The organism is Vogesella sp. XCS3, from assembly GCF_020616155.1.
Lineage (GTDB): Bacteria > Pseudomonadota > Gammaproteobacteria > Burkholderiales > Chromobacteriaceae > Vogesella.
Window position 1 is genome coordinate 2,137,501 of the sequence record NZ_CP085530.1, and the last position, 56,253, is coordinate 2,193,753.

Annotated in this window: 53 protein-coding genes and 3 tRNA genes (2 of these 56 cut by a window edge); 23 read left to right on the top strand and 33 right to left on the bottom strand. The window is 61.3% G+C overall.

Annotation, left to right across the window (positions count from 1 at the left end):
- The 3 genes from LCH97_RS10135 to LCH97_RS10145 all read right to left on the bottom strand — a co-directional run.
- Positions 1-138, bottom strand: the start of a protein-coding gene (locus LCH97_RS10135; RefSeq protein WP_227305316.1) for an electron transfer flavoprotein-ubiquinone oxidoreductase. 1,482 nt of this gene lie to the left of the window's left edge; 138 of the gene's 1,620 nt are visible here — the first part of the coding sequence; it begins with the start codon at positions 136-138; the stop codon falls past the left edge of the window.
- 95 nt (positions 139-233) lie between these two features.
- A complete protein-coding gene (locus LCH97_RS10140) occupies positions 234-1,427 on the bottom strand; it encodes a CaiB/BaiF CoA-transferase family protein (RefSeq protein ID WP_227301612.1) in 1,194 nt (397 codons plus the stop codon).
- A gap of 120 nt (positions 1,428-1,547) precedes the next feature.
- A complete protein-coding gene (locus LCH97_RS10145) occupies positions 1,548-2,735 on the bottom strand; it encodes an acyl-CoA dehydrogenase (protein WP_227301613.1) in 1,188 nt (395 codons plus the stop codon).
- 153 nt (positions 2,736-2,888) lie between these two features.
- Here LCH97_RS10145 and LCH97_RS10150 point away from each other — a divergent pair, with 153 nt between their 5' ends.
- Positions 2,889-3,674, top strand: coding sequence for an IclR family transcriptional regulator (locus LCH97_RS10150; protein ID WP_227301614.1), 786 nt, complete (start codon positions 2,889-2,891; stop codon positions 3,672-3,674).
- 59 nt (positions 3,675-3,733) lie between these two features.
- Here LCH97_RS10150 and LCH97_RS10155 read toward each other — a convergent pair whose 3' ends face one another.
- Entirely contained in the window at positions 3,734-4,162 is a 429-nt protein-coding gene (locus tag LCH97_RS10155; RefSeq protein WP_227301615.1) for a CBS domain-containing protein, read from the bottom strand.
- 136 nt (positions 4,163-4,298) lie between these two features.
- Positions 4,299-5,171, bottom strand: coding sequence for an acetylglutamate kinase (gene argB, locus LCH97_RS10160; RefSeq protein ID WP_227301616.1), 873 nt, complete (start codon positions 5,169-5,171; stop codon positions 4,299-4,301).
- A gap of 172 nt (positions 5,172-5,343) precedes the next feature.
- Here argB and LCH97_RS10165 point away from each other — a divergent pair, with 172 nt between their 5' ends.
- The 6 genes from LCH97_RS10165 (at position 5,344) to gabD (ending at position 14,653) form a co-directional block, all read left to right on the top strand.
- Entirely contained in the window at positions 5,344-5,997 is a 654-nt protein-coding gene (locus LCH97_RS10165; RefSeq protein ID WP_017507268.1) for a TetR/AcrR family transcriptional regulator, read from the top strand.
- 38 nt (positions 5,998-6,035) lie between these two features.
- Complete coding sequence (locus LCH97_RS10170) at positions 6,036-7,112, top strand: efflux RND transporter periplasmic adaptor subunit (protein WP_227301617.1); 1,077 nt, start codon at positions 6,036-6,038, stop codon at positions 7,110-7,112.
- Between the two features lie 11 nt (positions 7,113-7,123).
- Positions 7,124-10,186, top strand: a complete 3,063-nt coding sequence (locus LCH97_RS10175; protein WP_227301618.1) for an efflux RND transporter permease subunit — start codon at positions 7,124-7,126, stop codon at positions 10,184-10,186.
- A gap of 79 nt (positions 10,187-10,265) precedes the next feature.
- Entirely contained in the window at positions 10,266-11,573 is a 1,308-nt protein-coding gene (locus LCH97_RS10180) for a TolC family outer membrane protein (protein ID WP_227301619.1), read from the top strand.
- A 234-nt stretch (positions 11,574-11,807) separates the two neighbouring features.
- On the top strand, positions 11,808-13,073 hold the full coding sequence (gabT, locus tag LCH97_RS10185; protein ID WP_227301620.1) for a 4-aminobutyrate--2-oxoglutarate transaminase: 1,266 nt from the start codon (positions 11,808-11,810) through the stop codon (positions 13,071-13,073).
- A 119-nt stretch (positions 13,074-13,192) separates the two neighbouring features.
- Positions 13,193-14,653 (top strand): NADP-dependent succinate-semialdehyde dehydrogenase, encoded by a 1,461-nt coding sequence (gene gabD, locus LCH97_RS10190; RefSeq protein ID WP_255619198.1) that lies wholly within the window; start codon positions 13,193-13,195, stop codon positions 14,651-14,653.
- An 80-nt stretch (positions 14,654-14,733) separates the two neighbouring features.
- Here the strand turns inward: gabD and LCH97_RS10195 are convergent, their stop codons facing one another.
- The 4 genes from LCH97_RS10195 to LCH97_RS10210 all read right to left on the bottom strand — a co-directional run bounded on the left by LCH97_RS10195 (position 14,734) and on the right by LCH97_RS10210 (position 20,330).
- Positions 14,734-17,073, bottom strand: a complete 2,340-nt coding sequence (locus LCH97_RS10195; protein WP_227301621.1) for a diguanylate cyclase — start codon at positions 17,071-17,073, stop codon at positions 14,734-14,736.
- A 183-nt stretch (positions 17,074-17,256) separates the two neighbouring features.
- Positions 17,257-18,696: a hypothetical protein gene (locus tag LCH97_RS10200; RefSeq protein WP_227301622.1), complete on the bottom strand. Its 1,440-nt coding sequence runs from the start codon at positions 18,694-18,696 to the stop codon at positions 17,257-17,259.
- A gap of 70 nt (positions 18,697-18,766) precedes the next feature.
- Positions 18,767-19,927, bottom strand: a complete 1,161-nt coding sequence (locus tag LCH97_RS10205) for a GNAT family N-acetyltransferase (RefSeq protein WP_227301623.1) — start codon at positions 19,925-19,927, stop codon at positions 18,767-18,769.
- Position 19,928: 1 nt separating this feature from the next.
- Positions 19,929-20,330, bottom strand: a complete 402-nt coding sequence (locus LCH97_RS10210; protein ID WP_227301624.1) for a rhodanese-like domain-containing protein — start codon at positions 20,328-20,330, stop codon at positions 19,929-19,931.
- Positions 20,331-20,424: 94 nt separating this feature from the next.
- On the opposite strand from LCH97_RS10210, the gene LCH97_RS10215 reads away from it, so the two are divergent.
- Genes LCH97_RS10215 through LCH97_RS10225 form a run of 3 tightly spaced genes read left to right on the top strand, consistent with a single transcriptional unit; the run spans position 20,425 to position 23,053 of the window.
- Positions 20,425-21,888 (top strand): PLP-dependent aminotransferase family protein, encoded by a 1,464-nt coding sequence (locus LCH97_RS10215; RefSeq protein ID WP_227301625.1) that lies wholly within the window; start codon positions 20,425-20,427, stop codon positions 21,886-21,888.
- Positions 21,881-22,354 carry a DUF523 domain-containing protein gene (locus tag LCH97_RS10220; RefSeq protein ID WP_227301626.1) on the top strand — a complete coding sequence of 158 codons (474 nt, stop codon included), beginning with the start codon at positions 21,881-21,883 and terminating at the stop codon, positions 22,352-22,354. The genes LCH97_RS10215 and LCH97_RS10220 overlap by 8 nt, the downstream gene beginning before the upstream one ends.
- A gap of 27 nt (positions 22,355-22,381) precedes the next feature.
- A complete protein-coding gene (locus tag LCH97_RS10225; protein ID WP_227301627.1) occupies positions 22,382-23,053 on the top strand; it encodes a glutathione S-transferase in 672 nt (223 codons plus the stop codon).
- Positions 23,054-23,134: 81 nt separating this feature from the next.
- On the opposite strand, the gene LCH97_RS10230 is transcribed toward LCH97_RS10225, so the two are convergent.
- The 4 genes from LCH97_RS10230 to cutA all read right to left on the bottom strand — a co-directional run bounded on the left by LCH97_RS10230 (position 23,135) and on the right by cutA (position 23,833).
- Positions 23,135-23,210, bottom strand: a tRNA-Lys gene (locus tag LCH97_RS10230).
- Positions 23,211-23,227: 17 nt separating this feature from the next.
- Positions 23,228-23,303: transfer RNA gene (locus LCH97_RS10235), tRNA-Lys, on the bottom strand.
- 21 nt (positions 23,304-23,324) lie between these two features.
- Positions 23,325-23,400 (bottom strand) — tRNA-Lys (locus tag LCH97_RS10240).
- Positions 23,401-23,512: 112 nt separating this feature from the next.
- Positions 23,513-23,833, bottom strand: coding sequence for a divalent-cation tolerance protein CutA (gene cutA, locus LCH97_RS10245; protein WP_227301628.1), 321 nt, complete (start codon positions 23,831-23,833; stop codon positions 23,513-23,515).
- Positions 23,834-23,848: 15 nt separating this feature from the next.
- Here cutA and LCH97_RS10250 point away from each other — a divergent pair, with 15 nt between their 5' ends.
- Positions 23,849-24,310: an FxsA family protein gene (locus LCH97_RS10250; RefSeq protein ID WP_227301629.1), complete on the top strand. Its 462-nt coding sequence runs from the start codon at positions 23,849-23,851 to the stop codon at positions 24,308-24,310.
- On the opposite strand, the gene LCH97_RS10255 is transcribed toward LCH97_RS10250, so the two are convergent.
- Entirely contained in the window at positions 24,307-24,603 is a 297-nt protein-coding gene (locus LCH97_RS10255) for a DUF167 domain-containing protein (protein ID WP_227301630.1), read from the bottom strand. The genes LCH97_RS10250 and LCH97_RS10255 overlap by 4 nt on opposite strands.
- Before the next feature lie 65 nt (positions 24,604-24,668).
- On the opposite strand from LCH97_RS10255, the gene LCH97_RS10260 reads away from it, so the two are divergent.
- The 5 genes from LCH97_RS10260 to LCH97_RS10280 are packed head-to-tail and all read left to right on the top strand — an operon-like array spanning position 24,669 to position 27,301.
- Positions 24,669-25,133: a Dps family protein gene (locus LCH97_RS10260; protein WP_227301631.1), complete on the top strand. Its 465-nt coding sequence runs from the start codon at positions 24,669-24,671 to the stop codon at positions 25,131-25,133.
- Positions 25,134-25,173: 40 nt separating this feature from the next.
- Positions 25,174-25,899 carry an energy transducer TonB gene (locus tag LCH97_RS10265; protein ID WP_227301632.1) on the top strand — a complete coding sequence of 242 codons (726 nt, stop codon included), beginning with the start codon at positions 25,174-25,176 and terminating at the stop codon, positions 25,897-25,899.
- A gap of 27 nt (positions 25,900-25,926) precedes the next feature.
- On the top strand, positions 25,927-26,295 hold the full coding sequence (locus LCH97_RS10270) for a VacJ (protein WP_227301633.1): 369 nt from the start codon (positions 25,927-25,929) through the stop codon (positions 26,293-26,295).
- A gap of 60 nt (positions 26,296-26,355) precedes the next feature.
- Positions 26,356-26,766: a thioesterase family protein gene (locus tag LCH97_RS10275; protein ID WP_017507287.1), complete on the top strand. Its 411-nt coding sequence runs from the start codon at positions 26,356-26,358 to the stop codon at positions 26,764-26,766.
- A 46-nt stretch (positions 26,767-26,812) separates the two neighbouring features.
- Entirely contained in the window at positions 26,813-27,301 is a 489-nt protein-coding gene (locus LCH97_RS10280) for a TlpA disulfide reductase family protein (protein ID WP_227301634.1), read from the top strand.
- A gap of 58 nt (positions 27,302-27,359) precedes the next feature.
- Here the strand turns inward: LCH97_RS10280 and LCH97_RS10285 are convergent, their stop codons facing one another.
- From LCH97_RS10285 to def, 8 genes are all read right to left on the bottom strand, one after another.
- Complete coding sequence (locus LCH97_RS10285) at positions 27,360-28,118, bottom strand: molybdopterin-synthase adenylyltransferase MoeB (protein ID WP_227301635.1); 759 nt, start codon at positions 28,116-28,118, stop codon at positions 27,360-27,362.
- A 63-nt stretch (positions 28,119-28,181) separates the two neighbouring features.
- Positions 28,182-29,450: a sigma-54 dependent transcriptional regulator gene (locus LCH97_RS10290; RefSeq protein WP_017507290.1), complete on the bottom strand. Its 1,269-nt coding sequence runs from the start codon at positions 29,448-29,450 to the stop codon at positions 28,182-28,184.
- Positions 29,450-31,561: an ATP-binding protein gene (locus tag LCH97_RS10295; protein WP_227301636.1), complete on the bottom strand. Its 2,112-nt coding sequence runs from the start codon at positions 31,559-31,561 to the stop codon at positions 29,450-29,452. The genes LCH97_RS10290 and LCH97_RS10295 overlap by 1 nt, the downstream gene beginning before the upstream one ends.
- A complete protein-coding gene (locus LCH97_RS10300) occupies positions 31,561-32,109 on the bottom strand; it encodes a DUF4390 domain-containing protein (RefSeq protein WP_227301637.1) in 549 nt (182 codons plus the stop codon). Before LCH97_RS10300 ends, LCH97_RS10295 begins: the two co-directional genes overlap by 1 nt.
- A 16-nt stretch (positions 32,110-32,125) precedes the next feature.
- Entirely contained in the window at positions 32,126-33,376 is a 1,251-nt protein-coding gene (rsmB, locus tag LCH97_RS10305; RefSeq protein ID WP_227301638.1) for a 16S rRNA (cytosine(967)-C(5))-methyltransferase RsmB, read from the bottom strand.
- Positions 33,377-33,461: 85 nt separating this feature from the next.
- Entirely contained in the window at positions 33,462-34,322 is an 861-nt protein-coding gene (gene htpX / locus LCH97_RS10310; protein ID WP_227301639.1) for a zinc metalloprotease HtpX, read from the bottom strand.
- Positions 34,323-34,376: 54 nt separating this feature from the next.
- Positions 34,377-35,297, bottom strand: coding sequence for a methionyl-tRNA formyltransferase (fmt, locus tag LCH97_RS10315; protein ID WP_227301640.1), 921 nt, complete (start codon positions 35,295-35,297; stop codon positions 34,377-34,379).
- 163 nt (positions 35,298-35,460) lie between these two features.
- Positions 35,461-35,964: a peptide deformylase gene (def, locus tag LCH97_RS10320; RefSeq protein WP_227301641.1), complete on the bottom strand. Its 504-nt coding sequence runs from the start codon at positions 35,962-35,964 to the stop codon at positions 35,461-35,463.
- A 107-nt stretch (positions 35,965-36,071) separates the two neighbouring features.
- On the opposite strand from def, the gene LCH97_RS10325 reads away from it, so the two are divergent.
- From LCH97_RS10325 to LCH97_RS10345, 5 genes are all read left to right on the top strand, one after another.
- Positions 36,072-37,085, top strand: coding sequence for a LysM peptidoglycan-binding domain-containing protein (locus LCH97_RS10325; protein ID WP_227301642.1), 1,014 nt, complete (start codon positions 36,072-36,074; stop codon positions 37,083-37,085).
- Positions 37,082-38,173 (top strand): DNA-processing protein DprA, encoded by a 1,092-nt coding sequence (dprA, locus tag LCH97_RS10330; RefSeq protein ID WP_227301643.1) that lies wholly within the window; start codon positions 37,082-37,084, stop codon positions 38,171-38,173. Before LCH97_RS10325 ends, dprA begins: the two co-directional genes overlap by 4 nt.
- 30 nt (positions 38,174-38,203) lie before the next feature.
- Positions 38,204-38,662, top strand: a complete 459-nt coding sequence (locus tag LCH97_RS10335; protein ID WP_227301644.1) for a DUF494 family protein — start codon at positions 38,204-38,206, stop codon at positions 38,660-38,662.
- A gap of 134 nt (positions 38,663-38,796) precedes the next feature.
- Positions 38,797-41,091 (top strand): type I DNA topoisomerase, encoded by a 2,295-nt coding sequence (gene topA / locus LCH97_RS10340; protein ID WP_227301645.1) that lies wholly within the window; start codon positions 38,797-38,799, stop codon positions 41,089-41,091.
- 279 nt (positions 41,092-41,370) lie between these two features.
- Positions 41,371-41,745: a hypothetical protein gene (locus LCH97_RS10345; RefSeq protein ID WP_227301646.1), complete on the top strand. Its 375-nt coding sequence runs from the start codon at positions 41,371-41,373 to the stop codon at positions 41,743-41,745.
- Positions 41,746-41,816: 71 nt separating this feature from the next.
- Here the strand turns inward: LCH97_RS10345 and LCH97_RS10350 are convergent, their stop codons facing one another.
- The 5 genes from LCH97_RS10350 to LCH97_RS10370 form a co-directional block, all read right to left on the bottom strand.
- Complete coding sequence (locus tag LCH97_RS10350; protein ID WP_227301647.1) at positions 41,817-42,200, bottom strand: diacylglycerol kinase; 384 nt, start codon at positions 42,198-42,200, stop codon at positions 41,817-41,819.
- Positions 42,197-43,261: an FAD:protein FMN transferase gene (locus LCH97_RS10355; RefSeq protein WP_227301648.1), complete on the bottom strand. Its 1,065-nt coding sequence runs from the start codon at positions 43,259-43,261 to the stop codon at positions 42,197-42,199. Before LCH97_RS10355 ends, LCH97_RS10350 begins: the two co-directional genes overlap by 4 nt.
- On the bottom strand, positions 43,261-44,214 hold the full coding sequence (gene gshB / locus LCH97_RS10360; protein ID WP_227301649.1) for a glutathione synthase: 954 nt from the start codon (positions 44,212-44,214) through the stop codon (positions 43,261-43,263). Before gshB ends, LCH97_RS10355 begins: the two co-directional genes overlap by 1 nt.
- A 32-nt stretch (positions 44,215-44,246) precedes the next feature.
- Positions 44,247-45,530: a glutamate--cysteine ligase gene (gene gshA / locus LCH97_RS10365; RefSeq protein ID WP_227301650.1), complete on the bottom strand. Its 1,284-nt coding sequence runs from the start codon at positions 45,528-45,530 to the stop codon at positions 44,247-44,249.
- 271 nt (positions 45,531-45,801) lie between these two features.
- Positions 45,802-46,746, bottom strand: a complete 945-nt coding sequence (locus LCH97_RS10370) for a carbohydrate kinase family protein (protein WP_227301651.1) — start codon at positions 46,744-46,746, stop codon at positions 45,802-45,804.
- Between the two features lie 122 nt (positions 46,747-46,868).
- On the opposite strand from LCH97_RS10370, the gene LCH97_RS10375 reads away from it, so the two are divergent.
- Positions 46,869-47,357, top strand: a complete 489-nt coding sequence (locus LCH97_RS10375; RefSeq protein ID WP_227301652.1) for a TlpA disulfide reductase family protein — start codon at positions 46,869-46,871, stop codon at positions 47,355-47,357.
- On the opposite strand, the gene LCH97_RS10380 is transcribed toward LCH97_RS10375, so the two are convergent.
- From LCH97_RS10380 to LCH97_RS10390, 3 genes are all read right to left on the bottom strand, one after another.
- Positions 47,352-50,483 (bottom strand): EAL domain-containing protein, encoded by a 3,132-nt coding sequence (locus tag LCH97_RS10380; RefSeq protein ID WP_227301653.1) that lies wholly within the window; start codon positions 50,481-50,483, stop codon positions 47,352-47,354. The two genes, LCH97_RS10375 and LCH97_RS10380, sit on opposite strands and share 6 nt — an antisense overlap.
- A complete protein-coding gene (locus LCH97_RS10385; protein ID WP_227301654.1) occupies positions 50,483-51,307 on the bottom strand; it encodes a phosphate/phosphite/phosphonate ABC transporter substrate-binding protein in 825 nt (274 codons plus the stop codon). The genes LCH97_RS10380 and LCH97_RS10385 overlap by 1 nt, the downstream gene beginning before the upstream one ends.
- Positions 51,308-51,649: 342 nt before the next feature.
- On the bottom strand, positions 51,650-53,671 hold the full coding sequence (locus LCH97_RS10390; RefSeq protein ID WP_227301655.1) for an NADPH-dependent 2,4-dienoyl-CoA reductase: 2,022 nt from the start codon (positions 53,669-53,671) through the stop codon (positions 51,650-51,652).
- A 207-nt stretch (positions 53,672-53,878) separates the two neighbouring features.
- Here LCH97_RS10390 and LCH97_RS10395 point away from each other — a divergent pair, with 207 nt between their 5' ends.
- Positions 53,879-54,436, top strand: coding sequence for a carbonic anhydrase (locus tag LCH97_RS10395; protein ID WP_227301656.1), 558 nt, complete (start codon positions 53,879-53,881; stop codon positions 54,434-54,436).
- A gap of 69 nt (positions 54,437-54,505) precedes the next feature.
- On the opposite strand, the gene LCH97_RS10400 is transcribed toward LCH97_RS10395, so the two are convergent.
- The 3 genes in view from LCH97_RS10400 to LCH97_RS10410 are tightly spaced (at most 29 nt apart) and all read right to left on the bottom strand, a layout consistent with a single transcriptional unit that may run on beyond the window.
- On the bottom strand, positions 54,506-55,420 hold the full coding sequence (locus tag LCH97_RS10400) for an alpha/beta hydrolase (protein WP_227301657.1): 915 nt from the start codon (positions 55,418-55,420) through the stop codon (positions 54,506-54,508).
- A gap of 29 nt (positions 55,421-55,449) precedes the next feature.
- The gene (locus LCH97_RS10405; RefSeq protein ID WP_017507313.1) at positions 55,450-55,752 is read right to left on the bottom strand and encodes a hypothetical protein; all 303 of its coding nucleotides are present in this window, start codon (positions 55,750-55,752) and stop codon (positions 55,450-55,452) included.
- Positions 55,753-55,763: 11 nt separating this feature from the next.
- Positions 55,764-56,253 carry the 3' portion of a sodium-dependent bicarbonate transport family permease gene (locus LCH97_RS10410; RefSeq protein ID WP_227301658.1) on the bottom strand. The gene runs 443 nt beyond the window's last position, so 490 of the gene's 933 nt are visible here — the last part of the coding sequence; its start codon lies off the right edge, out of view — the gene reads right to left on this strand; it ends in the stop codon at positions 55,764-55,766.

The window sequence follows — 56,253 nt, forward strand, 5'->3', positions numbered from 1 at the left end:
GTGCGCACCGATTTCGGAGCCCTTTTCCAGCAGACAGACACTGATCTCCTGGCCTTTTTCTGCAGCCAGCTGTTTGAGACGAATGGCAGCGCTCAGGCCGGATGGGCCACCGCCGACAACCACTACGTCGTATTCCATGTATTCGCGTTCCACCGCTTCTCCTTTGCGCAGGGGGAGGTTTGATTGCCCAATGATGCAATGATTGATGCTGCGCGTCAAAATCAAACAAGCGTTTAAACGGTAACGTTCGCCTTGAGTTGTGCAATCGCCTCAGCGCTATAGCCCAATGATTTCAATACCGCATCGGTATGCTCGCCCAGTTTTGGTGGTGCCGCCTGGTACTGCGGGGGGGTTCCGCTCATTTTGATGGGGCAGGCTACCTGCGGTACCGCCTGGCCGGCTGCATCGCGCAGCTGGATCGCCATCTGCCGGTGTTGTATTTGTGGGTCAGCAAAGGCTTCGTCTACGGTATTGATCGGGCCGCACGGCACGCCAGCTGCATCCAGCAGCTTGAGCCACTCGTCGCGGCCACGCGCCAGGAATGCCTGGGACAGCTGTGGCACCAGCTGGTCGCGGTAGTGCACCCGCTGCGGGTTGGTGGCAAAGCGAGGGTCTGCGGCCAACTCTGGCCGGCCGATCAGCTCGCATACTGTGCGGAATTGCTTGTCGTTGCCGCAGGCCAGAATAAAGTGGCTGTCGCCAGCGGTACGGAACACCTGGTAAGGCACGATGTTAGGGTGGGCGTTGCCTAGCCGTGGCGGTACTTCGCCGCCCACCAGCCAGTTCATATTGACGTTGGCCAGCATGGCCAGCGAGCAATCGAACAGCGCCATGTCGATATATTGCCCTTCGCCGGTACGGTAGCGCGCCAGCAGCGCAGCCTGGATGGCGTTGGCCGCATACAGGCCTGTAAAGAGATCGGTAACTGCCACACCTACCTTATGTGGCTCGCCGTCGGCGGGGCCGGTGATGCTCATCAGGCCGGACATGCCCTGCACGATGTAATCGTAACCGGGCAGCTGGGCGTAGGGGCCGGTCTGGCCAAAGCCGGTAATGGCGCAATACACCAGCCGCGGGTTGATGGCGCGCAGGCTGTCGTAGTCCAGCCCGTATTTCTTGAGGCCACCTACCTTATAGTTTTCCAGCAGCACGTCGGCCTGTGCGGCCAACTGCCGCACGATTTCCTGCCCTGCCGGCTGGGTAATATCCACCGTCAGTGACTGTTTGCCACGGTTGGCCGCCAGATAGTAAGCCGCCGTGCCGTCCGGCAGGCTGGGTGGCGCCCACTGGCGGGTGTCGTCGCCAGTACCGGGGCGCTCTACCTTGATAACCTCTGCGCCCAGGTCCGCCAGCAGCTGGCCCGCCCAGGGCCCGGCCAGTACGCGGGTAAGGTCGAGGACTTTGATACCTGACAGTGCACCTGACATGTTTGTCTCCTGTAACGTGGGGCTGCCTGCAAAAAAAACAGGCCCGGATTGCAGCCGGGCCTCAAGGACAGACAGGAACCAACATCCCGCCGGGGTGAAGCCCGCCGGCGGAACATCACATCAGGCAAATGCCTGAATACCGGTCTGGGCGCGGCCCAGAATCAGGGCATGCACATCGTGCGTGCCTTCATAAGTGTTGACGGCTTCCAGGTTCATCACGTGGCGGATGATGTGGTACTCGTCGCTGATGCCGTTACCGCCGTGCATGTCACGGGCGATACGGGCAATATCCAGCGCCTTGCCGCAGTTGTTGCGCTTGATCAGGCTGATCATTTCCGGCGCAGCACGGCCTTCGTCCATCAGGCGACCCACGCGCAGCGCGGCTTGCAGGCCCAGGCTGATTTCGGTTTGCATATTGGCCAGCTTCAGCTGCACCAGCTGGGTGGCGGCCAAGGGGCGGTTGAACTGTTTGCGGTCCAGCGTGTACTGGCGGGCACCGTGCCAGCAGAACTCGGCGGCACCCATCGCGCCCCAGGCAATACCGTAGCGGGCTTTGTTCAGGCAGCCGAACGGCCCTTTCAGGCCTTTTACGTGCGGCAGCAGCGCGTCTTCGCCTACTTCCACGTTGTCCATCACGATTTCACCGGTAATGGAGGCACGCAGTGAGAACTTGCCTTCGATCTTGGGCGCGGACAGGCCTTTCATGCCTTTTTCCAGTACAAAGCCGCGGATCTCGCCTTCGTCGTCTTTGGCCCACACCACAAACACGTCGGCGATCGGGCTGTTGGTGATCCACATCTTGCTGCCGTGCAGTACATAACCGCCGTCTACCTTGCGGGCGCGGGTTTTCATGCCGGCCGGGTCGGAGCCGGCGTCGGGCTCGGTCAGGCCGAAGCAGCCTACCCACTCGCCGCTCGCCAGCTTGGGCAGGTATTTGTCTTTTTGTGCATCGGTGCCGTAGGCCCAGATCGGGTGCATCACCAGGCTGCTCTGTACCGACATGGCGGAACGGTAGCCGGAATCCACACGCTCTACCTCGCGGGCAATCAGGCCGTAGGCCACGTGCGACAAGCCGGCGCAGCCGTGGCTGTCGATGGTGCAGCCCAGCAGGCCCAGCTCGCCCATCTCGCTCATGATCTCGCGATCAAAGCGCTCTTCGCGGTTGGCGGTGAGTACGCGCGGCATCAGGCGATCCTGACAGTAGGCGTAGGCGGTTTCGCGCACCATGCGCTCTTCGTCGGTGAGCTGATCGTTCAGCAGCAGGGCATCGTCCCAGTTGAACGGTGCGCGATTCGAGGTAGCGGCCATGCAGTTCTCCTTTGCACTTTGTTCCGCATTGCGGAATATAGTTCTGTATTGCAAAATAGACTAGCAAGGCGGCCGGGGCATGTAAAGTTTTTTGTGGGAGCAAGGCGCGCACTGCACTATTCTTGCCACTCTTCAGCCAGGAGCATTTCCACCATGTCGTTCACCCCGCAGGAAGACGAAAGCAAAGACCGCCTGTTTGTCGAGGCGCTGGCACGCGGCCTGCGCGTGCTGTCGGCGTTTCGCCCCGGCGAATCGGCACTATCGAACCAGGTACTGGCGCAGCGCACCGGCCTGCCCAAATCCACCGTATCGCGCCTGACCTATACGCTGACCAAACTTGGCTACCTGTCGCAAGACGCCGACAGCGGTTATTACCGCCTGGGCCTGGCGGTACTGGCGCTGGGCTCGGCCGTACTGGGCAGCTACGACATCCGCCGTGTGGCCGCCCCGCTGATGCGCGACTTCGCGCTCAAGCACACCATTTCGGTAAGCTTGGGCATGCGCGACGGCAGCGACATCGTGTACCTGGAAACCTGCCGCAGCCAGGCACGGGTATCGGTACAGCTCAGCGTGGGCTCGCGCGTGCCGCTGGCCAGCACCGCTATCGGCCGCGCTTGCTACAGCAGCCTGAGTGCTGCCGAACGCGAGCTGGCCGACACCGATATGGCGGCACGCTACGGACAAGACTGGCCACTGGTGCAAGCCAAGCTGGAGCAGGCACGCCAGCAGGTACTGCAACGCGGCTACAGCGAGTCGTTTGGCGAGTTTGAACGCGACGTGATGGCGGTTGGCGTGGCGCTGCCCTCGCCCGCCCCCGGCCAGGGCAGCCTGTGCCTGAACGCCAGTGGCCCGGCCTTTGCCTTTGACGCCGAGACCATGCGCAGCCAGGTGGCACCAGCCCTGCTACAGCTGGCACGGCAGATCGTGCCTGGCGCATAAAGCAAAAGGTTGGCCGCATATGCTGCGGCCAACCTTTGTCTTTTATTGCCGCGCCAGACTCAGGCGCGGATGTAGTTCACCAGCTGCTCGATCACCAGCTGCTGCTCTTCGATGGTGGCGCGTACCAGGTCGCCAATAGACAGCATGCCTATCACGCGGCCGGCTTCCATTACCGGCAAGTGGCGAAAGTGCTTGTCCGTCATCAGCGCCATGCATTCGGCCACGCTTTGCTGCGGCCCCACGTACACCACCTTGCTGGTCATGATGTCGCGCACCTTGGTACCCGCCGAGGTACGCCCTTGCAACACGATGCGCCGGGCGTAATCGCGCTCGGAAAAAATGCCCAGCACATCGCCCATGTCCATCACCAGCACGGCGCCGATATCCTGCTCGGCCATGACCTGTAGCGCCTGAAACACGGTGGCATCCGGGCTGACGCTAATCAGTTCCCCGGATTTTCTTTCCAATAACTGCCTGACTGTCTGCATGACACCTCCACACGGTGCGGGTTGAACACAGCGGCGCCCCATGACGCCAGCACCTTGTACTATAGCCGCCGTCATGCATCTGCCAAATGCAAAAAAGGCTGCCACGCGGCAGCCTTTTTATTGCGATCTCAACGACTTAGCCAGCCTTGATCATGGTACCCACGCCAGCGTCGGTCAGGATTTCCAGCAGCAGCGCGTGCGGCACACGGCCATCGATAATGTGTACCGAGTTCACACCGCTCTTGGCGGCATCCAGCGCCGAGCTGATTTTAGGCAGCATGCCGCCGCTGATGGTGCCATCGGCAAACAGCTCGTCCACACGGGCGGCGGTCAGGCCGGTCAGCAGCTGGCCTTGCTTGTCCAGCACGCCTGGCGTGTTGGTCATCAGCACCAGCTTTTCGGCTTTCAGCGTTTCGGCCAGCTTGCCGGCGACTACGTCGGCGTTGATGTTGTAGGCCTCGCCTTCGCTGCCTACGCCGATAGGCGCCACCACCGGAATAAAGTCCTGGCTATCCAGCAGGGACACCAGGCTAGGGTCGATGTGCTCGATATCGCCCACCTGGCCGATATCGATGTCTTCGTCGGACTCGGATTTCAGGTACAGCTTGCTGGCGCGGATAAAGTGGCCGTCCTTGCCGGTGATACCCACCGCCTTGCCGCCGTGCTTGTTGATCAGCGACACGATTTCCTTGTTCACCAGGCCGCCCAGCACCATCTCTACCACGTCCATGGTTTCGCTATCGGTCACGCGCATGCCCTGGATGAACTGGCCTTCCTTGCCCACGCGGTTCAGCAGGTCGTTGATCTGCGGGCCGCCGCCGTGTACGACCACCGGGTTCAGGCCTACCAGCTTCAGCAGCACCACATCCTTGGCGAAGTCTTCTTTCAGCTTGTCGTCGGTCATCGCATTGCCACCGTATTTGATCACGATGGTTTTGCCATTAAAGGAACGGATGTACGGCAGGGCCTCGGCCAGAATGGCTGCCTTGTCGATAGGGGCTACGCTCACGTCGGATTCTCCAGTAGCAAGATGGGGACACAGGTTGCTGCACAGCAATAACTGTCAGGTGTTGCATTCTAACCATGCCACTTAGTGAATATTGATTTATTAATTGAACTGGCAGAGTGCTTGCTCTACATTTCACCCTTCATTAATGAACCAATTTTCAGAGAAGGCAAGAATGGACAAGGAATCCTGTTGTCCGGTAGCGCGCTGGCGCCGTCGCAAGGAAGTGCGCCCTGCCGAAATTCTGGACGCGGCACTGGCGCTATTCGTGGAAAAGGGCTTCAAGACCACCAAAATGGAAGACATCGCCAAAGCCGCCGGTGTCACCAAAGGCACGCCCTATCTGTATTTCGAAAACAAGGAAGACATCTTCAAGGCGGTGATCCGTGAAAACCTGGTTACCCGCCTGGCAGGCTTTGCCGAGCTGGTACAGCAGTTTGACGGCAGCAGCGCCGACCTGCTGCGCCTGATGATGCGCCGCTGGTGGCTGGAGGTGGGCGAATCGCCGCTGGGCGGCATCTGCAAGCTGATGTTTGCCGAGGCCACCAATTTTCCCGAGCTGGCGCGCTTTTATCACGCCGAAGTCATCGAGCCCAGCCACCAGATGTTGCTGCAGGTACTGCGCCGCGGCATGGCGCGCGGCGAGTTTCGCAGCATCAACCCGGACGCCGTGGTCGACACCCTGGTGGCGCCCATGATGCTCACCATGACCTGGCGCTGCTCGTTTGGCCGGGTACTGACCGATACCAAGCACCGCTCGCTGCCGCCGCTGGAGTATCTGGAGCTGTCGCTGGACCTGATGCTCAATGGTCTGAAAACGTCCGACTGAACCTATAAATAATTCCATATAGAACGAGGCAAACACACATGACTCCGCACTATCACAAGCTGGCACTGGCCAGCGCGCTGCTGCTGGCACTGACTGCCTGCAAAGAGGAAGTCAAACCGGTGGAAGAAATCCGCCCTGTGCGCTACACCATTGCCGGCGCAGGCCAGCAAAACCCTATCCGCCAGTTCAGCGGCGAAGTACGCGCCCGTCAGGAAAGCCGCCTGGGGTTTCGCGTAGCCGGCAAAGTGGTAGAAAAGCGCGTCAGCAGCGGAGACAGTGTGAAAAAAGGCCAGGTACTGGCCGTACTGGACGCCAGCGACTACCAGCTCGACAGCCAGGCCAAGCAGGCACAGTTGGCCGCAGCCCAGGCCAATCTGGCCCAGCAGGCTGCCGACCTGAAGCGCTACCGCGAGCTATTGGCGCAAAACTTCATCAGCGCCGCGCAGGTAGAGCGCCAGCACACCGCCGTGCAAAGCGCCCAGGCCAGCGTGCAGCAAGCCCAGGCCGCCTTGTCGGCCAGCCGCAACCAGGCCGGCTACACCAGCTTGATCGCCGACAGCGACGGTAGCGTCAGCGAAATCAGCATCGAGCCCGGCCAGGTGGTAGCAGCCGGCCAGATCGTCGCCAGAGTCGCCGCCGCGGGCGAGCGCGAAGTCTTGATCCAGGTACCGGAAAACGCCGTGGGCGACCTACGCCAGGCCAGCAGCTTTAACGTGAAATTGTGGGCGGGCCAGCAAGCCATCCCTGCCACCCTGCGCGAGCTGTCCGGCGATGCCGACCCGGCCACCCGTACCTACGCGGCACGGCTGAAGCTGTCCGGCCAGCCTGACGGGCTGCGCCTGGGCATGACCGCCACGGTAGAAGCCACCCTGCCAGGCCAGCACAGCGCCGCCATCAAGCTGCCGCTGAGCGCCATTCTGGACGAGCAGGGCAAGCATTATGTCTGGGTGATTAACCCGAAAACCGCCAAGGTTGGCCGCAAGGCCGTGAGCGTGGGCCGCCCGGATAGCCAGGGCATCGATATCACTGCCGGGCTGAACGGGGGTGAACAAGTCGTGACCGCCGGCGTACACCTGCTGCGCGACGGCCAACGCGTTACCCTGCTGGCGAAATAAGGGCACCCATCATGAAGCAACAACCACTGAATTTGTCCGAATGGGCGATACGCAATAGCTCGCTGGTACGCTACCTGATGGTGGTACTGATGCTGGCCGGCATGTTTGCCTATACCCAGCTGGGGCAAAAGGAAGACCCGGAATTCACCTTCAAGGCCATGATGGTGCGCGTACTGTGGCCCGGCGCTACCGCGCAGGAAACCGAGCAGCAAGTCACCGCCCGCGTCGAAAAGAAACTGCAGGAAATGGGCGAGCTGGAGTACGTCAAAAGCTACACCAAGCCCGGTGAAGCCCTGCTGATCCTGTCCATCCGCGAAGACGTTTCCCCCAAAGACGTCCAGCAGCTGTGGTACACGGTGCGCAAGAAAATAGGCGACATCAAACACACCTTGCCTGGTGACATCCGCGGCCCGTTTTTCAATGACGAGTTCGGCGATACCTTCGGCAACCTGTACGCGTTTACCGGTGATGGCTTCAGCTACGAAGACGTACGCAAGTACGTAGAAAAAGCCCGCCAGGAGATTCTGCGCGTGCCCGACGTGGGCAAGGTAGACATCATCGGCGAACAAGAGGAAAAGATTTACGTCACGCTCAATACCGCCAAACTATCTGCCCTGCAGCTGGATAGCAGCCTGATCTGGAATGCCCTGTCGGCGCAAAACAGCATCAGCCCGGCGGGTAATTACGACACCGCCAGCGAGCGCATCTGGGTACGCGTCAGCGGCAGCTACAACTCGGTAGACGCGATCGCCGCCACGCCGATCAGTGCCGGCGGCAAAACCTTCCGCCTGGGCGATATTGCCAAGGTTGGCCGCGAGTTCGTCAACCCGCCCACCTTTGGCATGCGCTTTGACGGCAAACCGGCGATTGGCCTGGCCATCAGCATGAAAAAAGGCGGCGACGTGCTGAAGCTGGGTAACAACCTGCAGCTGCTGATGGACGAAGTCAAAAGCAAGCTGCCGGTAGGCGTGGAAGTGCACGCTGTATCCGACCAGCCCAAGGTGGTGAAGACCGCGGTCAACGAGTTCATGCGCTCGCTGGTCGAAGCCGTGGTCATCGTACTGGCGGTCAGCTTCTTCAGCCTGGGCGTGCGTACCGGCATCGTGGTGGCGCTGTCCATTCCGCTGGTGCTGGCCATGACTTTCCTGGCCATGTACTTCCTGGGCATGGATCTGCAACGCATCTCGCTGGGCTCGCTGATCATCGCACTGGGTCTGCTGGTGGACGACGCCATCATCGCGGTAGAAATGATGGCCATGAAGCTGGAGCAAGGCTGGAACAAATTCCAGGCGGCTACCTTTGCCTACACCAGCACCGCCTTCCCCATGCTGACCGGTACGCTGATTACCGCCGCCACTTTCCTGCCGGTGGGTATCGCCAAGTCCAATGCCGGTGAATACGTGTTCAGCCTGTTCTCGGTGGTGAGCATTGCCCTGATCCTGTCGTGGATCGTTGCCGTGATCTTTACCCCGTATCTGGGCTACCGCCTGCTGCCGGAAACCATGGCAGGCCACGGTCACGCCGATGTGTACCAGAAGCCGTTCTACATCCGCTTTCGCCGTGCCGTGGAGTGGTGCCTGGACCACCGCAAGACCGTCATCGCACTCACCCTGGCCGCCTTCGTGCTGTCCATGGTGGCGTTCAAGCTGTTCGTGGCGCAGCAGTTCTTCCCATCGTCCAACCGACCGGAGCTGATGGTAGACATGTGGCTGCCGCAAAGCGCCAGCTACGAGGCCACCGAGCGCGAGGTGAAAAAGCTGGAAAGCCAGCTGCAAGGGGATAGCAATATCGTCAGCGTCACCAGCTATGTTGGCGGCGGCAGCCCGCGCTTCTACCTGCCACTGGACCAGCAACAGCAGCACCTGAACTATGCACAGCTGATGGTGATGACGCGCGATGAAAAAGTACGCGAGCAGGTGAAACACAAGCTGGAAAAAATGTTCGACACCGACTTCCCGCTGGTACGCGGCCGTGTCACGCGCCTGGAAAACGGCCCGCCGGTAGGCTACGCCGTGCAGTTCCGCGTGATGGGTGAAGACCACCAGAAAGTACGCGACATCGCCAAACAGGTAGAAGCCCTGGTGCGCAGCCACCCTGGCGCCCGCCACATCAATAATGACTGGGGCGAACAGGCTCGCTCGCTACGCGTGGAGATCGACCAGGACAAGGCACGTGCGCTGGGTATGTCCAGCCAGAGCCTGGGCCGCCAGCTGCAGATGATGCTGACCGGCAGCACGGTAACCGAGTGGCGCGAAGGCGATAAGGCCATAGCCGTCAGCGCCCGCCTGGAAGGCAACGAGCGCCAGCAGATCGAACAGCTGGGCAGCCTGATGGTACAAACGGCCAGCGGCCGCTACGTGCCGGTATCGCAGCTAGCCAACATCGTCTACGCACCGGAAGAAAGCATCATCTGGCACCGCAACCGCCTGCCTACCGTGTCGGTACGCGCCGACGCTGCCGACGGCGTACAAGCGGCCGATATTTCCAACGCACTGTGGCCCAAGATGCAGGCGCTGGAAAAAACCCTGCCGCTGGGTTACCACATCGAGCTGGGTGGTTCGCTGGAATCCAGCAAAAACTCGCAAGCGGCCATTGCCAAGGTACAGCCGCTAATGCTGGTGATTGTGTTTACCCTGCTGATGCTGCAGCTCAAAAGCTTCCAGCGCAGCCTGCTGGTGGTACTCACCGCCCCGCTGGGCATGATCGGCGTCACACTGACGCTGATCCTGTTCAGCGCCCCGTTCGGCTTTGTCGCCATGCTGGGGGTGATTGCCCTGGCCGGCATGATCATGCGTAACTCGGTGATTCTGGTCGACCAGATCGAAAGCGACATCAGCGAAGGCATAGACCGCTTCGAAGCCGTGGTGGGCTCTACCATTCGCCGCTTCCGCCCCATCATGCTGACCGCCCTGGCCGCCATTCTGGCCATGGTACCGCTGACGCGCAGCACCTTCTGGGGCCCGATGGCCGTGGCCATCATGGGCGGCTTGCTGGTGGCTACCCTGCTCACGCTGTTTTTCCTGCCGGCGCTGTACTCGGCATGGTTCAAGGTGCGCCGGCCACAAAAACATTAATCATTTTCCTGCTGAAAAGCGCGCCATATTCCGTTATGGTGATAACTGCAGAACAGTTTACTTTTTTATGGAACGAGTGATGAACACACGACATCCGCTGATCATTACCGCCCTGCTGGCACTAGGTGCCGCCAGCAGTGCCCAGGCCTTCGACCTGAATGCCGCGGTACAAGCCGCACGCAGCTACGATGCAGGCTATGCCGGTGCCCGCGCTACCTTGCAGGCCGGCCAGGAAAAAGCCGTCCAGGGCCGCGCCCAGCTGCTGCCTAGCGTCGGCCTGTCTGCCAGCCTTACCCGCACCGACGCCATGAAGCCGGACGCCGACCCCTACAACACCCGTAGTGTCGGCGTACAGCTCACCCAGCCGCTGTTCGATATCGGCAACTACAGCGCCTACAAGAAAGGCCTGATCGCCAGCGAACTGTCCGGCGTGCAGTTCGACGCCAGCAGCCAGCAACTGATTGCCGACGTCGCGCGCGCCTACTTTGACGTGCTGCTGGCCGAAGACGTGCTGAACGTGACCCAGGCCACCAAAAAAGCCTACGACCGCCAGCTTGCGCAGGCCAAAAAGTCGTTTGAAGTCGGCACGGCCACCATCACCGATACCCACGAAGCCCAAGCCGGTTACGACGCGGCCCAAGCACGTGAAATTGCCGCGATGAGCGACCTGGAAATCAAGCGTAATGCGCTGGCCAGCCTGACCGGCTTGCAAGCGGAAAGCATCAATCGCCTGCGCCAGCAGCCCGCCCTGGCCACCCAGAGCGCCGGTGAGCTGGACGCCTGGATCCAGCGTGCCGAGGCCGGCAGCCTGGCGCTGAAAGCCGCCGTGCAACAACAGCAGCTGGCCGAACGTAATCTGGAAGAGGCACGCGGCAAACACCTGCCTACCGTCAACCTCAGCGCCGGTCTGAGCGATAACTACAGCACCAGCGCCAGCAGCAAGGCTAGCGGCCAGCAGCGTACGCGTGGCAATACCCTGGGCCTGAACCTGAGCCTGCCGCTATACGCCGGTGGTGCGATCAACTCGCAAGTCACCGAGGCCGCGGCCAACCTGGACAAAGCCCGTGAAGATGTCGAAGCCGCACGCCGCAAGGTAAGGCTGGATATCCGCCGCGCCTGGCTTGGTGTCAGCAACGGTGCCGCGCTGGTCAAAGCCCAGGAACAGCTGCAGGTTTCGGCCAAGAGCAAACTGGACTCCACCAAGCTGGGTAAAGATGTAGGCGTACGTACCAACCTGGACTTGCTCAACGCCGAGCGCGACTACCAGGACGCCGTGCGCGCACTGGCCGAAGCGCGCTACAACTACCTGTACGCCCGCCTGTCGCTGGCACAAGCAGCCGGCGAGCTGGACGACAAGGCCGTGGCCGAGGTGAACCGCTTCTTCTAAAAGCGCCGCCCACCCCGCCCTGCCCGCATGCGGCCAACCTGTCACCAGGTTGGCCGCATTTTTATTGGCGTGCCGAATCACCACAGTGCAAGCAATCGTAGTGTTTAAATAATCAATCACCCGTGACTTTTTACTAAACACGACGCTAGAATGCTTTCAAACAATGGCCAACGATGCGCTTTGCCCGTGTCGCGGCAAACCAGGCCAGCCCGGTCGTCTATCTAGGAGAGATTCATGAACCCGCAAGAACTGATGCAGCGTAAAGCCAACGCCACCCCGCGCGGTGTGGGCGTAATGTGTTCCTTCTTTGCCGAGCGTGCCAAAAACGCCGAAATCTGGGACACCGAAGGCAAGCGCTACATCGACTTTGCCGGCGGTATCGGTGTACTGAACACCGGCCACCTGCACGACAAAGTGCAAGCTGCCGTAGCCGAACAGCTGAACAAGTTCAGCCACACCTGCTACCAGGTGGTGCCGTACGAGCTGTACATCGAGGTGGCCGAACAGCTGAACAAGCTGGCCCCGATCCCGGGCGAGAACAAAACCGCCTTCTACACCACCGGTGCCGAAGCTGTTGAAAACGCCGTCAAGATCGCCCGCGCCGCCACCGGCCGCCCAGGCATCATCGCTTTTGGCGGCGGCTTCCACGGCCGTACCCTGATGGGCATGGCGCTTACCGGCAAGGTGGCCCCGTACAAGATCGGTTTCGGCCCCTTCCCGTCCGACGTGTACCACGCGCTGTTCCCGAATCCCCTGCACGGTGTGTCGATTGAAGAATCCATCGCCAGCATCGAAAAGCTGTTCAAGTACGACATTGAAGCTACCCGCGTAGCCGCTATCATTTTCGAGCCGGTACAAGGCGAAGGCGGTTTCTACCAAGCACCGGCCGAGTGGGTTCGCGCGCTACGCGCCCTGTGCGATGCGCACGGTATCCTGCTGATCGCCGACGAAGTACAAGCCGGCTTTGCCCGTACCGGCAAGTTCTTCGCCATGGAACACTACGACGTGGCTGCCGACCTGATGACCATGGCCAAATCGATGGCTGGCGGCTTCCCGATTTCGGCCGTAGTTGGCCGCGCCAGCGTGATGGATGCCCCCGCCCCTGGCGGCCTGGGCGGCACCTACGCCGGCAGCCCGCTGGCCCTGGCCGCAGCCAAGGCCGTGATCAGCGCCATCCAGGAAGAAAAACTGCTGGAACGCGCCAATAAGCTGGGCGCGCAGCTGAAAGAAACCCTGAACGGCCTGAAAGCCGACGTGCCGCAGATTGCCGACGTACGCGGCCCGGGCGCCATGATTGCCGTGGAATTCAACAAGGCCGGCAGCCACGACGCGGACGCCGACTTCGCCAAGAAAGTGCAGACCAAGGCGCTGGAGTCCGGCCTGATCCTGCTGCTGTGCGGCGTGTACGGCAACGTGGTGCGCTTCCTGTTCCCGCTGACCATCGAAGACGAAATCTTCGAAGAAGCGCTGCAGAAACTGGTTGCCGCCATCAAGGCCTGATACTGACACTGCATTGCTAGCCACGGAAGCACACTGAACTCACGGAATGATCTACAGCGACCATCGCTGCCTTCTGTGTCTTTCTGTGTGCTTCTGTGGCCAATAAAGAGAGAACTGCCATGTTGAACCTGAAAGACCCATCCCTGCTGCGCCAGCAGTGCTACATCAACGGCCAGTGGGTAGATGCCGATAGCGGCGAAACCATCGCTGTCACCAACCCGGCTACCGGCGAAGTGATCGCCCACGTGCCGAAAATGGGCCGTGCCGAAGCCGAGCGTGCCGTGGCCGGCGCAGCCGAAGCTTTTAAAACCTGGAAAAAGAAATCCGCCAAAGAGCGCGCCAATATCCTGCGCAAATGGTTCGACCTGATGATGGCCAACCAGGACGACCTGGGCGTGATCCTCACCAGCGAACAAGGCAAGCCGCTGGCCGAAGCCAAAGGCGAAATCGCCTACGGTGCCAGCTATATCGAGTGGTACGCGGAAGAAGCCAAACGCATCTACGGCGACACCATTCCGTCTACCGGTGCCGACAAGCGCATTCTGGTAACCAAGGAGCCGATCGGTGTCACCGCCGCCATCACCCCGTGGAACTTCCCGAATGCCATGATCACCCGCAAGGCTGCCCCGGCGCTGGCCGCAGGTTGCCCGATGGTAGTACGCCCGGCCAGCCAGACCCCGCTGTCGGCGCTGGCCATTGCCGTACTGGCCGAGCGCGCCGGTATTCCGGCCGGCGTGTTCTCGGTGCTGACCGGTGGTTCCACCGAAATCGGCGGCGTGCTAACCGGTAGCGATACCGTGAAGAAGTTCTCCTTCACCGGCTCCACCGAAGTTGGCCGCAAGCTGATCAGCCAGTGCGCCGAAACGGTGAAGAAAGTATCGATGGAGCTGGGCGGCAACGCGCCGTTCATCGTGTTCGATGACGCCGACCTGGACGCCGCCGTGGAAGGCGCCATGATTTCCAAGTACCGCAACGCCGGCCAGACTTGCGTCTGCGCCAACCGCCTGCTGGTACAGGACGGCGTGTACGACGCCTTCGCCGAGAAGTTTGCCGCCGCCGTGGCCAAACTGAAGGTGGGTAACGGCCTGGAAACCGGTGTGACCCAAGGACCGATGATCGACCAGAATGCCGTGGCCAAAGTGGAAGAGCACATCGCCGACGCGCTGGCCAAAGGCGGCCAGCTGGTCACCGGTGGCAAACGCCACGCGCTGGGCCACAGCTTCTTCGAACCGACCGTGATCACCGGCGTGACCCCGGCGATGAAAGTGGCCAAGGAAGAAACCTTCGGCCCGCTGGCACCGGTCTTCCGCTTCCACAGCGAAGAAGAAGCCATCCAGATGGCCAACGACACCGAGTTCGGCCTGGCGTCGTACTTCTACGCCCGCGACATCGGCCGCATCTTCCGCGTGTCCGAAGGCCTGGAGTACGGCATGGTGGCCGTCAACAGCGGCATCCTGTCCAACGAAGCCGCACCGTTCGGTGGCGTGAAGCAGTCCGGCCTGGGCCGCGAAGGCTCCAAGTACGGCATCGAAGACTACCTGGAAATCAAATACGTGCTACTGGGCGGTATCGACAAGTAAGCCTGTGTGGCATGCAAAAAGCCGGTCCCTCTCGGGGCCGGCTTTTTTTTACAGCCTCACCGCGTAGCCAGCGGCGCAGCTTACTGGCCGTCCAGCATGACCACCACACGGTTACGGCCCTGCTCTTTTGCCTGGTAACAACGCAGGTCGGCGCGCTGCATGATGTCGTGCGGCCGCGTGTCCTGCGGCTGGATCTGGGTCAGGCCGATACTGGCGGTAACGCGGCAGACTTCCGGGTTGCTTTGCGGGCGCAGGCGGGCAATATCGCCACGCACGGCTTCCATGATGCCCTGCGCGGTATCGCGCGTGCAGTTGTACAGAATCAGGGCAAACTCGTCGCCGCCCAGACGGGCGATCACATCGGTATTGCGCAGGCGTTTTTGCAGAATGGCCGCAATATCTTGCAGTATCTGGTCGCCAGCCTGGTGGCCGCCGCTGTCGTTCACCTGCTTGAAGTGGTCCAGGTCCATCATGACCACCACATTGTTTTGCGCCATCGCCTCGCCGTTATCCAGCAACACGGTTAGCGCCCCCAGGAAGCCACGGCGGTTCAGCAAGTTGGTGAGCACGTCGTGGGTGGCTTCCCAGCGGTGCTTGCGTTCACGGCGGCGGCGCTCGCTATCGTCGTGCAGTACGCAGATCTTGTAACCGTGCATGCTGCCGGCAGCCTGCACCACCGACAGGGTTAGCACCACCGGCTGCAGGCGCATATCGCGCGACAGCAAATCCAGTTCTACCGGCACAGCCATACGGGTTTCAGCCAGGGTCGCCAGCGATACCGCCTGGCCGCTATCCGGATACGCCAGCGAGACGAATAGCGCCAGCGAGCGCCCCTGGGCTTCTTCGGCATTCAGGCCCAGCAGGCGCTGGGCGGGCGGGTTGATGTAACACACCTCGTCCAGCTGGTTGGTCAGCACTACCGCATCGGCAATGGACGTCAGAATGGCCATGCCGCGCTCGCGTTCGGCGTTCATCGACAGCAGGGCGTCTTCCCTGTCGCTGACATCGTGCACAACGCCGAGAAAACGCAAGATGCTGCCCTGCTGCAAACGGGTAAAACGCAGCTCTACCTTGATCGGCGTGCCACGGGCGCCGGTCAGGTGGCACAGCTGGTAAAATCCCGCTACATCACCGTGGCGCAAAGCCTGCCACTCCGGCTCGATGGTGGCGCGCTGAGCCGGGTGCACCGCATCCAGCCAGTGGCGCCCCAGCCAGTCTTCTTCGCGCTGTGCCAGGCCGCCCAGCGTAAGGGTGGCGTGGTTGCAATACACCAGCAGGCCATCGGCATCGGTGACAAAAATGCCCAGCGGCGATGACTCGTTCAAGGCGCGGAAAAACGCCTCGCGTGCGGCCAACTCCTGGCTGATGCGTTCACGCTCGCCAAACACATCGGTAACGGTTTGCGCCAGCATTTCCAGCTCGTGGCTGCCGTGAATGTGGACACGATCTTCTGCCCCGAATGCCATGGCCTGCACTTTGCCACGCAGCGCCTGCAACGGCCCGAGCAGGCGGTGCACGCCCCACCAGCCCACCGGAAACGCCAGCAAGGTAGCCAACAGCACGATCAGCATATGGTTACGCGCCATTACGCTGATGGGTTCGTAGGCTTCGCGCAGGGGAAACACGCCACCCACCACCCAGTTCACGTTTTTCATATTGCGGTACACCATCAGCGCGGGTTCGCCGTTGGCCGCAATACTCTCGGTGCTGCCGTCCCAGCCTTGCAGTGCCTTGCCGAATACCGGGTCGCGGCTGGTATCGGGGCTGGCCTGCATGATACGGCTGCGGTCGGGGTGGAAGATGGTCAGCCGGCTGGCGCGGGTATTGATATTGATGTAGCCGGTACCGCCGATGGCAATGGAGCGCAAATCACCAAACAGCTCTGGTGCAAACAGCTCCAGGCTACCACCCAGCACGCCGGCAAACTGGCCGTGCTCGTCCAGGATAGGCGAGGTGAAAATGATCAGGCTGCGCTTGATGTCGCCAGCCACGCGAACCGGCTCGGAAATCTGCGAGCGCAGGGTGTCACGTGTCTGGGCAAAATAGGCGCGGTCCAGCACGCTGGTGCCGCGCCGCCCTGGCAGCTCGGGGTAATCGGCCACCACATTGCCGTCTGCATCGAACAGCATGATGCTGCTGAAGCTGCCCTTCAGGTAACGAAAACCATGCAGGATCTCGGGGGCGTGCTTGCTAATATTGTTGCGGTCCAGCTGCAGGCTGGCAGCCGCCTGCTCCAGCAACACGTGGCGCGTGCGTACGCGGTCGTCTATATCGTCACTGAGCCGGGTAACCACATCTTCCAGGTGCTGTAGCTGCATTTTACGCACGCGCGCCTTGCCCTCCAGATAGCTGAGCGAGCTGGTAAACAGCACCACTACTACCATCAGGAGTGAACAGAACAGCGCCAGTCGTGTGCGCAAGGATTTCAAGCCAAGCCAGCCGGGCAAATACAGCTCCTACATGAAAATATCATTAAATAGCCAATTATTTTGCCTCAATGGCATTGTTTCTATAAAAGAGTATATGAAAAGCTCGGCGCTAACCGCGTACCAAGCTTACTCAGGCGCCCGACAGCAGCATCAACTCGCCAGCCGGGCAGCCGCTCAATGGTATCTGGCCTGCTGTTCGCGCAGGGCAATACCGGCCTGGCGCAGGCACTCGGACAAATCCACCCACGCCTGCACACGACTTGGCCCCAGGTCCGGCACCAGCAGCCATTGCACGCGATTGAGCAGGGTGCCGCTGTCTCGCTCCAGCAACTGCACATCGTAAGCTTGCTGCTCGGGCAAGAATTCGGCCACCGCCTCGACGTTTTCCAGCTTATCGGTTTTGCCCTGCACCAGCGCCATATGCAGGCCCAGGCGCTTGCGGTTAAAGGCATAGACGCCAGCGCCCAGTGCGTCCCACCAGGGCAGCGGGGCAAACAACTCGGCTTCACCGTATTTCATTTCGGCAGCAATCGCCTGCTGTACCAGCGGCATGGCGGCATCCAGCGCCTTGCGGGCGTGCTGGCGTACGCGGTCGATATCCAGCTTGCCGCTTTCCACGATAAATGGCAGCCAGCACAACGATAACTGCGGGTTCACCGTCTGGCTGGCGGCGTCAAAGGTGGCGCGCGCGGCGTCCACGTCTTGCTGCGCCATGTCGCAACCGGCATCCATGATGGCCGCCAGGTGCACCAGCGACTGGCAGCTACGCTCGATCAGCATGTCGGTATTGAAGATGGTGGGCGACAGCCACAGCACGGTGTCTTCCGGCAGGCCCAAGGCATCCACCAGCGCCGGCTCCACGCGCTCCAGCAGCGGGAAGTGCCACCAGAAGCCGCCCTGCGCACGCGAGAAGATCATGGGCAGCGCCCATAGCTCGTAAGACACCACACTGCCGTCCGGGCGCATCACTTCGGGGAAGGCAATACTGTCGCGCGCCAGTGCCAGCAGCTGCTCGCGGGCGGCGGTGTGCTCTTGCAGCGCCAGCTGCGCCTCGGTAAACACCGCCTGATCCCCCCCGGTCAGCGCTTGCTGCACCAGCATGGGCAGCTGCATGCGCTTCATCGGGTTGCTATCGGCTTCCATCGCCGTGCTCACCAGCTCCTTGATGCGCTGCTGGCGCTCTGCGGGGGGCAATGGCTCGGTAGGTACCAGGCGGAAATCGCGCTCTTTGGGCGCGACCTCGCGCTCGATATAGGCTTTTTGCAGGCGCTGGTACTCCTGCATGGCGTCGTCGCAGACTTTTTTCAGCTGTGCCGCGGTGGGCAGCTCGCCCCAGAAATTGAAATCGAACAGGCGAAAGCCCGAGTTGGTGACGTAGTGCGTCAGATTGTTGGCAGCATCAAACAGTACATCGCTCTGAAAGCCTTCCTGCTCACGGCTGTCAAACGGGGTCTGATCCATGCCCACCAGGCGGCAGACAAAAGCCGGGGTCACGGTATGAATCACATACTCGTAAGGCTCCAGGCCTTTCTCTTCGACGGCATCGCCAAAGATAAAACGGCTGGGAATAAAAGGATCGCCCTTGATGCGGGCATTGCGCGGGTGGGATTTCATGCGGCTAACGTCGTTACTGCCTTGTAAAACCAGCGATTTTACCCCGACGTTGGCCGCACCGTGAAATTAATCATCCCAATGTCAGCTGATAGCGATAGAAACGCTCGTCGCGCTGCCAGCCTTGCCCGGCATAAAGCGCCTGCGCTGTATGGTTATCCACAGCCGTGACCAGATCCAGCCGCTGTACACCGTGCTGACGCGCCAGTGCGGCCGCTGCCTGCAGTAGCGCCTGGCCCACGCCGCGCTGGCGGGCGGCTTCGACCACATACAGGTCATTCAGCAGCCACACCGGGGCGGCCAGTACCGAGCTGAATTGCGGCAGCAGCTGGGTAAAGCCAAGCAACTGCCCTTGCTGCTGGTACACCAGCACGTGGCTGTCGGCCTGGATCAGGCGCTGGCGGATGAAGTCGTGCGAGGTTGGCGCGTCGCCCTGCTTACCGTAAAAGCGGCGATACGCGTCAAACAGTGCGGCCAACTGTGGCAGGTCGGCCAGCGTAGCAGCCCGGATACCGTCAGGTAGCGTAGCGGCGGCCTGCTGCCGGCGGCATTGATCCACACGGTGGATCTGCTGCCCGGCAGCGTCAAAGTTGGCCGCATCCAGCCAGGCTTCCAGCACCGCGCGGTTGGCCAGCCATTCGCTGTCCAGCAAGCTGAACCAGGCGGTATCGCGGTTCAGGCCCCAGTTGACGCGCGCCTGGCGGAAAATGCCTTCGAAGGTGAAGCCCAGCCGCTCGGCAGCGCGCATGGACGGTGCATTCAAGCTGTTGCACTTCCACTCGTAGCGGCGGTAGCCCCACTCAAAAGCCTGTTTCATCATCAGGTACATCGCTTCGGTAGCGGCCACCGTGCGCTGCAAGCGCGGCGAAAAGCGCAGCCAACCCACCTCGATGACACCGTTGGCCGCATCGATGCGCAGATAGCTACAGCTGCCAATGGCATCGCCGCTCACACCATCGACAATGGCAAAGAACAGCGGATCGCAGCTGCTTTCCATCATGGCAAACCACGTGTCCCAGTCGGCATCGCTTTGCGGGCGCGGCATCAGGTAGGCCCAGTCGCGGCCGTCGCGGTCCAGTTCCAGCGCCGCCCGCAGGCTGTCGCCATGGCGGGCGCGCTCGAACGGCTCCAGCCGGCAATGCCGGCCTTGCAGCGTGACTTTCTGCGGCGGGCAGGCGCCCTGCCAGCCCGCTACCGGCACACCCAGTGGCTGTTGAAACGCGTCGTAGTGCATATCAGCCCCCGCAACCGCAGTCGTCCGACGGCGCAACGCCGCAGCTGGCACCGCCCTGTACCGTGGGGTAGCCGTCGCGCTTCCACCAGTCCACGCCGCCTTGCAGCTCTTTGACGGTAAAACCCAGCTCGGCCAGCTTCAGTGCAGTCTTGGTGGAAGCATTGCAGCCGATACCGTCGCAGAAGGTCACCAGCAGCACGTCACGCGGTAGCTGCGCCGTGGTCTCGGCACTAATGGTGCGGTGCGGCAGGTTGATGGCGCCCGGCAGGGTTTCCTGCGCGTAGGCGGCGGCAGAGCGGCCATCCACCAGCTGCAGAGCCGCGCCCTGCTTGAGCTGATCGGCTACGTCCCAGCTATCAATCTCGAATGCCAGTTTGGCCCGGTAAAACGCTAGCTGATCCATGCTGCTTTCTCCTGTTCAGGGTTGATGCAAGCATGGTAAAACAGCAGTGCGGCCCCTCGTAAGGGCCAGTTTTTCCCGACAGGAGGGAGCCACTTTGCTGGAACAATGGATCATCGACGCGCTAGCCACCGACCTGCAGCGCGATAGCCGAGAGGGCCTGGCGCGCCAGCTGATGCGCCTGCTGCGCGAGCGCATCCGCAGCGGCCAACTGGCCGGCGACACCCGGCTGCCGGCCAGCCGCGACCTGGCGCACAGCCTGGGCTTGGGCCGCAACACAGTGCTGGAAGCCTACGAGCAGCTGCAGGCTGAAGGCTACCTGCATAGCCGCCACGGCGCCGGCACCTTCGTGTCCGGCCTGTTTGCAGGCCAGCCGGAGCCCATCACCCGGCGCGCTCAACCGCTGGGCCTGTCACAACGCGGTCAGATGCTGTTCGACAGTGTGGGGCTGCCCACCGGGCTGTACGGTGCGTTTGCCCCAGGCGTACCGGAAATCCCGCTGTTTCCGCATGCCTGCTGGCAAGGATTACTGGCGCGACACCAGCGCCAGGCCAGCCCGGCCATGCTGGGCTATACCGCCGACGGCGGCCTGCCGCAGCTGCGCGAAGCGCTGGCCGAATACGTGCAGCTATCGCGTGGCGTGCGCTGCAGGCCGGAGCAGGTGCTGATAACCCAGGGCACACAACAGGCCATGGAGTTGGCCGCACGCCTGCTGGCCGACCCCGGTGATGTGGCCTGGCTGGAAGACCCCGGTTATGTCGGCGCCCATGCCGCGCTGCGCGGGGCCGGCCTGCAGCTGGTGCCGGTACCGGTGGATAACGAGGGGCTGAATCCCGCCGCCGTCACCGACACGCGCCCGCCACGGCTGATCTACACCACACCATCGCACCAGTACCCGCTGGGCGTGGTAATGAGCCTGCCGCGCCGGCTGGCCTTGCTAGCCCATGCCGCACGCAGTGGTGCCTGGATACTGGAAGACGACTACGACAGCGAATTCCGCTACAGCTCGCAACCCTTGCCTGCGCTGCAGGGGCTGGCGCAAGACGAACGCGTGATCTACATGGGCACCATGAGCAAGGTGATGTACCCCGGCCTGCGCCTGGGTTACCTGGTCGTCCCGGATAGCCTGATCGACCCGTTTCGCGCGGCCAATGCCCGGCTATACCGCGAGGGCAGCTACGCGGTACAGGCCGCGCTGGCAGAGTTTATTACCGCGGGCCACTTTGCCCGCCACGTGCGGCGCATGCGCGAGCTATACCGAGAGCGCCAGCACCAGCTGCGTCAGGCACTGGCCAACAGTAGCGCTGAGAACCTGCTACTCTCGCCCGGCCACGCCGGCATGCACCTGGTAGCCAGCCTGCCCGCCAGCCTAAACGAGCACGCCATCAGCCAAGCCGCCGCCAAAGAGCAAGTGTGGCTACGCCCGCTGGCTCGCCACTATCTGGGCACACCAACACAAAACGGGCTGGTGCTGGGCTATGCCGGCGTCGACCACCAGGCCATCGAGCACGGCGTTGCCACCCTGGCTCGCGTGCTACAAGCGGTACCACACCATGACTAAACCTGCCCTGTTGATCAGTGCCTGCCTGCTGGGCCAGCCGGTACGCTACGACGGCGCCAGCAAAGGTATGGCGGCGAGCTGGCAACAGCAGTTGGCCGCACACTACACACTGCTGCCTTTCTGTCCGGAATGCGCGGGTGGCTTGCCTACGCCAAGACCGGCAGCCGAAATACACGGTGGCCATGGTAGCCACGTGCTGGCCGGCCAGGCAACGGTACGCACGGCCAGCGGTGACGACGTAAGCGCGGCCTTTGTGCACGGTGCACAACTGGCTCTGGCGCTGGCGCAGCAGCACGGCTGTACGCTGGCATTGCTGAAAGCCAACAGCCCGTCGTGTGGCAACCGGCAGATTTACAGCGGGCAATTCGACGGCCAGCTGCAGGAGGGCGCCGGCGTGTGCGCCGCGCTACTGCAACAACATGGCATAACGGTGTATAACGAAACCGAGCTGGCGCAGCTACTGTAGCCCCCCCTACCCACCACGAGGACCACCATGCTCACTCTGCACCACCTGAATAACTCGCGCTCGCAGCGCATATTGTGGCTGATGGAAGAGCTGGCGCTGCCCTACCACATCACCACCTATCAACGCGACCCGGCCACACTGCTGGCCCCCGCCGCGCTCAAGGCCATCCACCCGCTGGGCAAGTCGCCCGTCGTCAGCGATGGCGACATTGTGGTGGCCGAGTCCGGCGCCATCGTGGAATACCTCGTCGATACGTACGACACGACGCACCGCCTGAAACCCGCCGCTGGCAGCCAGGCGGCACGCGACTACACCTACTGGCTGCACTATGCCGAAGGCTCGGCCATGCCACCGTTGCTGATGAGCCTGGTGTTCAGCCGCATCAGCAAGCCCCCGATGCCGGCGCTGCTGCGCCCCCTGGCACGCATGATCGAGAAAGGCGTGCGAAAAGGCTATATCGACCCGCAGCTGGACATGCACCTACGCTATATCGACAACCATCTGGCCGGCAGCGGCTGGTTTGCCGGGGACAGTTTCAGCGCCGCCGACATCCAGATGAGCTTTGTACTGGAGGCAGCCAACAGCCGCGTGCCCCTGTGCAAGGCACTGCCGCACATCCAGGATTTTTTACAACGCATCCATGCGCGCCCTGCTTATCAGGAAGCGCTGCTGGCAGGCGGCCAGTACGACTACGCGTAAAGCACACGCCTGCGGCCAACCCTGGCGGCAGGCGGAAAACGCAAAAAGCCCAGTCCGAAGACTGGGCTTTTCTGAATTTCTTGGTAGGCCGTGCGGGATTCGAACCTGCGACCAACGGATTAAAAGTCCGCTGCTCTACCAGCTGAGCTAACGACCCGCCGTGTGGCGGTATGATGGTAGGCCGTGCGGGATTCGAACCTGCGACCAACGGATTAAAAGTCCGCTGCTCTACCAGCTGAGCTAACGACCCATCATACATTTTCTCTCGGAGTGGTAGGCCGTGCGGGATTCGAACCTGCGACCAACGGATTAAAAGTCCGCTGCTCTACCAGCTGAGCTAACGACCCGTCCTTGAGAGAAAGCGACTATACCTATCGAAGGCTGGTACGTCAAGCAGTTTCCGTAAAAAAACCTGAAAACCGCCAAATCCGGAACCTTTACCCAGCAGGAATGCCGAAATCATGCCCCTGCAACACTTGCCCCTACCCAGCCCAGATACGCTGGCAAACCGCATTCTGCTGCCACGGCAATAATTTCTGGTACATCATAGGGGTGAAGTGCTTGGATTCTGGCCTGCAACCCCTCATATTGGTTTGCAGTGGTCTTGATCAGCAACGGGATTTCACTGGCGGTTTCAATACGCCCCTCCCAGCGATAGACCGACTGGCAGGCCGGCAAGATATTGACACACGCGGCCAAGCCCTCGCCCACCAGCACCGCTGCCATATGCTGCGCAAGCGCTTCATCCGGCACATTGCACACTACGATTAACACCTTCATGCGGATATCCGTTTCATGCGTGGATTACTGATACTTTTATTGTTGTACCCGTTTCTGGAAATGTACTCGCTCTTCAGCCTGGCCGACCATATCGGCGGCGGCTGGACGCTAGCCTGGGTCATTGTCACCTTCTTGCTGGGTAGCGCCCTGATGCGCAACAGCAAGCTGGGTGGGCTGCTCACCCTGGCAGGCACCCTGCGCGAAGGCAAGGTCTCGCTATTTTCGCTGCTGTGGCCGCTGCGCGTGATGCTGGCAGGCCTACTGCTGGCCATCCCCGGCCTGGTAAGCGATGTGCTGGCCCTGCTGCTGATGCTGCCGTGGAAAGGCCCCAAACTTGCCAATATCGATATGAGCCAGGCCTTCCGCCAACCCGGCGCCCAGCAACATGGCCAGGATAATGCGGCCAACGGTGACATTATCGAAGGCGAATACGAACACGTAGATCGCCATACGCCGAACGATCGCCGCCTGCACTAGGCCTCCGGCAGTAACAGCGCCAGCGCGGCCGCGGCATCCAGCCCTGCAATGGCCACGATCTTGTGCCGGTTGCGCTCGCCACTGAGCAGCACCACCGACTTGCGTGGCAGGCCCAGATAGCCTGCCAGCCAGCGCACCAGTTCGGCATTGGCCTTGCCTTCTACCGGCGGTGCGGCCAACCTGATCTTCAGCGCTTCGCCATGCTCGCCGGCAATCTCGCTCTTGCGTGCACCGGGCTGTACGTGCAAGGTAAGGCGTATGCCTTCGGGCTGAATGGTTAACCAGGGTTTCATCGGGCTTCTTTGCAAAAGGAAGCATTGTAAAACGTATCGTCATCACGTTTCACGGGAGTATCACCATGGATATCGGCATTTCCGAACAAGACCGCGCACGCATTGCAGAAGGCCTGTCACGCCTACTGGCCGACAGCTACACCCTGTACCTGAAGACCCACTTTTTCCACTGGAACGTGACCGGCCCCATGTTCCAGACCCTGCACCTGATGTTTGAAACCCAGTACAACGAGCTGGCACTGGCAGTAGACCAGGTTGCCGAGCGCATCCGTGCCCTGGGCCACATCGCCCCCGGCAGCTATGGCGATTACGCCCGCCTGACATCGATCAGCGAAAGCCAGGGCGTACCCAAGGCACAAGACATGATTCGCGAACTGGTACAGGCACACGAAACCGTCTGTCGCACCGCGCGCTCGCTATTCCCTCTGGCCGACGCTGCCGCAGACGAGCCTACCGCCGACCTGCTGACCCAGCGCCTGCAGGTACACGAAAAAACCGCCTGGATGCTGCGCAGCCTGCTCGAAGGCTAAGCAGGTAGCGGGCATGCTACACTCCGCACAGGAGTCCGCCATGCCCGCACCTCGCTTATTCAAACCCGTCCCCGCTGCGGTAGACGGGTCTTTGTTCAAGGTAGCGATACTGATATCGCTAGCCTTACATCTGCTTTTGCTCGCCAGCGCCGGCGGGCTGATTCCCCCCATTACGCCCCCCGTGTGGCCACACAGCACGCTGCAGGTTACCGTGCTGAAAACCCCGCCTTCTGCCAAGCCCGCCCGCGCAGACGTGCTGGCACAGCATGACAGCCAAGGCAGCGCCAACCCGTCTGGCGACAACAGCCCCCCCGCCGCCCCGGCACGCACCACTCCGCAAGCCAGCCTGCGCGCGGCCAACACAGCCCCCGATAGCCAGCAAGACAGCGCGACACCGGTGCGCGACAACCGCCAGCAAGCGCGCCTGGGCGCCGCTGCGGTTGGCGTAAGCTGGGCAGCCTACGTAGAAGACTGGCGCCGGCGTGTCGAGCGCATCGGCAACCGCCACTACCCGGCCGAGGCGCGCGCACGCGGCCTGTACGGCAGCCTGGAGCTGGTCGTGACCCTGCGTGATACCGGCGAGCTGATGAATGTCCGCATTGCCCGCAGCTCCGGCAGCCCGCTACTGGACCAGGCCGCCATCGATATCGTTCGCCTTGGCGCGCCCTACCCGCCGTTCCCCGCGCGACTTGCGCAAGAGTACTCATCGCTGGAAGTCGTGCGAAAATGGTCATTTACCACGGCACACCGGCTAGACGGCAGCTAATCGCCCTTACCCGCAAAAGGACACACCATGTACGAAGTCAACCGCAGCATCGCCATCCTCAAACCGCGCCAGCCCTTTCTGGACTGGCTCAAGAGCCTGCCAGGCGGCCTGGACGAGCAGCTGGAACTGGTGCAACTGCGCGGCGACTGCAACGCACTGCTGATTCCGGCTGCCGACGACTACGACAGTGCCGAAGATTTTGTCCGCCAGCATTACCACTCGCTGTTTAGTGCCGAGCTGGCCGACTGGTGCGACGACGAGTCATTCTGGCCCGAGCTGACCCCTGTGCTGTTTACCGAGTGGTTCGACGTGGAAATCCACTCCGTGCTGACCGACCTGGTAGAGCAGCCGCTGGAGCGCGAAGCCTTCATACCGCTGGACCTGGATCAAAACTAAAACAGGCTGGCACCCTGCCGCGGCGCTCGCTGCGGCCAACCTTTCCACACGAGGGGAAACATGCAACACATCACCAAGATCAAGGTACGCGGCTACCATCTGGACCTGTACCAGCACGTGAACAACGCGCGCTATCTGGAGTTTCTGGAAGAAGCCCGCTGGACCTACTTTGAAGAACGCGCCGACTTGCCAGCTTTTCTGGCATCCGGTATTGCCCTGATTGTGGTGAACATCAATATCGATTACCGTCACCCCGCCACCATGAACGACGAGCTGGCCATCGCCACGTCGGTGAAGTCGGTCGGCAACCGCAGCGCGGTCATCCACCAGCGCGTTACCCTGGATGGTAGCGACAAGGTGGTGGCCGAAGCCGACGTGACGTTTGTCGCGTTTGATGGCCGGCAAAACAAAGCGGTACCAATTGAAGGCAAAATGCGGGAACTTCTGGAAGGCCTGCAACACCAAGCCTGACCTGCCAGGCCGCTGTAAAGCGGCCTTACCTGACGGATTTAGTACGATGAAGCTCAAGCACACCCTGATGATCCTGGCGCTAGGCGCCGCCACCACGCTTAGCGGCTGCGCGTTTACCGACGCCGCCCCGGCAGTAAGCTATACCAGCCTGTCCGGCCAGCAGGCCAGCACCGACAGCCTGAAAGGCAAGGTGGTACTAGTGAATTTCTGGGCGACCAGCTGCAGCGGCTGCATGGCAGAAATGCCCAAAATGGTGGAAACCCACCAGAAATACGCCAAGCAGGGCTACGAGATGGTGGCCGTGGCCATGAGCTACGACCCGCTGAACTATGTACAGGCCTACGTGAATGATAAAAAGCTGCCTTTCTTTGTCACACAGGACAAGGATGGCAGCATTGCCAAAGCCTACGGCGAAATCCAGCTGACCCCCACCAGCATCCTCATCGACAAACAGGGCAATATCGTGAAGCGCTACGTGGGCGAACCGGACTTCAATGAACTGCACCAATTGATCGAGCAGCAACTGAAAGCCTGATCCGCCGCCGCAGTAAAAAACCGCCTCCCAAGGGAAGCGGTTTTTTTATTGGCACAGCCTAACGTTGGCCGCAAACCGGGCAATCCGGGTCGCGCGGCACCTTCAGCTGGCGAAAGCTCCCCTCCAGCGCCTCGTACAGGGTCAGCTGCCCCAGCGCCGGGCGGCGGCCAGCCAGCAGCTTCACCGCCTCTACCGCCTGCAGGCTGCCGATCACGCCCACCAGCGGTGCCAGCACGCCAAAGGTGGCACACGGCCCGTCGCTGGCCTCGCCTTCCTCCGGAAACAGGCAGTGATAACACGGCGAGGCTGCGTCGCGTACGTCGTATACCGCCAGCTGACCACTGAAACGCACCGCGGCACCCGATACCAGCGGCACACGGGCGGCCACGCAGGCACGGTTGATGGCATGGCGGGTGGCAAAGTTGTCGCTGCAATCCAGCACCAGGTCGTGTGCGGCCACCTCTGCGGCCAACCTTTCACCGGCCAGGCGTTCGTTCAGCAAGCGCAGCTGTACGTCGGGGTTGATGGCTGCCAGTCGCGCCGCGGCCGACGCAACCTTGGGCTGACCCAATGTCTGCATGTCGTGAATCACCTGGCGCTGCAGATTGGTCAACTCTACCGTGTCGTCGTCTACCAGCGTGAGCTGGCCCACCCCGGCGCTGGCAAGATACAGCAAGGCCGGCGCGCCCAGGCCACCGGCGCCCACCACCAGAACACGTGCGGCCAACAGGCGCTGCTGGCCTTCGATATCAATCTCGGGCAACAGGATATGCCGGCTGTAGCGCAGCAAGGCGCTGTCGTTCAGTTCTTTTGTCATGATGTAAAACGGCCGCTTGCGCGGCCGTCGGGTAGCCCCCGCAGGAGCAGTAAAAAGGCAGGCTTACTCTTCCGCCACCTTGCGGCTAAATTTCACACCCAGCTGCTTGAGCTTGCGGTACAGGTGGGTTCGTTCCAGGCCCACTTTCTGCGCTACGCGGCTCATATTTCCGTTTTCCAGCACGATGTGGTACTCGAAGTAACGGCGCTCCAGCTGTTCGCGCAACTCGCGTAGCGGCAGGCTGAAGTCGAAGCCGGTTTCTTCCACCGGTTTCTCGTGGCGGAACTGCGCCAGCACCTTGTTGACTTCGGCCGCATCGATATCATCCGACTCGGCGGTCAGGCCCAGGCTCTTGATGATGCTGCGCAGCTGCTCCAGGTTGCCCGGCCACTCATACTGGCGCATGGCATTCAGTGCCGCCGTGGTCAGGCGGCGCGTGGGCATCTGCTTGGACTCGATCAGCTCGTGCAGGATCTGCTCGGCAATGAAGGTGATGTCTTCCGCGTGCTCGCGCAGCGGCGGAATCGGCACAATCACGCTGGACAGCGCGGTGAGCATGCGGTTATCGCACTCCGGGTCTACCAGCAGCTCTTGCAAGGGCCGGCTGCAGGAACACACCAGGCGCACGTTGAAGCGGTCCAGTTTGGATAGCAAGAACAGCAAGCCTTGCTGCGTACGACGATTGTACTGACCGATCTCCGGCAGGAACAACACGCCGTTATTGGCTTTTTGCAGCAGTTCCAGCGGGGCATCGGCCAGCTGTTCCAGCTTGGCTGGCGTTACCCACGGGGTATTGCCGTGGTGGAAAAACCGGGCCACCAGCTCGAAACCTACCCCTGCCTCACCGGTCAGCAACACCGGCGACTTCACCTTGGAAACACGCTCCAGTTGGCGCTTCAGTTCGTGAATAGGCGCGCTCTTGCCCAGCTTGTCCAGGTTCAGCGAGGTATTCGCCTGCATGTCGCCATATTTCAGCGCACGCTGCACCGTAGTCAGCAGTTTCTGTAATGCAATCGGCTTTTCGAGGAAATCGAAAGCGCCGATACGGGTGGCTTCAACCGCCGTGTCGATACTGGCATGGCCAGACATCATCACCACCGGCATATTGAGCTGCCCGGATTTGGCCCACTCCTTTAGCAAGGTAACGCCATCACAATCGGGCATCCAGATATCCAGCAGCACTAAGGCCGGGCGTGTCTGGTTCCGCAATTGGCGGGCAACTTCGGCATTTTCTGCCAGGGCGACGGTAAAACCTTCGTCCTGCAGGATTTCCGAGAGCAACTCCCGGATACCGATCTCGTCATCAACAATCAGAATATCGCTGCTTCGCATTAAGCCTCCAGCAATGGCAGGGTGAGATGGATCCGCGCACCGCCACTGTCTGCATTGGCCAGATAAATCTGGCCGTGGTGTTCCTCCACTATTTTTTTCACCACAGCAAGGCCCAGGCCGGTCCCTTTCGCCTTACTGGTTACGTAAGGCTCAAAGGCACGTGGCAGAATGTCTGCACTGAACCCGGCGCCGTTGTCCTGTACACAGACGAGCGCGTTCCTTCCTTCTAGTCGGCTGCTAATTTGAATCATCGGGATGCTAGCGTCAAGGACTGCATCTTGCGCATTCTGCAGCAGGTTATGCAAAACCTGGCGCAAAAGTGCCGCATCACCCATAAACGGCAAGGGTTCCGGACTCAAATCCACTCTCAGGGCAGGGTTGCTTTCGTAGAGGATCAATACCTCTCGTACCAGCTCATTCAGGTCCAGCGGCACCAGTTTTGTCCTGGGGGCGCGTGCGTAATCCCGGAATGCATCCACCATGCCTTTCAAGGCCGTTACCTGTTTGACGATGGTATCGGTGGCACGCCGCAGCATATCGGCGTCGCTGCCTTCGAGCTTGTCGGCCAGCTTCATGGCCAGGCGCTCGGCAGACAGCTGTATCGGCGTGAGCGGGTTGCGAATCTCATGCGCCAGCCGTTTGGCCACCTCACCCCAGGCGGCGTCGCGTTGGGCGCGCGCCAGCTCGGTAATATCGTCAAACACCACAACATAGCCGGTAGCGGACTGCTCTGGCAATACCGCCCCCCGCGCCACCAGCTGGCGGCTGCCCTGCGAACCCAGGTAATCCACTTGCTGTTGCCAGTCGTGCGGGCTGGCATTGGCGGCCTCGCGCAGGATGGTATCTACCAGCGGTGACAGCTCCGGCCGTAGTGCCGGCCATACCTGTATTTCGTGTGCGGCCAGCTCGGCAAAGTCCACCCCCAGGATGCGCCCGGCACTGGTGTTGGCCGCTCGCAGGTTCCAGCTGCTATCAAAAGCCATCACCCCGGCAGACAGGTTGGCCAGAATACTTTCCAGATACAACTTGCTGGATTCCAGCAGGCGACGGCTTTCATCGGCGGTATGCCTGGCCTCGTCCAGCTGCTGGGTCATGCGGTTGAACATGGTGGTGAGAATGCCCAGCTCGTCCTTGCGGTATACCGGGTGGCGCTTGGAGTAATCGCCCTGCGCCACGGCACGGGTGCCGGCGGCCAGCTCGGACAGCGGGGCCGATAACCGCTCGGAAATAAACAGCGCAAACGCCAGGGCGGCAGTGAGCGCCAGCAGGAACACCAGCGCCAGCGTCAGCATGTAAAACGTCTTGAGGCCATCCCGCGCCAGCACCAGCTGGCGGTAATCGGTGCGCGCCTCTTCGATCAGCTCGGCATCGCGGGCGATATCGGCCGGGGCCGGCTGGATGACCTGCAGGATCAGCTGCTCGCCGGAGATGAAGCTGCGATAAGGCATGAGCACTTTCAGCAGCAGGCCGCTGCGTGCGTCATTGTCGATGCTCTCATGGGTCTTGCGGCCTTGCAGGGAGCGCAGCAGCTCGTAGTCGGGCGCGCGCGGCAGGTAACGGGTATCGTCCGGGCCGGCAAAGCTCACCAGCTGGCCCTGGCGGGTATAGACCGCCACCTCCTCCACCCCCAGCTGTTCCCGCAGGCGGGAAAGCCGGCTATTGAGCTCGCGTTCGCTCTGGTCGGCCACATCCAGTGCAATCACGCGGGCTTTACGCGACACATCGGTCAGCACGTAGCCCAGCGCGTTCTTGCCCAGCTCCAGGCCGCGATCCAGCGCACTTTCTACTTGTACGTTGAACCAGCTTTCGATACTTCGCGTCAGGAACTGCGCCGATACGGTAAACACCAGCATGCCCGGCAGCAGCGCCACCACGGCAAACATCACCACCATTTTCTGTGTGAGCTTGGCGCCGAATTCACGGCTTTTCACACGGCGGCGCAGACGCAACAGCTGGCGGATAACCACCCCCATCAAGCCAGCCAGGCCCAGCACGTTCAGGCCGAACACCCACCAGTAGTACTCGGCCAGCTTGGACGTATTGCCGGTGGAAATGGCCAGCAGGTAGAGCATGACGACACCCAGTGCCGCCGCAATCACCGGGTAACGCATCAGTTATTTACCTCGGGGGCTACCGTTATCCAGTCAGACTCCAGCTTCCAGTCGCGCGAGCCCAGCGCGTTAAGCTGGAACGGCCGCGGTAGCTGGCTGATGTCCAGCTCCAGGCGCACCCTGCCGCGCAAACTGTGCTGGCTGTCGCTATCCCAGGCAGACACATCCATCACGCGCCAGCCAGCAATGCTTCCCACGGCAGACAGGGCTTCATTCAAGGAGCCGTAATTGGTCGCCAGGCCACCAATGGCCACGCGGTAGCGATTGGTCAGCCGGTAGTACACCAGCTTGAAGCTCAGCGTAGCCGTGGGTTCAAACAGGGTTTTGAGTTGCTGCCACCAGGCAGATGAGCGTGGTCGCGTCAGCTCGAAGGTCAGCTGGAAGGTAAGGGGCACACCCTGCTGCAGCGCGTCTTGCAACGGTGCCGGCAGGGTGGTCTGGTAGCGGGTGGAAATCTCCAGGGCGCCCTCTTCGATACGGGCAGACAGACGGCGCGCCACGATGTCCTCTGCCGCCTGCGCAGGCAGCGCAGACAGCAGGCACAGCAAAAAGCCTAGCGCGAGGCTAAACCTTTTTAACCAGCAGGGCGTAGTAGAAGCCGTCATGTTCCGAGGTAGGCAGCAATTGTTCGTCTTTCAACAGTTTCGCATCGCCATGGCGCTTGAGGAAAGCGTCGACTTGCTGGCGGTTTTCCTCGGGCATGATGGAACACGTGGCGTACAGCAGCTTGCCGCCTGCGGCCAACGTTGGCCACAGCGCATCCACCATGGCGGCCTGCTGCTTGCCTAGTGCGGCAAAATCGTCCGGGCGGCGCAGCCACTTGATATCCGGATGGCGGCGCACTACCCCGCTGGCCGAGCAAGGTACGTCGGCCAGAATGCGGTCAAACGGCTGGCCGTCCCACCAGGTTTCCGGTTTGGCCGCATCGGCCGCTTTCAGCGTGGCGGACAGGCCCAGACGCTGCAGATTGTCCTCTACGCGCTGCAGGCGTTCGGCGTCTACATCCAGCGCCAGCAGTTTGACCTGGGCCAGCTCCAGAATATGGCCGGTCTTGCCGCCGGGTGCCGCGCAGGCATCCAGCACACGCATACCCTCGGTAACGTCCAGCAGCAGCGCCGCTTTTTGCGCGCCGAAGTCCTGTACCGACACCACGCCTTCGGCGAAGCCTGGCAGATCACGCACATTGCACGGTGCGTCCAGCTGCACGGCCTGGCCCTTGATGATGCGGGCCTTGATGTCTTTTGCGGCCAACTGCGCCACGTAGTCTTCGGCGCTGAGCTTGCCGGCATTCACGCGCAGGGTCATGGGCGGGCGGCGGTTGGACATTTCCAGCACCGAAGCCCACTGCGTAGGGTAAGCGGCACGCAGGCGCTGTACCCACCAGCGCGGGTGGTTGTAACGCGCTTCGTTATCGCGGCCGGCGTCGGCCAGCAAATTGTCTTTATTGCGCAGGAAGTTGCGCAGCGTGCCGTTGACCAGGCCTTTCAGGCGGCCCATAGCGATGTCTTCGGCGCAACGCACCGCCTGATCGACTACGGCATACGGCGCAGCACGGGTGTGTGCCAGCTGGTAGAGCGCCACCAGCAGCAGGCGTTCGATGTCGTCGGAAGGCAGGCGCTTGGGTACCAGCTCGCGCAAGATAAAGCGCAGCTGCCCCAGGTGGCGCAGGGTGCCGTAGCCGATGTCCTGCAGCGCACCGCGCTCGCCAGCGCTGAGCTCGGTACTGCGCTGGGCGGCCGCCAGTGCTTCGGTGAGGGTACGGCCTTCTTCGACACGCGCGATCAAACCCGCGGCCAGTTCCTGAATACGATGCATGCTGTTTGGGTCTTTCCAATAAAACCGGCCACCGCCCAGCTAGGGCGGTGGCCGCAAATCAAATTTAAGGCCGAATGATACCGTTTCACGCGCCGCCGCGGGCGATCTCCTGCAGACGGGCGATACGTTCTTCGGTGTGCGGGTGGGTACGGAACAGGCTGCTGATGCCACCGCCGCCGGATAGCGGGTTGATAATCATCATTTGCGCCGTTTCCGGGTGAGCCTCGGCAGCAGGCATGGTGCGGTACTGCGCGTAGTACTCGATCTTCTGCAGCGCGGCGGCCAACGCAAGCGGGTCGCCACTGATTTCGGCGCCGCCACGGTCGGCTTCAAACTCGCGCGCACGGGAAATCGCCATCTGGATCAGGCTGGCTGCCACCGGCGCCAGGATAGCCACCGCGATGGCGGCAATCGGGTTCACCGGGCGGCCATCTTCGTCGCGGCCACCAAAGAACATGGCAAAGTTGGCCAGGGCAGAAATGGCACCCGCCATGGTGGCGCTGACGGTAGAAATCAGCGTGTCGCGGTGCTTCACGTGGGCTAGCTCGTGCGCCATCACGCCGCGCAGCTCACGGTAGTCCAGCATGCGCATGATGCCGATAGTGGCGGCCACGGCGGCGTGCTCGGGGTTGCGGCCGGTAGCAAAGGCGTTGGGCTGCTCTTCGTGAATCACGTACACGCGCGGCATGGGCATATTGGCGCGCTGCGCCAGCTCGGCCACCATGCCGTACAGTTCAGGGGCGGATTGCGCATCCACTTCCTGAGCGTTGTACATACGCAACACCATCTGGTCGGAGTTCCAGTAGGCGTACACATTCATGGCGCCACCCAGCAACAACGCGATCAGCATGCCGGCCTTGCCGCCCATCATGCCGCCCATCACCACGAACAGCGCCATGATGGCGGCCATCAGCATCGTGGTCTTGAACCAGTTGAAACCACCCATGGCGTACTCCTTTCTCGGGTCTGTTACAGACTATGGGGACGTCTGCGCGTCAGCTCAAGCCCCCAGTACGGTACCGGCCAGCACCGGGCGGCCTGCGATGAAGTCGCGTGCAGCCAACCTTTTGCCACCGGCGGCTTGCAGTTGCGTCAATACAACAAGCCCGCTACCACTGCCGACCACGACACCATCGGCGTCGGCACGAACCACCTGCCCTGCCGGCGCCTGGCCGTCGATAGCGTGCGCGTGCCACAGCTTCAGCGCCTCGCCCGCCAGTAGCGTGTGCGCACCCGGTGCCGGGTTATAGGCGCGGATGGCGCGGGCGATATCGGCCGCCGGCAGCTGCCAGTCGACGCGCGCTTCTTCTTTGCTGAGCTTGGCAGCGTAGGTCACGCCATCTTCCGGCTGTTTGACTGCCGGGCAGACATCGAGTGCCGCCAGCGTGGCCACAATGGCCTCGGCGCCCAATGCGGCCAACTTATCGTGCAGGCTGGCCGCGGTATCGTCGGCGCTGATGGGCAGCGGGTGCACCGACAGCATGTCACCGGTATCCAGCCCCACGTCCATCTGCATGATGGTGATGCCGGTTTCTGCGTCGTCCGCCAGGATGGCGCGCTGGATAGGCGCCGCACCGCGCCAGCGCGGCAGCAGCGAGGCGTGGATGTTGAGGCAGCCGCGCGCCGGCATGTCCAGCACCGCCTTGGGCAGCAGCAGGCCGTAAGCTGCCACCACCATCACCTCGGCGCCCACCTCGGCCACCAGCGCCTGCGCCTCGGGCGTTTTCAGCGTCAACGGCTGCTCTACGCGCAGGCCATGCTGCAACGCCAGCTCTTTCACCGGGCTGGGCTTGAGCTTCATGCCGCGACCGGCCGGGCGGTCCGGCTGGGTCAGTACCAGCGGAATCTCGTGGCCAGCGTCGATCAGCGCCTGCAGCGCCTGGGCAGCAAATACCGGGGTGCCGGCAAAAATCAGTTTCATCGGGAATCTTCCTGACAGCGTGGCCTGGGCCGTGGCTGAAAATAACGAAGGGGCACGCTGGCGTGCCCCGTCTATCAAGGACAAACCCTGCGTGCGGTAGCAGCAGGGTTTGTAGCGCAAAACGGTACGCCCCCCCGCCAACAGGGCAGCGGGTCGCTGGCGCTTACATATTCTGCTTCTCGCGCTTTTTCATGCGGGTCTTGATGCGGTTTTGCTTCATCTCGGACAGGTATTCCACGAATACTTTACCGTCCAGATGGTCTACCTCGTGCTGCAGGCAGATAGCCAGCAGGCCGTCGGCTTCCAGCTCGAAAAACTCGCCCTTGGCGTTTTGCGCCCGCAGTGTCACGCGTTCGGCACGGGTTACCTTGTCGTATACGCCCGGCACCGACAGGCAACCTTCTTCGTACACGGTTTCGCCGTCTTTTTGCAGGAACTCGGGGTTGATCACCACCAGCGGTTCGGTTTTGTCTTCCGACACGTCGATCACCAGCAGGCGGTAGTGATAGTTCACTTGCGTGGCAGCCAAACCGATACCTTTGGCCTCGTGCATGGTTTCAAACATATCATCGACCTGCTTTTGCAGCGCCGCGTCGAAGGTAGTGACCGGGGCGGCTACCTTGTGCAGGCGCGGGTCGGGGTAGTGCAGGATATTAAGCAGTGCCATGATTCAAGCAGATTTCCAGTTGTAGGATGGCGGCAGCGGGAACGATAATGTTGCCAGCATCCGGTTAGCCTTTTTCTCAAGTGCCGGTCAAATGGGGTCACTTTCTGATGTTTAAACCTATTATATCGCTACTCCTCGCCCTTGGCCTGTCCGCTCCGGCCAGCGCCGACACACTGGCACTGCGTGAGGACGCACCGCAACGCTATGTGGTCAAAAAAGGCGATACCTTGTGGGACATTTCGGCCAGATACCTGAAGTCCCCGTGGAAGTGGCCACAGCTCTGGCGCCTGAACCGCGAGGAGATCAAGAACCCGCATCTGATCTACCCCGGCGAGACGCTGGTATTGGACATGATAGACGGCGAACCGGTTCTGCGCCGCGAAGGCAGCCGGGTAGTCAAGCTATCGCCCCAGATCCGCACCGAGCAGCTGGACGCGGCAATCAGCACGATCCCGGCCAAAATGATCGAGCCCTTCCTGAAGCGCCCGCTGCTGCTGGACGACTTGTCCAGCTATGACAGTGCACCGCGCATCATTGCCGGCCAGGACAACCGGGTGATCCTGTCCACCACCGATGTGGCCTACGGCCAGGGTCTGGATGCTGGCGGTACGTGGCAAGCCTACCGGCTGGGCCGCACCATTACCGACCCGGACACCAAAGAAGTGCTGGGCCACGAAGTCACCTACGGTGGCGAGCTCACGGTCAGCAAGCTGGACACCATCAGCACGCTGAAAGTAGGCAAAGTGGCCGAAGAAGTACTGGTAGGTGACCGCCTGATGAAAACCAGCCAGTTCACCGTGATGCAGTACGCCCCGCACCAGGCCCCGGCCACGCTGGAAGGCCGTGTGGTGAGCGCCTACAACGGCGTGAACGAAATCGGCCAGAATTACAATGTAATGATCAACCGCGGCCTGCGCGACGGGGTGGAAATCGGCCACGTATTCGGCATCTACCGCGCACCACGCACCGTGCAGATTGCGCCCAAGCAGCACGCGGTACTGCCTACCCAGCAAGTTGGCCGCCTGATCGTTTACCGCGTCTTCAACAAAGCCTCGTACGCGCTGGTTGTGGATGCCAGCCAGCCGGTGATCGTAGGCGACCGCATCGCGCAGCCGGAATGAGCTATAACTTGCAAGACTGGGCCACGCTGGCGCTATCCCCCGGCATCGGCCCGCAGCGCTTTTTGCAGCTACTGCAGCGCTTTGGCAGCGCCACCGCCGCACTGGCTGCCAGTCGCAGCCAGCTGGCAGGCCTGCTGGAAGGCGATGCACTGGACGCGCTGGGCGGCGACATCGCCCGCCAGAGCGCTGCCGATGCCCTGGCCTGGGCACAGCAGCCCGGCTGCAGCCTGCTCACCCTGAACGACGCCGACTACCCCTGCCAGCTGGCCGAAGCCGGCGCCGCCCCGCCACTGCTGTTTGCCCGCGGCCAACGTGCACTGCTCGCCACGCCCATGCTGGCCATCGTCGGCAGCCGCAATGCCACCCCGCAGGGCGAAGATAACGCACGCACCTTTGCCAAAAGGTTGGCCGCACAGGGCTACACCATCGTCAGCGGCCTGGCCGGTGGCATCGACGCGGCCGCCCACGAAGGCGCGCTGGCGGCCGGTGGAGGCACCATCGCCATCATCGGCACCGGCATAGACCGCGTTTACCCGGCCAGCAACCGCAAGCTGGCGCACCAGATCGCCGAGCAAGGCCTGATCTTGTCCGAGTTCGCACTGGGTATGGGCCCGCTGGCGCAACACTTTCCACGCCGTAACCGCATCATTGCCGGCCTGTGCCGTGGTTGTTTGGTGGTAGAAGCCACACTACAAAGTGGCTCGCTGATTACCGCCCGCCTGTCGCTGGAAGCCGGGCGTGAAGTGATGGCCATACCGGGCTCCATCCTGAACCCGCAAGCACGCGGCTGCCACCGCCTGATCAAGGACGGCGCACGGCTGGTAGAAACGGTAGACGACGTTCTGGACGAAATCGGCAAACCGTCGCTGCCACCACCCGACACCACGGCCGAGGCAGAACAAGGCACCACCCAAGGCAGCGATATTCTGCATGCCATGGGCTACGACCCGGTAGACGCCGACACTCTGGCTAGCCGGCTCGGGTTGACGGCAGGGGACGTTTACGCGATGCTTCTTGAGCTCGAACTACTGGGCCATGTCGACAGCATGCAAGGCGGGCGCTACCAGCGCCGTGCCGACGCCCACTAGCCAACCCATACAAGTGACTGATTCCTATAGATGTTTGACGTTCTCGCCTTTTTGCTAGAAGAATTCAATGACCCCGATCATTGCCCTGCCCGTGATGATCTGGGGCGCCAGCTAGCCGCAGCCGGTTTCGAAAATGAAGAAATCAGCGATGCCCTGGACTGGCTTGACGGCCTGAACGAGCTCAATGAAGGTGCCTATCTGGGTGCCAATGACGGCAGTGGCATGCGTATTTTTCATGACTATGAAATCTCGCGCCTGCCCAGCGATGTACGCGGCCTGATTGTTTTCCTGGAACACAACGGCGCCCTGTCACCGGCCCAGCGCGAGATGCTGATCGACCGCCTGCTGGTGATGCCGGACGACGAAATTACCCTGCCAACAGCCAAGCTGGCCGCGCTGATGGTACTGTGGGCACAACGCGCAGAACTGCCGGTGCTGGTAGGCGAAGACCTGCTCAGCGCCCTGCACGGCGAACCCACCATGCAATAAGCACGCACTGCGCGCCATCAAGGTTGGCCGCAGTGTCAGGATTCGACAAGAGCGCAAAACCTTGCGCTCTTGTTTTGTTTGATGAATACACAATATGTCGCGCCCCATGGCGTGCTACTGAAAACAAAGCAGACATGCCCTCCAGTCTCCTGATCGTCGAATCGCCCTCCAAGGCGAAAACGCTGAAAAAATATCTGGGCCCGGACTTTGAAGTCCTGGCTTCCTATGGCCACGTGCGCGACCTGGTGCCGAAAAACGGTGCTGTGGACCCGGAAAAAGACTTCGCCATGAAGTACCAGCTGATTGCGCGCAACAGCAAACACGTGGACGCCATCGTCGAAGCCGTGAACAAGGTAGACCACGTCTACCTGGCAACGGATCCGGACCGCGAAGGCGAAGCCATTTCCTGGCACCTGGTGGAAATCCTCAACAAGAAAAAGCTGTTGAAGGATAAAACCGCCCAGCGCGTGGTGTTCCACGAAATCACCAAAAACGCCGTGCTGGAAGCCATCGCCAATCCGCGCGCGATTGCGCAGGATCTGGTAGACGCCCAGCAGGCCCGCCGCGCGCTGGACTACCTCGTAGGCTTCAACCTGTCGCCGCTGCTGTGGAAGAAAATCCGCCGCGGCCTGTCGGCTGGCCGCGTACAAAGCCCGGCGCTGCGCCTGATCTGCGAACGCGAAAACGAGATCAAGGCCTTTGTGGAGCAGGAGTACTGGACAGTCCACCTGGACAGCCACAAGAGCCGTACCAAATTCAGCGCCAAACTCACGCAGTTTGCCGGCAAAAAGCTGGAACAGTTCGACGTACCCAACGAAGCGGAACAAAGCCGCATCCTGGGCCTGCTGGCCGGCCATGCGGCCAACGTCACCAGCATCGAAAAGAAAAAGAAATCGCGCAGCCCCGCCGCGCCGTTTACCACGTCTACCCTGCAGCAGGAGGCCGTGCGCAAGCTGGGCATGACCACCGACCGCACCATGCGTACCGCGCAACAGCTGTACGAAGGTATCGATATCGGCCAGGGTACCGTGGGCCTGATTACCTACATGCGTACCGACTCGGTGGCGCTGGCCAATGAAGCTGTAGAAGAAATCCGTGGCTATATTGCCGAGCGTTTTGACGCGGAGCACCTGCCCAAAAACGCCGTCAGCTACAAGAACAAGTCCAAGAATGCCCAGGAAGCGCACGAGGCCATCCGCCCGACGTCCATCCTGCGCACGCCGGAATCGGTGAAGCCGTTCCTGACTACCGACCAGTTCAAGCTGTACGACATGGTATGGAAGCGCACACTGGCCTGCCAGATGGCCCCGGCACGCTTTGACACCACCAGTATCGATATTGCCGTAGGCGACGGCATCTTCCGCGCCAGCGGCCAGGTGCAGGTGTTTGCCGGCTTCCTGTCCGTGTACGAAGAAGACGTAGACGACGCCGAAGACGAAGAAAACGCCAAGCTGCCGCTGCTGACCGAGGGCGAAACCCTGCCGGTAGACAAGCTGTATGGCGACCAGCACTTTACCCAGCCACCGCCACGCTTCTCGGAAGCCAGCTTGGTAAAAGCGCTGGAAGAGTTCGGCATCGGCCGCCCGTCTACCTACGCCAGCATCATCTCCACGCTGAAAGACCGCGAATACGTCATTATCGACAAAAAGCGCTTCTTCCCTACCGATACCGGCGACATCGTCAACAAGTTCCTGACCGAGCACTTTGCCCAGTACGTGGACTATAACTTCACCGCCAAGCTGGAAAACCAGCTGGATGAAATTGCCAGCGGCAGCCGCCAGTGGGTACCGGTGATGGACAGCTTCTGGAAAGGCTTTTCCAAGCAGATCACCGAAAAAGAAGGCATTTCGCGCGCAGAAGTCACCACCGAAAGCCTGGACGAAGCCTGCCCGAAATGCAGCAAGCCGCTGTCGATCAAGTTCGGCAAACGCGGCCGCTTCATTGCCTGCACCGGCTACCCCGACTGCGACTACACCCGCAACGTAGGTGAAACTGCCGAGCAAGCCGCGGCCGAAGCAGAAGCACCCACCGTCATTGAAGACCGCACCTGCCCGGAATGCGGTGGCGAGCTGCATATCAAAAAAGGGCGCTTCGGCAAATTCATCGGCTGCGCCAACTACCCGAAGTGCAAGCACATCGAGCCGCTGGAAAAACCGCGCGACACCGGCGTGCAGTGCCCGGAATGCAAAGCCGGCAGCCTGATCGAACGCAAGAGCCGCTACGGCAAGCTGTTCTACAGCTGCAACACCTACCCCAAGTGCAAGTACGCCACCTGGAACCCGCCGATTGCCGAGCCCTGCCCGAAATGCAACTGGCCTATCCTGACGCTGAAAACCACCAAGCGTCGTGGCACCGAGAAAGTGTGCCCGCAGAAAGAATGCGGCCACGCCGAGCAGATCGCCCCGCCGGAAGGTAAGGCCGAAGCCTGATACTTTGCCATGCGAAAGCCAGCCAAAAGGCTGGCTTTTTTCATGCGCACGCAAACCACAATTCACGCCAAACACATGGCCTGGCAAACGATTTCACGCAGAAATCATGTCAGAAAGCCACTAAGCTTCTAACGCAGCCGCCCGCCTATGGCCAGCATGGCCACGCAAGCCGCCTCGTGTTTGCCAGACGGACAGCCCCACCGGGCCATGCAGCGTGCCCCTGCGCTGCATGACATGGCAAACCGGCACCTCTGGCGAGGTGCGCCGCGGACTCTCGACATGAACAGCCAATTCTTCCTGAGCGGCAGCAGTGTGCTGACCGTGGTATTTGCCATGGGCGGCGCCTGGCCACTGCTGGCGCTGTCTTTTCTGGTGATGATGGTAGGCATCTGGCTGGCCGACCGCGAGCAGATCGCCGCGCAGGCACCCGAGACCCTTGCCATGTTTGTACAAGACGAGCGCCCGCTGCTACCGCTGGATTACTTTCAGGGTGAGCAACTGCTGTGGTACCAGGCCGGCACCCCGGTCTACCGCATCCTGCAAGCACAGGACACCACCTGGGAGCTGGTCGGCAATGAAGGAGAAGTGCCATTCGAAAACGGCATGATCAGGGTTGTACCGGGGCTACTATACCGGCAACGCCCCGACAGCTGACCCGGATGGCAAGCCGCCACCAGCTGGCAACCGCCCCATGCTGGCTGCGCTGCCACTGATCGGGCTGCCAATCAGCCAAACAACACCAGCCCCCACACCAGGCCCAGATTGATCAGGCCCAGCAACTGGGCCGCGCTGCCCATATCCTTGGCCCGCTTGGCCAGCGGGTGTCGTTCCAGCGAGGTGTGATCCACCGCCGCCTCAATAGCCGAATTGAACAGCTCGATGATGAGCGTAGCCAGCGAGCTGGCGACCAGCAGCGCCCGCGCCAAGGGCGTGGCAGGCACCACAAACAGCGCCAGTGGCACCAGTACGATGGCCAGCAGGGTTAGCTGCCGGAAGGCATCTTCGTGACGGTAGGCCGCACGCAAGCCGTCCAGCGAGTAGCCAAAGGCATTGATCAGGCGTTTTACGCCGGTTTTACCCTTGAACGGGCTTTCCTGATGCGAACTCATGGTGTTCCTGTGAGGTGAAGTCGGGTTGGCCGCAGCGGCCACTGCAGCCGTTTATCCAGCGCTGGCGGCAGCCAGGCCTCGCCGCGTGAATCGATCAACAGCCAGCCTGCCAGGCCAAAACGGCGGGCGTAGCCAGCTGCCGCTTGTGCCCCGGCAAAGTACAGCGGCTTGGACGCCACGTCGGATAGCAAGCCGGCGTGCGGCCCAGGGCGGCTGAACACGGACACGGATTGTACGTGACAGCGGCTTTGTGCGTCGCGCGGGTCGATCAGGTGGCAATAACGCCGGCCGTTCAGCGCAAAAAAACGCTGATAGTCACCCGAGGTACCGACAGCCTCGCCATCGGCCAGCGCCAGCGTCGCCATGGCGTCGGCCTGGCGCGGGTGACGCACGCCTACCTGCCACGGCTCGCCACCGGGTTTGCTACCCAGCGCGATAATATTGCCACCGATATTTAACAACGCCGAGCTGATGCCTGCCTTAAGCAAGCGCGCCCGGCTGCGGTCTAGCGCCCAGCCTTTTGCCATACCGCCAAAATCCAGCTGCACGGCCGGATTACGGCTAAGCCAGCGGCCGTCCGGCTGGCGCAGCAAGTCGGCCATGCGTGGCTGCGCGGCGGCCAGATCGGACAACACCTGCGCAGCAGGCAAACGCGCGGCGTACTGCTCGGCATGAAAGCCCCAGGCCGCCACCATGGCGCCAATTGCCGGCGAGAACAAACCATCGCTTTGTTGTTCCAGCTGCTGGCCTAGCGTAATGAGCTCGGCCAGCTCGGCCGACGCGCGAAAGGGTTCGCCGGCAGCGATGGCCTGGTTAGCCGCATAAACCTCCCCTGCCGGCTGCCAGGCGTGCAGCCGCTGGTGCAGCTGGTCCAGATCCCCCAACACCTGCGCTATGGCTGCCTGCGCCTTGCCACGATCGGCATCGTAGACGGTCAGCGCGACACGGGTGCCAAACACGAAGCTTTCTTGCTGCAGCGGCTCCGGCTGTACGCTGCAGGCGGCCAGCGCAGAAACGACAAAGGCGGCCGAAGCCGCCCGTAGCCAGTTACGTAGACGCATCAGGCTGTGTGGCCGGAGGCACGCTCCAGCGCATCGATGAACAATGCCGCCACGTTAATGCCCGCCTGATCCATGATCTCGCGGAAACATGTCGGGCTGGTGACATTGACCTCGGTCAGGTAGTTGCCAATCACGTCCAGGCCCGCCAGCAGGATACCGCGGCGTTTGAGCTCGGGGGCCAGCGCAGCCGCAATCTCGCGGTCGCGTTCGGTCAGCGGGCGGGCTTCGCCACGGCCACCGGCTGCCAGGTTGCCGCGTGTCTCGCCGCCCTGCGGGATACGCGCCAGGCAGTAGTCCACCGGCACGCCGTCAATCACCAACACGCGCTTGTCGCCCTCGCGGATCTCGGGGATATAGCGCTGCGCCATCACGGTTTGCGTGCCTTGGCAGCTGACGGTCTCAATAATCACGTTCAGGTTAGGGTCGTCCGGCGTCACGCGAAAAATACCGCTACCGCCCATGCCGTCCAGCGGCTTGAGAATGGCGTCCTGGTGCTGGCGCACAAAGCGCTTGAGCCGGTCCGGGCGCGAGGTCACCATGGTCGGCGCTGTCTGCTCGGGGAAATTCAGGATCGCCAGCTTCTCGTTAAAGTCGCGTAGCGCCTGGCCTTTGTTGAAGACGCGCGCGCCTTCTGCCTCGGCCAGGGTCAGCAGCTGCGTGGCGTACAGATACTCCAGGTCAAACGGCGGGTCTTTACGCATTACCACCGCGCTGAAACCTTGTAGCGGCAGGCGCTGGCTATTGCCCTTCTTGAACCATTCTTTGCCCCCCTGGCCGGTAAACGTTACCGGGCGGGCTTCGGTCAGGATACGGCCACCCTCGACATACAGCTCACCCGCCTCGCAAAACCAGATGGCGTGGTTGCGCGCATGCGCTTCTTCCATCATGGCGTAGGTAGTGTCCTTGTGGATCTTGAAGCTTTCCAGCGGGTCGGCAATAAACAGTATTTGCATGTATTGGCTTCCAGGTTGGCCGCAGCGGGTGCTTACTCGGCGTCGGGGTCGGTGGCTTCCAGTTCGCGCGAGGCCGCCAGCAGCGCCAGGCGGGCTACCACGCCGTAAGCGTAGAAGCGGTTTGGCGGGGCATCGGGGCCGACTTTATGGTCTGGCAGGCAGGCCGTTTCAAACGACAGCGGCACAAAGTGCATGCCGGGGGCGTTCAGGTTTTCATCCACACCACGCCCGGTGTGCACGCGGTAGAAGCCGCCCACCACGTAGCGATCCATCATGTACACCACCGGCTCGGCCACGGCATCGTTGATGGATTCGAAGGTGTGCACGCCTTCCTGCACGATCACCTCGCTCACTTCCAGGCCTTCTTTTACCACCGACATCTTGTTGCGTGCCTTGCGGTTCAGGCCCACCACCTCTTCCGGTGATTTCACGCTCATCACGCCCATGCCGTAGGTACCGGCGTCGGCTTTTACGATGACATAAGGGTCGTGGGTAATGCCGTATTCGCGGTATTTGATGCGGATCTTGTCCAGCATCTGCGCCACGTGCTCGGCCAGCGCATCCTCACCCTGACGAGTGTGGAAATCCAGCCCGCCTGCCGCGCTGAAGTACGGGTTGATCAGCCAGGGGTCGATGGAGATCAGCTGGGCAAAATCATTGGCGACCTGGTCGTAAGCGGCAAAGTGGTTGGTTTTGCGACGTACAGCCCAGCCAGCGTGCAAAGGCGGCATCAGGTTCTGTTCGATGCCTGCCAGTACGTCGGGCAGGCCGGCAGACAAATCGTTATTCAGCAGCACGATACACGGGCTGAAACCGTCGGCCAGCACCACGCGGTTACCACGGCGTTGCAGCGGCTCGACCGTCACCACGGCACCGTTGGCCGCAGTCAGCGCGGTAGGCTCGGTGATTTCCGGGTTCAGCGTACCCAGGCGCACCTTCAGGCCGGCTTGCTCGAAAATATGCACCAGCGCGGCCACGTTCTGCAGATAGAAGGTATTGCGGGTGTGGTTTTCCGGAATCAGCAAAATGCTCTTGGCTTTGGGGCACACGCGGTCTACCGCGCTTTGTGCCGCCTGCACAGCCAAGGGCAGAAAATCGGGGTTCAGGTTGTTATGGCCACCCGGGTACAGGTTCATGTCGACCGGTGCCAGTTTGAAACCGCTATTGCGCAGGTCTACCGAGCCATAGAACGGCGCAGCGTGGTTGTGCCACTGGCTGCGGAACCAGTGCTCGATATGCGGCTGGGCCGTCAGGATGCGGCTTTCCAGCTCCAACAAAGGGCCGGTCAGAGCGGTGGTCAAATGCGGTACGGTCATGGTGCCCTTTCTGCGGGGAAAGCGGTAATGGGTGCATGGTGGGGCCGCTGCGCTGCTTATTCAACCCCGTTATCACTTTGTGACGCTTTGCTACAAAATGAAATCTTGCCGTGCTGAGCCGCACGCGCAGGCCAGGCATCGCCGACTTACGCACAAGCCTTTGATTTTAAAGCAGACTATCGTACATGGCGCGAGCAGACTACAGCATGAAAGCATAAAGCACGCCGTAGCGTGCCTTATTGAACAGTGTGTAAAACACCCGGTTTTCTGCTTACAGCGGCCACGGGTCGCCGTAAGCCTGCATATACAGTGACTTGAGTTTGTCCCAGTCAAAGAAATGGTTCTGCGGGCCGTGGCTCGTCACCTTGATGGCACCCAGCACATTGGCCAGCCGGCCGGTAATTTTCCAGTCGTAGCCGTGCTTGATGCCGTACAGCAGGCCGGCGCGGAAGGCGTCGCCACAGCCCATCGGGTCTACCGGCTTGATCGGCATCTGCACGCGCGGAATCAGGTGGATGGTGTCATCCACATAAATCTCGGCACCTTTGGAGCCGCGGGTGACGATCAGCGCTTTCACCTTGTCTTTCAGCACTTCTACCGGCAAGCCGGCGCGCTCGCGCATCAGCTCGCTTTCGTAGTCGTTGATGGCAACGTAGGTCGCCAGCTCCACAATTTCGTTCAGCTCGTCGCGCGACAGCAGCGGCAGCTCCTGGCCCGGGTCGAAAATGAACGGGATACCGGCCGCATGCAGCTCGCGCGTATGCTGCAGAAAGGCTGCGTGGCCACCAGGCGACACAATAGCCACCTTCACCGGGTCTTTCACGTCGGCAATATGGTTTACCGTAGCGTGGTCCATGGAGCCGGGGTGGAAGGCCATCAGCTGGTTGCCGTCCTTGTCGGCAATGCCGAAGCATTGCGACGTATACTGCCCGCGAATGGTACGGATAAAGCGGTCATCGACCCCCGCGCGTTTCAGGTGCTGGCGGTAAGGCTCGAAGTCCTCGCCTACTGCCCCCATGACCAGCGGCTTCTCACCCAGCAGGCACAGGCTGTAGGCAATATTGCCAGCCGGGCCGCCAAACTCGCGGCGCATGGTGGGCACCTTGAAGGTGGTGGAGATCTTGTGCAGCTGATCGGGCAGGATATGGTTATCGAAGCGATCTTCGAAATTGAACAGGGTGTCGTAGGCCAGCGCCCCGCAAACGAGAATAGACATGACTCGCGCGCAAACAAAAAAGTAATCGGCGAGTTTATCATGAACGTTTGTTTAAAGGCAGCGGCGAACTGCGGCCAACTTGCAGATATCTAACAACTTTTTACTATCAAAATGGAATAAAAATGCTCAAATTCACCACGCTGTTACGCCACGGCTTGCTGTTGCTTGCACTGGGCGCCAGCTTGCCCGTACTGGCTGCCGGGCCACTGGATAAAGCCAGGCTGACACTGGTGAGCGGCCAGGCCGCCGCCTTTGCTCCGTTTCAGGGGCGGCTGACCGTAGTGAATTTCTGGGCGACCTGGTGCGCGCCCTGCCGCCAGGAAATGCCCATGCTATCGACGCTATCGGTAAAGCTGGCGGCCAAAGGCATCAAGACTGTCGGTATTGCACTGGATCAGCCCGATCAGGTTCAGGCGTTCCTGAAACAGACGGCGGTAACGTACCCCATCCTGATGAGTGATGGCGACGGCATTGCTGTCATGCGCGAACTGGGCAACAAGAGTGGCGGCCTGCCCTATACCGTGGTACTGAATGCGCAGGGCAAACCGGTTAAACAGCTGCTGGGCATTCTGGATGAAAAAACACTCGTGAAAGCGCTGGCCGGGCTATAGCGACAGGCTCAGGCTGCTTTCGTGCAGCTGCGGCATACCGGATAACAAGCTGTGCACTGCCTGCTCGTGCTGCTGCCGCAGGGTAAGAATAAGCGGAATGTGCTGCTGGATAGCTTCGTCATCGCCCAGCTGGTGCGCCTGCCACAGCTGCTGGCAATGCAGGGCCAGCGACGACTGCAGCTGGCCTAGCTGGGCAAAGCTGGCATGGCCACCGTAACGCATCAGGCCGTCGGTACCATACCAGCGCAGGAATCGTTCGCTGACCGCATCGTCCCACTCCCCCTGCGTCTCCTCATCTTGCGCCAGCGCCAGCAGGCGCGACAGCGAGCTGCGCAAGTTCAGTTCGAGGCCGAACAGGAAGATGTCTTCCTGCGACCAGCGCTTGCGCGCGCCCTGCCACTGCGGCGGGCTGTGCCAGTGGCGGCACCAGGCCACCACATCTGCCGCCGGCATCGGCTTGGCTACGCCATACCCCTGCGCAATATCGCACCCCAGGTGCAACAGCAAGCTGCCGTGCTCCACGGTTTCCACCCCCTCGGCTACCAGCTCGCGGCTGAAGGCTTCGGACAGGCCGATAATACCCTGCACAATAGCCAGATCGTCGCTGCTTTCGTGCATGCCACGGATGAAGGACTGGTCAATTTTCAGCTTGTCCGCTGGCAGGCGCTTCAGGTACAGCAAGGATGAGTAGCCAGTACCGAAATCATCCAGAGAGAAGCGCACCCCCAGTGCCTGGCAGGTTTGCATCAAGCGGCCAACGTGTTCCACATCCGATAGCGCCGTGCTTTCCAGCACCTCGATTTCCAGCATGCCGCGCGGGACATCCGGGTGGGCATCCAGCAGGCTGGCAAGCCGGGCGGCAAAGTCCGACTGCTGCAGGTGGTGGGCAGAAATATTCACGCTGACAGACAGAACACGCCCTTCACCCCGCCACTGTGCCATCTGCTGCAGCGCCGTATCAATCACCCACTCGCCAAGGCGGATATCCAGGTGGCTGTCTTCCACCTCGGGCAAAAAGGCCCCCGGCGGCAAAACGCCACGCTGCGGATGGTGCCAGCGCATCAAGGCTTCCATGCCCACAATCTGGCCATCACGCATATTGACCTTGGGCTGGTAGTACAGCTGCAGCTCGCCCTGCACCAGCGCCTGCTCCAGCCTTTGCAGGCTTTGCAAGCGGCTACGGCTCTGGCGGTCGTGCTCGGCGTCAAAAATCTGGTAGCCATTGCGCCCCAGGTCTTTGGCCTTGTACATAGCCTGGTCGGCGTGGCGCAGCAGGGTATCGGCATCCTGCTCGTCCTGCGGGTACAGCGTGACACCGATGCTGGCGGATACTTGCACCTGTATGTCACCGATATCGCACGGTGCAGCCACGGTTTCCAGAATATGGTGCAGGCTCTGGTGGCACGCTTCGATATCGGGCAGCCCCGACAGCAACAGCGCGAACTCGTCGCCACCCAAGCGCGCCACGGTATCGCCACCGTGCATGGCAAGCTGCAAGCGGTCGGCAATCTGGATCAGCAGCTGGTCGCCCACGTCGTGGCCATAGCGGTCGTTCACGCGTTTGAAGCCATCCAGATCCATAAAGCAGATCGCCAGCCACTGGCCACTGCGGCTAGCCTGGGCAATGGCTACCCGCATGCGGTCGCCCAGCAAGACACGGTTGGGTAGCTGGGTGAGCGGGTCGTGGTGTGCCATACGGTCCAGCCGGGCTTCCTGCTCTTTCATCACCGTGATATCGGCAAACACCGCGATATAGTGGCGTACCTGGCCTTGCTGGTCGTAAATCACGGATATCGAAAGCAGTACCGGGTAGAGGCTGCCATCCTTGCGGCGGTTCCAGACTTCACCCTGCCAGTGGCCTTTCTGGCTCAGCGTCAGGCGGATGGCTTGGTAAAAGTCTTCATCATGACGGCCGGAGTAGAAATGGCTGGGCATCTGACCTACCACTTCATCGCGCTCGAAACCGCTGATTTCGCACAGGGCGCGGTTGACATCGACGACTCGGCCACTGGCGTCGGCAATGACAATACCTTCGCGTGAATGCTTGAACACGCCGGCGAGCAGCTGCAAGCGGCCTTCGGCGCGCCGCAGGTCCGAAATATCGTTCCAGGCACCGATAATGCCGGCAATCTCGCCCTGCTCGTCGTAGAACACATCTTTGGAAAAAATCACATGGCGCTGCTGGCCATGCTGGTCGGTCAGCAAGCCTGCATACTCTTGATGGCCCAGGCCGGCATTCAGCGCCTCATCGTGGCGCATATGCAATGCGGCCAGCTCGGCCGGCCACAGCTCGGCAGCGACCTTGCCACGAATATCGCGGCGGCTCAGGCCGGTCACGCGGGCAAACGCATCATTACAGCCCATATAGCGGCCGTGGGCATCCTTGTAAAATACCGGCATGGGCATGGCCAATAGCAGCATATCGGTGAAGCGCTGGCTTTTGGCCCACTTTTCATCTGCCGACTGTACTGCCGCCGCCATGCGGTTAAACGCCAAACCCAGGCGACCAACTTCGTCCACACCATCTTCCGGTGCACGCACCGACAGGGTGCCATGGCCCAAGGCTTCCGCAGCCTGGGTCAAACGCTTCAGCCGCCGCACAATCCATACGGTAACCAGCACCATCCAGATCGTTGCCAACAGGCCCGCCACCACGACCATCGGCGCAGTGCGCTGGATAAAACTCAGAAAAATCTGCCGCGCCTCGGCAACGCGTAGGCCTAGCTGCACATCACCCTGGGTCAGGGAGAAACGGGTATCAAACAGTGGGTCACCATTGCCGGCAATATCGCTATCCTGCGCAAACTGCTGTGTCTGGATACCACTGCGCGCCATGATCTTGCCTGCACTGTCGCGTACCACCAGATAGGCCAGATCGCCGGAGCGGGTCAGCTCGTCGGTAATTTCCTGCAGCGTGCTGTAATCGCGTTCCAGCATGGGGGCAACCAGCGCGGCGCGCAGCTCGACCTGCAGGCTACCCAGCCGCACACGCGTCTGCTCTACCGCCATCTCGCGCATCATGTGTACGCTTTGCCAGGCAATAATGCCGAACAACAGCAGCTGTACCACGAACAAGGCTGGAATGATGATCCAGGTCAACGAACGCGGACGCAGGTCGATGGCCATTATTTCAGCATCACCTTCAAGTCCTGCACATATGGGTCCAGCGCCTTCATGTCGGCGGCGGAAATGTCTTTCAGGCCACCATGCCCCAGCTCTTTACTGAACGCCTTTCCTTCATCCGTATTGTTGGCGAACTGGAACAACTGGCTGCGCAGGCTATCTATGCGGCTAGTACCCAGCCGTTTGTGCGCCAGATACAGCAAAGGGATGGTCTGCGGCAGGCGCTTCATCACGCGCACCCGCACCGTGGTGCCGGGGTGCAGCTGACGTAAAGCGGTAACGGAAATGATCGCGGCGGCGGATTCGCCGTTCAGCAGGGCTTGTACCGAGTTGGCATGGCTGCCTGCTGGGCGGATAGTGACGTCTTTGCCTGGCGTCAGGCCATTCTGGATAAGGTAACGCTGTGCGGCCAAGGTGAGATTGGCCAGTTTGTCACTGGTAGACACCACCTTGCCCCGCAATGCCTCTAGCGTATTGACCCCGTCTTTACGGGTCACCAGCAAGGGCTCCAGATTGGTTTGCGGGCGGGCTAGTGGCTCGTAGCCCTGCTCCAGCTGGGCCAGGCGGCCAAAGTACGGCGACGTGGCAATCACGTCGTAACGGCCTTGCCCGGTACGCTCCAGGTAGCTTTGATAATCCGGGGCAGACTCGATAACCACCGGTACGCCCGTGGCAGTTTGCAATTGGGCGCGCATGGGTTCGTACAGCTCGGCCAGCTTGCGTGCCGACAAGTACGGCACCACCCCCAGCACCAGCATATCAGCGGCCTGTGCCAGCGGAGTCAGGCAGCAGGCAGTCAGGCAAAACAGCAGGAATTTTCTGGCCATCCCGGCATTCCTTTATCGTTATTGTGGCGATTCACTCGTCGCGCAGACAGCAAACACCTCAGGCCTGACTTTAAAGTCAAGCGGCTGATGCTTAACAATGTACCGTCAACACACCCACGCAATCTAGCATTTCAATAAATATGAATTTTTGATTTGGCTAAATTCTATCGGTAATTGCTTCTTTTATGGCAAAAATGCCGCAATCAAATATTTTTAAATGCCAAAAGAATATAACAGGCAAATAAAAAAAGACTGCCAGGCACACTGGCAGTCTTTAGCACTTCATAGAATGAAGTTCATCAGACAATGACGCGGCGCCTTGCCGCGCGATTGTTCAGTAAATCAGATGCATGCGGCCAACCTGGCGCCCTGATCGATTGCGCGCTTGGCATCCAGCTCGGCGGCCACATCGGCGCCACCAATCAAGTGGACTGGCTTGCCGGCATCCAGCAAAGGCTGCTGCAGTTCACGCAGCGGGTCTTGCCCGGCACAAATCACCACATTGTCCACCGCCAATACCTGCGGCTCGCCCTTGATGGTCACGTGCAGGCCGGCATCGTCGATCTTGTCGTAGGTCACCCCGGGGATCATGGTGACGTTTTTCATCTGCAGGCTGGCGCGGTGGATCCAGCCGGTGGTCTTGCCCAGGCCCTCGCCCACCTTGCTGCTCTTGCGCTGCAGCAGGTAAACCTGGCGCGGGCTGGGGTGTGGCTGCGGGCCGCTAGCCGCCAGGCCGCCTGCGGTGGCAACGGCCATGTCTACCCCCCATTCTTTCATGAAGGCTGCCGTATCCAGCGATGGCGATTTGCCTTCGTGCGTCAGGTACTCGGACACGTCAAAACCGATGCCGCCGGCGCCAATCACTGCAACACTGCGGCCAACCGGCTTGCCGTATTTGAGCACGTCCAGGTAGCTAAGTACTTTCGGGTGGTCGATCCCCTCGATAGGCGGCTTGCGCGGGGCGATACCGGTGGCCAGTACCACCTCGTCAAACCCGGCCAGGTCGGCTGCCGCTACGCGGGTATCCAGTTGCAGCGTGACACCGGTAATCTCGATGCGACGGGCAAAGTAGCGCAGCGTTTCGTAGAACTCTTCTTTGCCAGGTACTTTTTTCGCTACGTTGAACTGGCCGCCAATCTCGCTACCGGCATCGAACAAAGTCACCTGATGGCCGCGCTCGGCGGCGATGGTGGCAAACGCCAGGCCTGCCGGGCCGGCACCCACTACGGCCAGCTTCTTAGGCGTGTCGGTTTTCACGTAATTCAGTTCGGTTTCGCGGCAGGCACGCGGGTTCACCAGGCAGCTGGTGAGCTTGCCCTGGAAGATGTGGTCCAGGCAGGCCTGGTTGCAGCCGATACAGGTATTGATCTCGTCGGCACGGCCTTGTTCGGCCTTGATCACGAACTCCGGGTCAGCCAGGAACGGGCGCGCCATCGACACCATGTCGGCACAGCCGCTGGACAAAATGTCTTCGGCGACATCCGGGGTATTGATGCGGTTGGTGGTAATCAGCGGGATGCCCACTTTGCCCATCAGGCGCTTGGTCACCCAGGCAAAACCACCGCGCGGTACGCTGGTGGCAATGGTCGGCACGCGCGCTTCGTGCCAGCCGATACCGGTATTGATAATGTTGGCGCCGGCTTTTTCCACCTCTGCGGCCAACTGTTCCACTTCTTCCCAGGTGCTGCCGTTATTGACCAGGTCCAGCATGGACAAGCGGTAGATGATGATGAATTCGCGGCCCACCGCTTCGCGCACCGCGCGCAGTACCGCCAGCGGGAAGCGGATGCGGTTTTCGAAGCTGCCACCCCAACCATCGGTTCGCTTGTTGGTATGCTGGGCAATAAACTGGTTCAGCAGATAGCCTTCCGAACCCATCACCTCGACCCCATCGTAGCCCGCGTCCTGCGCCAGCTTGGCGCAGCGGGCAAAGTCGGCAATGGTGCGCTGGATGTCGTCTTCGGACATTTCACGCGGGCGGTAAAAGTTGATCGGCGCACAAATGGGCGACGCCGATACCAGGTTCTCCTGGAAGCTGTAACGGCCGGTGTGCAGGATCTGCATCGCGATCTTGCCGCCGGCAGCGTGTACGGCGTCGGTGACGATACGGTGGTGCGGTACTTCGGCAGCATCTGCCAGCATGGAGGCGCCTTCAGCCACGCGGCCTTCCTCATTGGGGCCCACCCCACCGGTAACAATCAGGCCAACCCCGCCGCGCGCGCGCTCGGCATAAAAGGCCGCCATTTTCTCAAAGCCTTGCGGCGCTTCTTCCAGACCGGTATGCATGGAACCCATCAGCACGCGGTTTTTCAGCGTGGTAAAGCCCAGGTCCAGCGGTGCCAGCAGGTGCGGGTAAGCCGTCATGATGTTCATCCTCGTGTTGGTTGGTCCGGCGGCAAGGTTGGCCGCCGCGGTGCTGTCTTCGTTATAGGGCTTGCAGCATGCAAGCGAAGATACTTACTAGTTAGTAAGCTGTCAATTCTGCCCGCCACCTACCCGCTAGACATACAACATTGCTTATGAAATGACCTAGAATGCACCAAGGTTATCTATCAATTCAGGGAGAAAATGATGTGCCAGTGTTCTACTCACGCGCAGCACGATGCTGCGGCCAACCCTGGCCGGCGCCAGTTTGTACAACTTGCCGCACTGGGTGGTGGTGCAGCCCTGCTAGGCAGCTTTCTGCCCCAAACCGCTTACGCTGCCGGTGGCACCGATGCCCTGCTGCTATCGTGCATGGACTACCGCCTGGTAGATGAGACCGAAGCCTTCATGGCGGGGCTCGGCATGAAAAACAAGTACGACCATATCGTGCTGGCCGGCGCGGCGCTGGGGGCGGTCACCAGTAAATTCCCGGCCTGGAACCAGGCGTTCTGGGAGCATCTGGACGTGGCGATCAGCCTGCACCATATCCATAAGGTGATGGTGCTGGACCACCGCGACTGTGGTGCTTACAAAGTGGTATTGGGCGAAGATTTTGGCAAGATTCCCGACAAAGAAACCCAGACCCACGCCGAAACCCTGATGACGCTGCGTAAACAGATTCTGGCCAAATATCCGCAGTTGGCCGTAGAAACCTACTTGATGGCGCTGGATGGCAGCGTGCAGCAAATCGTGCCGAAAGGCTGAATAAACCGCGTATCCCATAGAAAAAAGCACCGCCGGGTATGGCGGTGCTTTTTTCATTGGCACAACGGCTCAGGCCGTAATACGGTTCAGCCAGGCCAGCAAATCAGCTTCCAGCTGAGCGCGATTGGTTTCGTTATGCATCTCGTGCCGGCCACCCGGGTAGACAGTCACGCTCACGTCCTGCATGCCGGCAGCGCGGTAGCGGCTGGCCAGCTGGCCCAGGCCAAACTTGCCCAGGCTCACCGGGTCACGGCTCCCCGCCTGTAGCCACACCGGGCAGGTTCTGGGCAGAGCGCGGCCGTCCGCCTCACCCAGTTCCAGCTCGATAATGCCGCCAAACAGGTCTATCCAAAGCTGTGGGGTGGGATGTTGGCCGCATAGCGGGTCGGCAATATAGGCGTCTACCTGAGCCGCATCGCGGCTTAGCCAGTCCAGCCGGGTGCGAGCGGGTAAAAAACCCAGGTTGAAGCTGCCAAACACCAGCGACGTCATGAATGTACTGGGCTTGCTGGCGCCCCCCAGCCTGGCGACCAGCCGCGCGACACCGCGCATCACACGCGACAGATACCGCTGACGGTAGCCGGTAGCAGACAGCACCATGCCGGCCAGACGCTGGCCGTAGCGCAGGATAAAGGCACGTGCAACAAAGCTACCCATGCTGTGCCCGTACAACACCACCGGCCGCTCGTGCTGCTGGCGTGCGTAATCCACTACCTCGCGCAGGTCGTCCACCACACGCTGCCAGCCCCCCTGCGCGGCAAACCAGCCCGGCAACGGCGCATGGCGGCCGTGGCCGCGGTGATCGTGCGCATAAACAGCGTACCCCGCCAGTACCAGCTTCTGCGCCAGCGCCTGATAGCGACCACCGTACTCGCTCATGCCATGGCTGATCACCACCACGGCGCGCGGTTCGCCGACAGGTAGCCAGCGGCAGCCGTAGATATCGGCCTCGTCACTGGCGGTTATACGAAAGGCTTGCGTCATGTTTCCCCCTGATTGCTGGCAGGCACGCGCTAGAATTTGTCTGCGCGTAGCACCCCTACATCCGAAACATACAGGATCAAGCCGTAATCAGGCAGATAGGCTTGCTCGCAACGCAAAGCAATCGCCTTGGCTACCTCGGTATCACATACCACATCAATCCGGATATTGCGGTCGAAACTCCACGCCCCGCCCTGCACCCCGTGCGCGCCACCGCCACGGGCATCCACCACGGTATAGCCGTGTGCACCCAGGCGCTGGATATCTTTGACCAGCCGCGCCTCCAGCACGGACTCGGTCACAATCGTCAGCAGCTTCTTGGTATGAAATGGCATCGAGCTTCCTTTCAGGCGTAAACCTGCTGCGCCAGCCACAGGTACAGTGGAATACCCAGCAACAGATTGAACGGGAACGTTACCCCCAGGCTGGCAGCCAGGGAAATAGCCGGGTTAGCCTCCGGCACGGCAATACGCATGGCGGCGGGGGCCGCAATGTAGGACGACGAGGCACACAGGGTAGCCAGCAGCATGGCGCCGCCTACCGACAAGCCCATGGCTAGCGCGGTGGCCAGCCCCAGGGCGGCAAACACGAGCGGCATCAGTATGGCCACGGCCACCACAAACAGCCCCTGGGCACGTAGGCCCGCCAGTTTGCCTGCGGTGAGCAAACCCATCTCCAGCAAAAACAGCGACAACACCGGCTTGAACAGATCGATATAGAGCGGCGACAGGCTCTTGATACCGTCGGCACCGGCCAGCCAGCCGATCAGCAGGCCGCCCATCAGCAGTACCATACTCTTGCCCAGAAACACCTCGTGCGCCAGGCGGCCCCAGTTC

Coding starts and splice junctions, on each gene's coding strand:
- LCH97_RS10140 (WP_227301612.1), bottom strand. CDS start 1,427: ATGTCAGGTGCACTGTCAGGTATCAAAGTCCTCGACCTTACCCGCGTA.
- LCH97_RS10145 (WP_227301613.1), bottom strand. CDS start 2,735: ATGGCCGCTACCTCGAATCGCGCACCGTTCAACTGGGACGATGCCCTG.
- LCH97_RS10150 (WP_227301614.1), top strand. CDS start 2,889: ATGTCGTTCACCCCGCAGGAAGACGAAAGCAAAGACCGCCTGTTTGTC.
- LCH97_RS10155 (WP_227301615.1), bottom strand. CDS start 4,162: ATGCAGACAGTCAGGCAGTTATTGGAAAGAAAATCCGGGGAACTGATT.
- LCH97_RS10165 (WP_017507268.1), top strand. CDS start 5,344: ATGGACAAGGAATCCTGTTGTCCGGTAGCGCGCTGGCGCCGTCGCAAG.
- LCH97_RS10170 (WP_227301617.1), top strand. CDS start 6,036: ATGACTCCGCACTATCACAAGCTGGCACTGGCCAGCGCGCTGCTGCTG.
- LCH97_RS10175 (WP_227301618.1), top strand. CDS start 7,124: ATGAAGCAACAACCACTGAATTTGTCCGAATGGGCGATACGCAATAGC.
- LCH97_RS10180 (WP_227301619.1), top strand. CDS start 10,266: ATGAACACACGACATCCGCTGATCATTACCGCCCTGCTGGCACTAGGT.
- gabT (WP_227301620.1), top strand. CDS start 11,808: ATGAACCCGCAAGAACTGATGCAGCGTAAAGCCAACGCCACCCCGCGC.
- gabD (WP_255619198.1), top strand. CDS start 13,193: ATGTTGAACCTGAAAGACCCATCCCTGCTGCGCCAGCAGTGCTACATC.
- LCH97_RS10200 (WP_227301622.1), bottom strand. CDS start 18,696: ATGAAATCCCACCCGCGCAATGCCCGCATCAAGGGCGATCCTTTTATT.
- LCH97_RS10205 (WP_227301623.1), bottom strand. CDS start 19,927: ATGCACTACGACGCGTTTCAACAGCCACTGGGTGTGCCGGTAGCGGGC.
- LCH97_RS10210 (WP_227301624.1), bottom strand. CDS start 20,330: ATGGATCAGCTAGCGTTTTACCGGGCCAAACTGGCATTCGAGATTGAT.
- LCH97_RS10220 (WP_227301626.1), top strand. CDS start 21,881: ATGACTAAACCTGCCCTGTTGATCAGTGCCTGCCTGCTGGGCCAGCCG.
- LCH97_RS10225 (WP_227301627.1), top strand. CDS start 22,382: ATGCTCACTCTGCACCACCTGAATAACTCGCGCTCGCAGCGCATATTG.
- cutA (WP_227301628.1), bottom strand. CDS start 23,833: ATGAAGGTGTTAATCGTAGTGTGCAATGTGCCGGATGAAGCGCTTGCG.
- LCH97_RS10250 (WP_227301629.1), top strand. CDS start 23,849: ATGCGTGGATTACTGATACTTTTATTGTTGTACCCGTTTCTGGAAATG.
- LCH97_RS10255 (WP_227301630.1), bottom strand. CDS start 24,603: ATGAAACCCTGGTTAACCATTCAGCCCGAAGGCATACGCCTTACCTTG.
- LCH97_RS10260 (WP_227301631.1), top strand. CDS start 24,669: ATGGATATCGGCATTTCCGAACAAGACCGCGCACGCATTGCAGAAGGC.
- LCH97_RS10265 (WP_227301632.1), top strand. CDS start 25,174: ATGCCCGCACCTCGCTTATTCAAACCCGTCCCCGCTGCGGTAGACGGG.
- LCH97_RS10270 (WP_227301633.1), top strand. CDS start 25,927: ATGTACGAAGTCAACCGCAGCATCGCCATCCTCAAACCGCGCCAGCCC.
- LCH97_RS10275 (WP_017507287.1), top strand. CDS start 26,356: ATGCAACACATCACCAAGATCAAGGTACGCGGCTACCATCTGGACCTG.
- LCH97_RS10280 (WP_227301634.1), top strand. CDS start 26,813: ATGAAGCTCAAGCACACCCTGATGATCCTGGCGCTAGGCGCCGCCACC.
- LCH97_RS10285 (WP_227301635.1), bottom strand. CDS start 28,118: ATGACAAAAGAACTGAACGACAGCGCCTTGCTGCGCTACAGCCGGCAT.
- LCH97_RS10290 (WP_017507290.1), bottom strand. CDS start 29,450: ATGCGAAGCAGCGATATTCTGATTGTTGATGACGAGATCGGTATCCGG.
- LCH97_RS10295 (WP_227301636.1), bottom strand. CDS start 31,561: ATGCGTTACCCGGTGATTGCGGCGGCACTGGGTGTCGTCATGCTCTAC.
- rsmB (WP_227301638.1), bottom strand. CDS start 33,376: ATGCATCGTATTCAGGAACTGGCCGCGGGTTTGATCGCGCGTGTCGAA.
- htpX (WP_227301639.1), bottom strand. CDS start 34,322: ATGGGTGGTTTCAACTGGTTCAAGACCACGATGCTGATGGCCGCCATC.
- fmt (WP_227301640.1), bottom strand. CDS start 35,297: ATGAAACTGATTTTTGCCGGCACCCCGGTATTTGCTGCCCAGGCGCTG.
- def (WP_227301641.1), bottom strand. CDS start 35,964: ATGGCACTGCTTAATATCCTGCACTACCCCGACCCGCGCCTGCACAAG.
- LCH97_RS10325 (WP_227301642.1), top strand. CDS start 36,072: ATGTTTAAACCTATTATATCGCTACTCCTCGCCCTTGGCCTGTCCGCT.
- dprA (WP_227301643.1), top strand. CDS start 37,082: ATGAGCTATAACTTGCAAGACTGGGCCACGCTGGCGCTATCCCCCGGC.
- LCH97_RS10335 (WP_227301644.1), top strand. CDS start 38,204: ATGTTTGACGTTCTCGCCTTTTTGCTAGAAGAATTCAATGACCCCGAT.
- topA (WP_227301645.1), top strand. CDS start 38,797: ATGCCCTCCAGTCTCCTGATCGTCGAATCGCCCTCCAAGGCGAAAACG.
- LCH97_RS10345 (WP_227301646.1), top strand. CDS start 41,371: ATGAACAGCCAATTCTTCCTGAGCGGCAGCAGTGTGCTGACCGTGGTA.
- LCH97_RS10350 (WP_227301647.1), bottom strand. CDS start 42,200: ATGAGTTCGCATCAGGAAAGCCCGTTCAAGGGTAAAACCGGCGTAAAA.
- LCH97_RS10355 (WP_227301648.1), bottom strand. CDS start 43,261: ATGCGTCTACGTAACTGGCTACGGGCGGCTTCGGCCGCCTTTGTCGTT.
- gshB (WP_227301649.1), bottom strand. CDS start 44,214: ATGCAAATACTGTTTATTGCCGACCCGCTGGAAAGCTTCAAGATCCAC.
- gshA (WP_227301650.1), bottom strand. CDS start 45,530: ATGACCGTACCGCATTTGACCACCGCTCTGACCGGCCCTTTGTTGGAG.
- LCH97_RS10370 (WP_227301651.1), bottom strand. CDS start 46,746: ATGTCTATTCTCGTTTGCGGGGCGCTGGCCTACGACACCCTGTTCAAT.
- LCH97_RS10375 (WP_227301652.1), top strand. CDS start 46,869: ATGCTCAAATTCACCACGCTGTTACGCCACGGCTTGCTGTTGCTTGCA.
- LCH97_RS10380 (WP_227301653.1), bottom strand. CDS start 50,483: ATGGCCATCGACCTGCGTCCGCGTTCGTTGACCTGGATCATCATTCCA.
- LCH97_RS10385 (WP_227301654.1), bottom strand. CDS start 51,307: ATGGCCAGAAAATTCCTGCTGTTTTGCCTGACTGCCTGCTGCCTGACT.
- LCH97_RS10390 (WP_227301655.1), bottom strand. CDS start 53,671: ATGACGGCTTACCCGCACCTGCTGGCACCGCTGGACCTGGGCTTTACC.
- LCH97_RS10395 (WP_227301656.1), top strand. CDS start 53,879: ATGTGCCAGTGTTCTACTCACGCGCAGCACGATGCTGCGGCCAACCCT.
- LCH97_RS10400 (WP_227301657.1), bottom strand. CDS start 55,420: ATGACGCAAGCCTTTCGTATAACCGCCAGTGACGAGGCCGATATCTAC.
- LCH97_RS10405 (WP_017507313.1), bottom strand. CDS start 55,752: ATGCCATTTCATACCAAGAAGCTGCTGACGATTGTGACCGAGTCCGTG.